The 57,671-nt window shown below is 31.7% G+C and carries 46 protein-coding genes (1 of these 46 running past the window's edge); 17 read left to right on the top strand and 29 right to left on the bottom strand.

The features are described 5' to 3' along the window. On the bottom strand, nt 1–417 hold the 5' portion of the coding sequence (gene rseP / locus Q4Q39_RS11960; protein WP_303282727.1) for an RIP metalloprotease RseP. The gene continues 912 nt to the left of window position 1, outside the view; the window shows 417 of its 1,329 coding nt (coding positions 1–417); its start codon is at nt 415–417; its stop codon lies beyond the left edge, outside the window. A 405-nt stretch (nt 418–822) separates the two neighbouring features. Here rseP and Q4Q39_RS11955 point away from each other — a divergent pair, with 405 nt between their 5' ends. From Q4Q39_RS11955 to Q4Q39_RS11940, 4 genes are all read left to right on the top strand, one after another. Then, complete coding sequence (locus Q4Q39_RS11955) at nt 823–1,497, top strand: SCO family protein (RefSeq protein WP_303282726.1); 675 nt, start codon at nt 823–825, stop codon at nt 1,495–1,497. A 72-nt stretch (nt 1,498–1,569) separates the two neighbouring features. Beyond that, nucleotides 1,570–1,806 (top strand): FeoA family protein, encoded by a 237-nt coding sequence (locus Q4Q39_RS11950; RefSeq protein ID WP_303282725.1) that lies wholly within the window; start codon nt 1,570–1,572, stop codon nt 1,804–1,806. Further along, on the top strand, nt 1,799–3,898 hold the full coding sequence (feoB, locus tag Q4Q39_RS11945) for a ferrous iron transport protein B (RefSeq protein ID WP_303282724.1): 2,100 nt from the start codon (nt 1,799–1,801) through the stop codon (nt 3,896–3,898). The genes Q4Q39_RS11950 and feoB overlap by 8 nt, the downstream gene beginning before the upstream one ends. A gap of 34 nt (nt 3,899–3,932) precedes the next feature. Further along, on the top strand, nt 3,933–4,070 hold the full coding sequence (locus Q4Q39_RS11940; RefSeq protein WP_303282723.1) for a FeoB-associated Cys-rich membrane protein: 138 nt from the start codon (nt 3,933–3,935) through the stop codon (nt 4,068–4,070). 26 nt (nt 4,071–4,096) lie between these two features. Here the strand turns inward: Q4Q39_RS11940 and Q4Q39_RS11935 are convergent, their stop codons facing one another. Continuing rightward, complete coding sequence (locus Q4Q39_RS11935; RefSeq protein ID WP_303282722.1) at nt 4,097–4,753, bottom strand: metal-dependent transcriptional regulator; 657 nt, start codon at nt 4,751–4,753, stop codon at nt 4,097–4,099. A gap of 100 nt (nt 4,754–4,853) precedes the next feature. Here Q4Q39_RS11935 and Q4Q39_RS11930 point away from each other — a divergent pair, with 100 nt between their 5' ends. From Q4Q39_RS11930 to Q4Q39_RS11885, 10 genes are all read left to right on the top strand, one after another. Further along, nucleotides 4,854–7,100 (top strand): TonB-dependent receptor, encoded by a 2,247-nt coding sequence (locus Q4Q39_RS11930; RefSeq protein WP_303282721.1) that lies wholly within the window; start codon nt 4,854–4,856, stop codon nt 7,098–7,100. Between the two features lie 38 nt (nt 7,101–7,138). Further along, nucleotides 7,139–8,044: a metal ABC transporter solute-binding protein, Zn/Mn family gene (locus tag Q4Q39_RS11925; RefSeq protein ID WP_303282720.1), complete on the top strand. Its 906-nt coding sequence runs from the start codon at nt 7,139–7,141 to the stop codon at nt 8,042–8,044. Between the two features lie 153 nt (nt 8,045–8,197). After that, nucleotides 8,198–8,935 carry a metal ABC transporter ATP-binding protein gene (locus Q4Q39_RS11920; RefSeq protein WP_303282719.1) on the top strand — a complete coding sequence of 246 codons (738 nt, stop codon included), beginning with the start codon at nt 8,198–8,200 and terminating at the stop codon, nt 8,933–8,935. A 155-nt stretch (nt 8,936–9,090) separates the two neighbouring features. Next, nucleotides 9,091–10,218, top strand: a complete 1,128-nt coding sequence (locus Q4Q39_RS11915) for a metal ABC transporter permease (RefSeq protein ID WP_303282718.1) — start codon at nt 9,091–9,093, stop codon at nt 10,216–10,218. Further along, on the top strand, nt 10,211–11,371 hold the full coding sequence (locus tag Q4Q39_RS11910; RefSeq protein WP_303282717.1) for a metal ABC transporter permease: 1,161 nt from the start codon (nt 10,211–10,213) through the stop codon (nt 11,369–11,371). The genes Q4Q39_RS11915 and Q4Q39_RS11910 overlap by 8 nt, the downstream gene beginning before the upstream one ends. Nucleotides 11,372–11,563: 192 nt before the next feature. After that, entirely contained in the window at nt 11,564–12,757 is a 1,194-nt protein-coding gene (locus tag Q4Q39_RS11905; protein WP_303282716.1) for a hypothetical protein, read from the top strand. 35 nt (nt 12,758–12,792) lie between these two features. Beyond that, complete coding sequence (locus Q4Q39_RS11900) at nt 12,793–16,080, top strand: hypothetical protein (RefSeq protein ID WP_303282715.1); 3,288 nt, start codon at nt 12,793–12,795, stop codon at nt 16,078–16,080. A 1-nt stretch (nt 16,081) separates the two neighbouring features. Further along, nucleotides 16,082–18,001 carry a DUF3857 domain-containing protein gene (locus Q4Q39_RS11895; protein WP_303282714.1) on the top strand — a complete coding sequence of 640 codons (1,920 nt, stop codon included), beginning with the start codon at nt 16,082–16,084 and terminating at the stop codon, nt 17,999–18,001. A 10-nt stretch (nt 18,002–18,011) separates the two neighbouring features. Next, a complete protein-coding gene (locus tag Q4Q39_RS11890) occupies nt 18,012–19,976 on the top strand; it encodes a DUF3857 domain-containing protein (RefSeq protein WP_303282713.1) in 1,965 nt (654 codons plus the stop codon). A 14-nt stretch (nt 19,977–19,990) separates the two neighbouring features. Further along, nucleotides 19,991–20,350, top strand: coding sequence for a YraN family protein (locus Q4Q39_RS11885; RefSeq protein WP_303282712.1), 360 nt, complete (start codon nt 19,991–19,993; stop codon nt 20,348–20,350). Nucleotides 20,351–20,471: 121 nt separating this feature from the next. Here Q4Q39_RS11885 and Q4Q39_RS11880 read toward each other — a convergent pair whose 3' ends face one another. Beyond that, a complete protein-coding gene (locus Q4Q39_RS11880) occupies nt 20,472–21,800 on the bottom strand; it encodes a TlpA disulfide reductase family protein (RefSeq protein ID WP_303282711.1) in 1,329 nt (442 codons plus the stop codon). Between the two features lie 123 nt (nt 21,801–21,923). Then, nucleotides 21,924–25,292: a transcription-repair coupling factor gene (gene mfd, locus Q4Q39_RS11875; RefSeq protein ID WP_425555590.1), complete on the bottom strand. Its 3,369-nt coding sequence runs from the start codon at nt 25,290–25,292 to the stop codon at nt 21,924–21,926. Nucleotides 25,293–25,611: 319 nt separating this feature from the next. On the opposite strand from mfd, the gene Q4Q39_RS11870 reads away from it, so the two are divergent. Further along, the gene (locus Q4Q39_RS11870; protein WP_303282709.1) at nt 25,612–26,043 is read left to right on the top strand and encodes a tellurite resistance TerB family protein; all 432 of its coding nucleotides are present in this window, start codon (nt 25,612–25,614) and stop codon (nt 26,041–26,043) included. Nucleotides 26,044–26,326: 283 nt separating this feature from the next. On the opposite strand, the gene Q4Q39_RS11865 is transcribed toward Q4Q39_RS11870, so the two are convergent. The 9 genes from Q4Q39_RS11865 to Q4Q39_RS11825 all read right to left on the bottom strand — a co-directional run bounded on the left by Q4Q39_RS11865 (nt 26,327) and on the right by Q4Q39_RS11825 (nt 35,828). Further along, nucleotides 26,327–27,082, bottom strand: a complete 756-nt coding sequence (locus Q4Q39_RS11865; RefSeq protein WP_303282708.1) for a DJ-1/PfpI family protein — start codon at nt 27,080–27,082, stop codon at nt 26,327–26,329. A gap of 121 nt (nt 27,083–27,203) precedes the next feature. Continuing rightward, entirely contained in the window at nt 27,204–27,773 is a 570-nt protein-coding gene (locus tag Q4Q39_RS11860) for a Crp/Fnr family transcriptional regulator (RefSeq protein ID WP_303282707.1), read from the bottom strand. Between the two features lie 120 nt (nt 27,774–27,893). Next, entirely contained in the window at nt 27,894–28,388 is a 495-nt protein-coding gene (locus Q4Q39_RS11855) for a VOC family protein (protein ID WP_303282706.1), read from the bottom strand. Between the two features lie 74 nt (nt 28,389–28,462). Beyond that, nucleotides 28,463–29,278, bottom strand: coding sequence for an AraC family transcriptional regulator (locus Q4Q39_RS11850; RefSeq protein ID WP_303282705.1), 816 nt, complete (start codon nt 29,276–29,278; stop codon nt 28,463–28,465). A 201-nt stretch (nt 29,279–29,479) separates the two neighbouring features. After that, the gene (locus tag Q4Q39_RS11845; protein WP_303282704.1) at nt 29,480–29,875 is read right to left on the bottom strand and encodes a DUF2721 domain-containing protein; all 396 of its coding nucleotides are present in this window, start codon (nt 29,873–29,875) and stop codon (nt 29,480–29,482) included. A gap of 353 nt (nt 29,876–30,228) precedes the next feature. After that, a complete protein-coding gene (locus Q4Q39_RS11840) occupies nt 30,229–30,585 on the bottom strand; it encodes a hypothetical protein (RefSeq protein ID WP_303282703.1) in 357 nt (118 codons plus the stop codon). 355 nt (nt 30,586–30,940) lie between these two features. Further along, nucleotides 30,941–31,789: a DUF1963 domain-containing protein gene (locus Q4Q39_RS11835; protein WP_303282702.1), complete on the bottom strand. Its 849-nt coding sequence runs from the start codon at nt 31,787–31,789 to the stop codon at nt 30,941–30,943. A 197-nt stretch (nt 31,790–31,986) separates the two neighbouring features. After that, nucleotides 31,987–33,903 carry a carboxypeptidase-like regulatory domain-containing protein gene (locus tag Q4Q39_RS11830; RefSeq protein WP_303282701.1) on the bottom strand — a complete coding sequence of 639 codons (1,917 nt, stop codon included), beginning with the start codon at nt 33,901–33,903 and terminating at the stop codon, nt 31,987–31,989. A 197-nt stretch (nt 33,904–34,100) separates the two neighbouring features. Then, nucleotides 34,101–35,828, bottom strand: a complete 1,728-nt coding sequence (locus Q4Q39_RS11825) for a CDC27 family protein (RefSeq protein ID WP_303282700.1) — start codon at nt 35,826–35,828, stop codon at nt 34,101–34,103. 782 nt (nt 35,829–36,610) lie between these two features. On the opposite strand from Q4Q39_RS11825, the gene Q4Q39_RS11820 reads away from it, so the two are divergent. Continuing rightward, nucleotides 36,611–36,781 carry a transposase gene (locus tag Q4Q39_RS11820; protein WP_303282699.1) on the top strand — a complete coding sequence of 57 codons (171 nt, stop codon included), beginning with the start codon at nt 36,611–36,613 and terminating at the stop codon, nt 36,779–36,781. Between the two features lie 204 nt (nt 36,782–36,985). On the opposite strand, the gene dinD is transcribed toward Q4Q39_RS11820, so the two are convergent. The 12 genes from dinD to Q4Q39_RS11760 form a co-directional block, all read right to left on the bottom strand. Next, on the bottom strand, nt 36,986–37,825 hold the full coding sequence (dinD, locus tag Q4Q39_RS11815) for a DNA damage-inducible protein D (RefSeq protein WP_303282698.1): 840 nt from the start codon (nt 37,823–37,825) through the stop codon (nt 36,986–36,988). 274 nt (nt 37,826–38,099) lie between these two features. Beyond that, on the bottom strand, nt 38,100–38,876 hold the full coding sequence (locus Q4Q39_RS11810) for a type 1 glutamine amidotransferase domain-containing protein (RefSeq protein ID WP_303282697.1): 777 nt from the start codon (nt 38,874–38,876) through the stop codon (nt 38,100–38,102). Between the two features lie 369 nt (nt 38,877–39,245). Then, the gene (locus Q4Q39_RS11805; protein WP_303282696.1) at nt 39,246–42,104 is read right to left on the bottom strand and encodes a type I restriction endonuclease subunit R; all 2,859 of its coding nucleotides are present in this window, start codon (nt 42,102–42,104) and stop codon (nt 39,246–39,248) included. Beyond that, a complete protein-coding gene (locus tag Q4Q39_RS11800; protein ID WP_303282695.1) occupies nt 42,104–43,819 on the bottom strand; it encodes an FRG domain-containing protein in 1,716 nt (571 codons plus the stop codon). Before Q4Q39_RS11800 ends, Q4Q39_RS11805 begins: the two co-directional genes overlap by 1 nt. A 1-nt stretch (nt 43,820) precedes the next feature. Beyond that, the gene (locus tag Q4Q39_RS11795) at nt 43,821–45,029 is read right to left on the bottom strand and encodes a restriction endonuclease subunit S (RefSeq protein ID WP_303282694.1); all 1,209 of its coding nucleotides are present in this window, start codon (nt 45,027–45,029) and stop codon (nt 43,821–43,823) included. After that, the gene (locus Q4Q39_RS11790) at nt 45,030–46,598 is read right to left on the bottom strand and encodes a type I restriction-modification system subunit M (protein WP_303282693.1); all 1,569 of its coding nucleotides are present in this window, start codon (nt 46,596–46,598) and stop codon (nt 45,030–45,032) included. It lies immediately after the preceding gene. A gap of 4 nt (nt 46,599–46,602) precedes the next feature. Then, complete coding sequence (locus tag Q4Q39_RS11785) at nt 46,603–47,586, bottom strand: nucleotidyl transferase AbiEii/AbiGii toxin family protein (RefSeq protein WP_303282692.1); 984 nt, start codon at nt 47,584–47,586, stop codon at nt 46,603–46,605. Then, nucleotides 47,583–48,164 (bottom strand): DUF6088 family protein, encoded by a 582-nt coding sequence (locus tag Q4Q39_RS11780; protein WP_303282691.1) that lies wholly within the window; start codon nt 48,162–48,164, stop codon nt 47,583–47,585. Before Q4Q39_RS11780 ends, Q4Q39_RS11785 begins: the two co-directional genes overlap by 4 nt. Nucleotides 48,165–48,444: 280 nt before the next feature. Then, on the bottom strand, nt 48,445–48,960 hold the full coding sequence (locus tag Q4Q39_RS11775) for a hypothetical protein (RefSeq protein ID WP_303282690.1): 516 nt from the start codon (nt 48,958–48,960) through the stop codon (nt 48,445–48,447). A gap of 170 nt (nt 48,961–49,130) precedes the next feature. Continuing rightward, a complete protein-coding gene (locus Q4Q39_RS11770; protein WP_303282689.1) occupies nt 49,131–49,388 on the bottom strand; it encodes a helix-turn-helix domain-containing protein in 258 nt (85 codons plus the stop codon). A 60-nt stretch (nt 49,389–49,448) separates the two neighbouring features. Next, nucleotides 49,449–49,664 carry a helix-turn-helix domain-containing protein gene (locus Q4Q39_RS11765; RefSeq protein WP_303282688.1) on the bottom strand — a complete coding sequence of 72 codons (216 nt, stop codon included), beginning with the start codon at nt 49,662–49,664 and terminating at the stop codon, nt 49,449–49,451. Nucleotides 49,665–49,891: 227 nt separating this feature from the next. After that, on the bottom strand, nt 49,892–50,887 hold the full coding sequence (locus tag Q4Q39_RS11760; RefSeq protein ID WP_303282687.1) for an IS110 family RNA-guided transposase: 996 nt from the start codon (nt 50,885–50,887) through the stop codon (nt 49,892–49,894). Between the two features lie 443 nt (nt 50,888–51,330). On the opposite strand from Q4Q39_RS11760, the gene Q4Q39_RS11755 reads away from it, so the two are divergent. Then, nucleotides 51,331–51,663 carry a hypothetical protein gene (locus Q4Q39_RS11755; RefSeq protein ID WP_303282686.1) on the top strand — a complete coding sequence of 111 codons (333 nt, stop codon included), beginning with the start codon at nt 51,331–51,333 and terminating at the stop codon, nt 51,661–51,663. 341 nt (nt 51,664–52,004) lie between these two features. Here the strand turns inward: Q4Q39_RS11755 and Q4Q39_RS11750 are convergent, their stop codons facing one another. From Q4Q39_RS11750 to Q4Q39_RS11735, 4 genes are all read right to left on the bottom strand, one after another. Then, nucleotides 52,005–53,216 carry a hypothetical protein gene (locus tag Q4Q39_RS11750; protein WP_303282685.1) on the bottom strand — a complete coding sequence of 404 codons (1,212 nt, stop codon included), beginning with the start codon at nt 53,214–53,216 and terminating at the stop codon, nt 52,005–52,007. A gap of 311 nt (nt 53,217–53,527) precedes the next feature. After that, a complete protein-coding gene (locus Q4Q39_RS11745) occupies nt 53,528–54,292 on the bottom strand; it encodes an outer membrane lipoprotein-sorting protein (protein ID WP_303282684.1) in 765 nt (254 codons plus the stop codon). Between the two features lie 24 nt (nt 54,293–54,316). Further along, entirely contained in the window at nt 54,317–56,695 is a 2,379-nt protein-coding gene (locus Q4Q39_RS11740) for an efflux RND transporter permease subunit (RefSeq protein WP_303282683.1), read from the bottom strand. A 158-nt stretch (nt 56,696–56,853) separates the two neighbouring features. After that, nucleotides 56,854–57,450, bottom strand: coding sequence for a TetR/AcrR family transcriptional regulator (locus Q4Q39_RS11735; RefSeq protein ID WP_303282682.1), 597 nt, complete (start codon nt 57,448–57,450; stop codon nt 56,854–56,856). Nucleotides 57,451–57,671 lie beyond the last annotated feature (221 nt).

Below are 57,671 nucleotides of genomic sequence, written 5' to 3'. Positions count from 1 at the left end.
TATATCGTCTGTGTTCTGGTAGTCTTCGCCCCAAACAAACAATATCATCATATAAATAAAGAAGCCTAATAAAAAATTAACAATAACACCACCAAGCATAATAATTAAACGTTGCCATGTTGGTTTAGAACGAAATTCCCATGGCTGTGGTTCTTTAGCCATTTGTTCGGTATCCATGCTCTCGTCTATCATACCTGCTATTTTTACATAACCTCCTAAAGGCAACCAACCTATACCGTAGACTGTATCGCCTATTTTCTTTTTAAATAAAGAAAATTTCACATCAAAAAATAAATAAAACTTTTCTACTCTTGTTTTAAATATTTTTGCAGGGATAAAGTGTCCCAGTTCATGCAAAACAACTAAAATGGACAGGCTTAATAATAATTGAGCCGCTTTCACTAAAAATACAGACATGTATTATGTTTTTTTTATAATCGCACAAAAGTAAGCTTTTAAACCAACTTTAAAAAAACAATTATAATATGTGCTTCTTATTTAACATGAATTTAAGCCTAAACCGACTTGTTTTGTTTATTGTTTATCAAGACTAAGCATACATCTATAAAATTATTTCTTTTTCAAATAAAGAATTTCTTAAAACCAACTATCTTTTAGCTAGAGCGATAGAGCTATTATAAATAATTTCTTTTTGACTTAAAAAGGTCAAAAATCAAAATTCTGTATTTGGATTTCCATCTTCGCGAGAATGACGATTTCAGCTAAAATCCCAGGGCAAAACCTGGAAAATTCTTTTCGGTTAAATTTTTAGTCTCGGATGTTTCATTGTACTTTTGTATACGTTTAATTTTAACAGTTAAAATGTTATCATTTTTTAAAGATTATAAAGGATTTGCAATTGTTTTTTTTATTATTTCAATTGTAATAGTTTCAATCATATATAACACTTTAAATGTCTACCAACCGCTTCCTATTTACCAACCTACCATGGTAAGTACCGAATTAGTAGATAGCACGATTCAATACAAAAAGAAGTATCATAAAATAGCCGATTTTTCACTTGTCAATCAAAACGGTAAAACGATCACACAAAACGATTATAAAGACAAAATATACGTAGCCGATTTCTTTTTCACTACCTGTCAAACTATTTGTCCCATTATGACCGATCATATGGAGCAAATACAAAGAGAAATCATTAATGACAACGATGTTATGTTACTCTCTCACTCTGTAACTCCAGAAATAGATACTGTTGCACAGTTAAAACGCTATGCTAAGAAAAAAGGAGTGAATGATAGTAAATGGAATTTAGTTACTGGCGACAAAAAACAAATATATCAGCTTGCCAGAAAAAGTTATTTAGCGGTTAAAGACAATGGAGATGGTGGCCCCTTTGATATGGTACATACTGAAAACTTCATGCTTGTTGACAAAAAACGTCAAATACGAGGTTTTTATGATGGCACAGACAGTGAAGATATTGATCGCTTACTCGATGATATTGAAATTCTAAAGGAAGAATATCAAAAATAGTTTTTTATAAACCATTTTTTTAGGCTACTTTTTTATACTACTTTTGCTTCTTTAAAATCAATCTAAATAAGCTTGCAAGACACTTTAGCACATCTTAAACGTGGTGAAAAAGGTATTATTACCGATGTTTCATCTATACACATCCCTTTGAAACTGTTAGAAATGGGATGTTTACCAGGCAATCCCGTGCAACTTGTACAACTTGCTCCTTTTCAAGATCCCATGTATTTAAACATTAATGGGACACATCTGGCAATCAGAAAAGAAACTGCTTCTCATATTTTAATTGAAAAGATAGCAAATGAGTAAGCAAATAAACGTCGCCTTAATTGGCAACCCAAACACAGGAAAAACATCCGTTTTTAATGCACTAACAGGATTAAACCAAAAAGTTGGTAATTATCCAGGGATTACGGTTGAAAAAAAAGAAGGCATCTGCAAATTACCTCGAGGCATAAAAGCCCATATCATTGATTTACCTGGCACTTATAGTCTCAACGCTTCTTCTCTTGATGAAAATGTTGTTATAGAACTCCTCTTAAATAAAAATGACAAAGACTTCCCCGATGTAGCAGTTGTTGTAAGTGATGTTGAAAATTTAAAACGAAACCTTTTACTATTTACTCAAATTAAAGATTTAGAAATCCCTACACTTCTTGTTATTAATATGGCAGACAGGATGAGTTACAAGGGTATTTCATTAAATATAGATTATTTAGAAAAACATCTTGAAACCAAAATTGCTTTAATAAGTACAAGAAAAAATGAAGGTATTGAAAATTTAAAAAACCTTATTACCAATTTTAAAGAACTCCCCGTTACACCTTGCATTGATGCTTCTAAAATAGATAAGGATTATTTTGATAATTTACGAAAAGCATTTCCAAATCAGCTTCTATACAAACTTTGGCTAGTTATTACGCAGGATGTTAACTTCGGAAAAACGGATAGAAACGAAATTGAAGCGGTCGCCAATTTTAAGACCAAAAGCAAAGGTGATTTAAAACGTTTACAGCAAAAGGAAACTATTAAACGCTATCAATTTATAAATAATGTTCTTAAAAAAGGACAAACAATTGATATTACACAAGCCAAAGATTTACGAACAAAACTAGATCGTATTTTAACTCATAAAATTTGGGGCTACATCATTTTCTTTATTATTCTACTTGTCATTTTTCAGGCAATTTATGACTGGTCCAGTGTACCAATGGATTTTATTGACAATGTTTTTGCATCATTAAGCGAATGGGTTAAAAATATGCTACCAAATGGGGCTTTCACTAATTTGCTAGCAGAAGGTATCATCCCTGGTCTTGGTGGTATCATTATTTTTATTCCGCAAATTGCTTTTCTATTCTTATTTATCGCAGTACTTGAAGAAAGCGGTTATATGAGCCGTGTTGTCTTTTTAATGGATCGGGTCATGCGACGTTTTGGCTTAAGTGGTAAAAGTGTCGTTCCTTTAATTTCTGGTACTGCCTGTGCTATTCCAGCAATTATGGCCACACGAAATATTGAAAACTGGAAAGAACGCTTAATTACAATTTTGGTAACACCATTCACAACATGCTCCGCAAGGCTTCCTGTTTATTTAATAATTATATCGTTAGTTATTCCTGAAGGGCATATTTTTATTTTAAGTTACCAAGCGTTAACATTGATGCTTTTGTATTTAATTGGCTTTGGTTCTGCGGTCTCTTCAGCATATATTTTAAATAAAATCCTAAAAATAAAAAGCAAAACATTCTTTGTAGTTGAAATGCCCAATTACAAGCTCCCCATGTTTAAAAATGTAGCTTTAACAGTTATTGAAAAAACGAAGTCCTTTGTTTTTGGTGCAGGTAAAATCATTCTTGCCATATCTATTGTTCTTTGGTTTTTGGCATCTTATGGCCCTGGAGAACAATTCAATAATGCGGAAACGATTGTTAAATTAGAATATGCATCTCAAAATATTGATGAAGAAGATTTACAGCAAAAGATAGCTTCACACAAATTAGAATATTCATTTATTGGTCTTACTGGACGTGCTATTGAGCCAGTTATCAGACCTTTAGGTTACGATTGGAAAATTGGTATTGCATTAATAAGTTCTTTTGCTGCACGTGAAGTATTCGTGGGAACATTAGCAACTATTTACAGCGTTGGGAGTGATGAAGAAGAAACTATAAAAAATAGAATGGCCAGCGAAATTAATCCTATTTTAGGTGGACCGCTATTCACATTTGCATCAGGTATTTCGCTGCTCTTATTTTATGCATTTGCCATGCAATGTATGAGCACACTTGCTATTGTAAAAAAAGAAACTAATAGTTGGAAATGGCCCATTTTACAACTAGTAATCATGACCGTTTTTGCTTATATAGTAGCATTAATTGCATTTCAATTTTTAAAATAAGTAAATTTACTAAACCAATTACGACAAAACCTATATGAACACCATTATTCAAAACATATTAGTTTTTACAGCAATGATTTTAGCTGTATCGTTTTTGATTAAGAAATTCTTCTGGAAAAAATCAAAATCGAAAAAGGCTTGTGGTGGAGATGGTGGTTGTGGTTGTCATTAATTTTATGTCGCACCTACATCAAAGATTTAAGAAACCTTTACAAATAAGTTATTGGCAATCATATTAGATATTATTAACTCTTTTGCTTTTATTTTTATAGTAATGGAGTTATCAAAAGCTTCTCGGTGACAAACTTTTAACTCCGTACCTAAGGCAATATCGTTTTTATCTAAATATTTTAAAAAATCTGATGAAGAGTCCTGAACACCTACACAGATACAATCGTTTCCTATTTTCGCTTCAGAAAGTAAAATTTTATCAATCTTTTTAATATGACCCATTTTATCTGGAATAGGATCACCATGTGGATCATGGGTAGGAAACTCCAAAAATGCATCTAGCTGACTAATTAACTTTTTAGACTTTATATGTTCTAATTGTTCTGCCACTTCATGAACTTCGTCCCAGGAAAAATTTAATTTCTCAACCAAAAACACTTCCCAAAGTCTATGTTTTCTAACAATATTAATAGCAATCTCTTTTCCTTTTTCAGTTAAAGTAACCCCTTGGTATTTTTTATAATCAACATACCCCTTTTCAGAAAGCTTCTTAACCATATCGGTCACAGACGATGCTTTTGTTTCCATCTCTTTAGCAATAGCATTTGTACTCACATTATTAATACCATACTTTCCCAAATGATAAATTGCTTTAATATAATTTTCTTCTGTAAGGGTTATCATAACTATTATTTAGACAAAACAAAGATAGAATAATTAATAAGATTAAAATAATTTTTAGACTTATCTAAAAATTATTTTATATTTGCATAAAAATAAATATATGAGATATCTAATAATATTCTTCTTAAGTATATTATCTTTTACAATAAACGCTCAAAATATAACAGGTAAAACAAAATCAGACGGCAGTATTTTACCTTATGTGAATATTTATTTAAAAGGTATAAAAAAAGGAGCAGTATCTAATGATGATGGTTCATTTAAAATAAACAATATAAAACCTGGAACATATACTGTTATAGCTTCATTCACAGGATATCAAACTCAAAAAAAGACAGTTAGTATTTCTTCAAGTGATGTTGTTGTTAATTTTGATTTACCAGAATCAGAATTGCTTGATGAAGTCGTAGTTACTGGAACCTTAAAAGCAGTGTCTCGTCTGGAGAGCCCCGTGCCAGTTGAAGTTTATTCTCCAGCATTTTTAAAAAAGAATCCTACTCCTAATATTTTTGAAGCTTTACAAAATGTAAATGGTGTTCGCCCACAAATCAATTGTAATGTTTGCAATACAGGAGATATTCATATTAACGGTTTGGAAGGACCCTATACCCTAGTACTTATTGATGGTATGCCTATAGTAAGTGGATTATCAACCGTTTATGGTCTGTCAGGAATCCCTAATTCTCTAATAGAACAAATTGAAATTGTAAAAGGTCCAGCGTCTTCTCTTTATGGAAGCGAAGCCGTAGGCGGTTTAATTAACATTATAACAAAACTCCCAGAAAACGCTCCTCGTTTTTTTGCGGATAGTTATGTAACAGGTTGGGGAGAAGTTAACTTAGACTTAGGCTTTAAAACCAAAGTGGGTAATAAAGCTCATTTACTTTTTGGCACTAATTATTTTAATTATAATAATCCAATAGATAACAATGGTGACAATTTCACCGATTTAACCCTTCAGAATAGAATTTCTGTTTTTCAGAAATGGGATTTTAAAAGGAACGAAAACAGACTGTTTTCTTTGGCTGGTCGCTATTTTTATGAAGATAGATGGGGAGGAGAAATGCAATGGAATCCATCTTTTAGAGGTGGTGATGATGTGTATGGTGAAAGTATTTACACCTCCCGTTTTGAACTTTTAGGAAAATATCAATTACCCATAACAGAAAAAGTCTTATTTCAATTCTCTTATACAGATCATGATCAAAATTCAGTATATGGTAATGTACCATACTTAGCACAGCAGCGTATTGGTTTTGGACAATTTACATGGGATAAACCGCTTAAAAATCATGATTTGCTATTTGGTGCAGCAGCCAGATACAATTATTATAATGACAATACACCAGCAACGGTAACAGCTGATGACGTTGTTATTCCATCTCTTTTTGCACAAGATGAAATTAAACTTAACGATAAACACACCCTACTATTAGGTGCTCGCTATGATTATGACAAAAGACATGGTAATATATTTACTCCTAGAATTGCTTATAAATTTAAACCTACAAGTGATGATATCTTTCGGGTAAATGCAGGAACAGGATTTAGGGTAGTTAACATTTTTACTGAAGAGCACGCAGCACTCACAGGTGCTAGAGATGTTATAATTGGTGAAACTTTAAAACCAGAACGTTCATATAATATCAATGTTAACTACTTAAAGAAATTCTACACAAAATCAGGTGCCATAATTGGTTTAGATGCGTCTGCTTGGTATACGCACTTTACTAATTTAATTTTACCGGATTATGATACCAATCCAAATCAAATTATATACGACAATTTAGATGGCAAAGCGATTACTAAAGGAGTAAGTATAAATATAGATGCCATTGTAGCAAGCGGTGTAAAGGTTTTAATAGGAGGTACATTACAAGATGTATCTCAAACTGAAAATGGTGTAAAACAACGTCAAATTTTAACAGAACGCTTCACAGGAACCTGGGCACTTTCATATAAAAATTATAAAACCAATTTAACTCTAGATTATACAGGCAACATTTATGGCCCCATGCGATTGCCCCTGTTAGGTGAGCTGGATCCCAGAAGTGAAAATTCACCAACCTGGAGTATTCAAAATGTCCAGCTTACTTATGATGGTTTATCAAATTTTGAAATCTATGGAGGCGTAAAAAATCTATTAGACTGGACTCCAAATAAAGGCAATCCATTTATTATAGCCAGAGCAGACGACCCATTTGACAAAGATGTTACTTTCGATAATGATGGTAACGCGCTTGTAACAGCAGACAACCCATATGGATTAACATTTGACCCATCGTATGTTTACGCACCAAACCAAGGCATTCGCTTGTTTTTTGGATTACGATATTCTTTTAAATAATTATGAGCTTTTTAGTACATTAACACAAAATTAAAGACATGAAAAAACAACTCTACATAATTGCTATTTGTTTAATCTTTTTCAGTTGTAAAAACGAAAAAAAGACTAATGATAAATTAAATGTAGTAACGACCACTTCTATGATTACTGATTTAGTAACCAATATTGGTGGCGACCTCATCAATATCAAAGGTTTAATGGGTAGTGGTGTTGATCCACATTTATATAAAGCCAGCGAAGGTGACGTCACTAAATTAGCAGATGCAGATATTATTTTTTACAACGGACTACATCTTGAGGGCAAACTTGTTGAAGTTTTCGAAAAAATGAAAAACAAAAAAACCATCGCTATTTCTGATGCCATAGATAAAAACACGCTTATTGGTTCGGAGTATTTTGCATCTAATTACGATCCTCATATTTGGTTTAATATAGATTATTGGAAACAAGCCACTCAATTTATAGTTAAAAAACTTTCAGAAACAATTCCAGAACAAAAAGCAACATTCGAAACTAATGGTGCTAATTATATTAAACAATTAGACATATTAAAAGCCAAATTAACATCGACTGTTGAATCTCTTCCAGAAGAAAAACGTATTTTGGTAACAGCACATGATGCTTTTAATTATTTTGGCAAATCATTCAAATTTGAAGTGGTTGGCTTACAAGGATTATCAACGGCTACCGAAGCTGGTGTACAAGATGTTCAAAAATTATCGGCTTTCATTATAGAAAAAAATGTAAAAGCTATTTTTGTAGAAAGTTCGGTGCCAAAACGTACTATTGAAGCCTTACAAGCTGCCGTAAATTCTAAAGGGCATGATGTAACTATTGGAGGTTCTTTGTACTCTGATGCCCTCGGAAATAAGGGAACAATCGAAGGCACATATATTGGTATGTTTGAATATAATGTGAATACGATCGTAAATGCGCTTAAATAAGTTAACACTATTCAGTTGCAGTTTACAGTGTTTACTCAAACGTAAAAAACGAGTACCTAAAAATAATCTTGAAAAGTATTCCTTCCCTATTTTAGGGAAGGTGAATTCAGCTTAAAAAAAGGTGAATTCGGAAGGGTAAAATGGAAATAAAAAATGAAAAACAACATCGCAATAAAAGTAGACGATTTAACCGTAGCATATAACTACAAACCTGTACTTTGGGATATCGATTTAGAAATACCTGAAGGTGTACTTATGGCTATAGTTGGACCAAATGGTGCAGGAAAATCTACTCTTATAAAATCAATTCTTGGTATTTTAAACCCGATTGCCGGTAGTGTTAGTATCTACGGAAAATCTTATGAAAAACAACGAGCATTGGTTGCTTATGTACCGCAAAAAGGGAGCGTAGACTGGGATTTTCCAACAACTGCTTTAGATGTGGTTATGATGGGGACATATGGTAGCCTGGGCTGGATAAAACGCCCTGGTCAAAAAGAAAAAAAGCTAGCTCTCGAAGCATTGGAAAAAGTGGGTATGTTACCTTTTAAAAACAGGCAAATAAGCCAACTTTCTGGCGGACAACAACAACGCATTTTTCTGGCTAGAGCTTTAGTGCAGGATGCTTCTATCTATTTTATGGATGAACCTTTTCAAGGCGTTGATGCGACTACCGAAATTGCGATCATCAATATTTTAAAAGAATTAAGAAAAGCCAATAAAACAGTTATAGTTGTGCATCATGATTTGCAAACAGTTCCAGAATATTTTGATTGGGTTACTTTTTTAAACGTAAAGAAAATTGCCACGGGCCCTGTTAAAGACATCTTTAATGATGACAATTTAACTAAGACCTACGGTATTAATTATAAAGTGAGTATACAGGAATAAAAAAGTGAACAGTTTGCAGTAGCAGTAAACAGTACTTACTCAACATGAATAAAAATGATAAACATAAAATAAAATGACCTGTCATTCTGAACGAAGTGAAGAATCTCAAATAAGATCCTTTAACTATGTTCAACACGTCTTATAAAAAATTTTAAATGGATATTACCGAATACATAAAGCTTGTCTTCACAGACTATACCTTAAGAACCATTACACTGGGTACTGCTATTCTAGGAGCAGTAACGGGGATGCTAGGAAGTTTTGCTGTATTACGAAAACAAAGTTTATTGGGTGATGCCATATCACATGCAGCACTTCCAGGAATTGCCATTGCTTTTTTAATTACTGGAGCAAAAGACAGTAATATTTTACTATTGGGCGCTTTAGTAAGTGGACTTATCGGTACTTTTTGGATTCGTGGCATTATTAGCAAAACACATTTAAAATCAGATACTGCTTTAGGACTTATTCTGTCTCTCTTTTTTGGTTTCGGGATGCTTCTTTTGACCTTCATTCAAAAACAGCCCAATGCTAATCAAGCTGGATTGGATAAATATTTGTTCGGACAAGCAGCTACTCTAGTAGAAAGTGATGTTTGGCTTATGAGTATTGTAACGGGTGCTTGTCTTTTAGTTTTATTACTTTTTTGGAAAGAATTTAAAATCCTTCTTTTTGATGCTGATTACACAAAAACACTAGGTTTTAACACGAAATTTATAGATATTTTAATTACTACATTTATTGTATTAGCGATTGTGTTAGGTCTACAAACAGTTGGAGTTGTACTTATGAGTGCTATGCTATTAGCACCTGCTGCTGCTGCTCGACAATGGACTAATAGCCTTGGAATTATGGTGTTCCTGGCAGCTACCTTTGGGGCCTTTTCTGGTGTTTTTGGAACAGCAATCAGTGCCAGTCAAAACAATCTATCAACAGGACCAGTAATCGTTATCGTTGCCGGCGTATTCGTTCTAATCTCCTTTATATTTTCACCAAGTCGGGGATTACTTTTTAAACAAATACGATTCATTAAAAACCGTCGTGATTTACAGCTTCATAAAACATTGTCGTTTATGTATCACATTGCTGAAACGCATGAAAACATTTCACACCCCCACGCCATTAAGATTTTGAATAATTTTCAAGGATTTACAAAAGGAACGCTTCAAAAATTAGTTCGAAAAAATTACGTGAAACTTGAAGGCAGTATGTGGAGTTTAACAACAGAAGGTTTTAAAACGGCTTCAAATTTATATAATCAACAAACTGAAAATAATGAGTAGCGCCCAAATAGAAATACAACTTATTGCCAGTTTAGTTGCTATTGCTTGTGCGATACCTGGAACATTTTTAGTGCTTCGAAAAATGGCCATGATCAGTGACGCCATTAGTCATTCTATCTTACCTGGTATTGTTATTGGTTTTTTTATCACTCAAGATTTAAACTCTCCTTTATTAATTCTTTTAGCAGCAATAACAGGAATTATTACGGTTGTTTTAGTTGAGTACATTCAAAAAACAGGCTTGGTAAAAGAAGATACTGCTATTGGATTAGTGTTCCCTATATTGTTCAGTATCGGTGTTATTTTAATTGCTAAAAATGCCAACGATGTTCATTTGGATGTGGATGCGGTTTTATTAGGTGAACTAGCCTTTACACCTTTTGACAGGTTATTAATTGCTGGTGTAGACGTTGGTCCAAAATCGCTATGGGTTATTGGTTGCATTTTATTAATTACCATTGGGTTACTTTTTGCATTCTTTAAAGAACTCAAAATAAGTACTTTTGATGCTGGATTGGCAGCCTCCTTAGGGTTTTCGCCTGCTGTAATTCATTACGGACTTATGACTGTTTCTTCGGTTACGACTGTAGGAGCTTTTGATGCAGTTGGAGCCATCTTAGTAGTCGCTCTAATGATTGCACCTGCTGCTACTGCTTATTTGCTTACCACCAATTTAAAGCGTATGCTTGTTTATGCTATTTGTTTTGGTGTATTTAGTGCTATTTCCGGTTATTGGTTAGCGCATTGGTTGGATGCTTCTATTGCTGGCTCTATTACGACCATGTTAGGAATCCTCTTTTTAATGGTTTATTTATTTGCTCCCAACAAAGGTGTCATTGCGGTTCTTTACAGGGAAAAACAGCAGCGCACAGAAGTTTCTTTACTTACTTTTTTACTGCATTTAAGAAATCATAACGAAGAAGAGGAACGTCATGTTAATCATCTTAATGAGCATATTAATTGGCAAAAAGTGCGGAGTAAAACGGTTTTAGAATTGGCACTTAAAAACAATATGATTGTGATTGATAATCATATTGTATCATTAACGGAAAAAGGAACCGATTTCACTTCTCAAGCTATTGATTATATAATTACCAACGAAGATTCTAAAATTGAACATATGAAAGATGACTTCTTTTTGTTTAGGGGGTAATGTCATCCAGAGCGAAGCGAAGGATCTCTTATGTTTTTATTTCAAAAGAAGATTGAAGTGAAAAATTTCTTGATAATTGTATTTAATAAGATTCTTCAGTCGTTCCTCCTTCTGGATGACAGGATACTTCTTTTTGCTTAGGTAATAGTTTGGTATCTTTATTGTAGCTAAATACCTTGAATATTAGCCATTATGAAAAACATAATCTTCTTTTTTGTTTTACTCTTTTGTTTTCTTTCATGCGATGATAAAGAAAAATATCAAGGAAAATGGTCCAATAGTTATTTAAAACCTAGTTATTATCATAATGAAACCAAAAGTATTGTTATTGAAAACGATTCAATAAAATTCAATTACACTTATTTTGACTTTTGGAATAAATATTCACTAAAAATTGAAAAAGGAAAATTTAAATTCAATAATATAACCATCGAAGCATTAGCCGAAAAAGACACTCTAATTTTAAATGATTCCATATATTTTATAAAAAACTGTTATGACACTTTATATTGGCATAAACCACTCTTAAGAATAAATTTACCCCAAATCCATAATCTAACTACTCCTATCTCAATAAGCGAAGAATACTTAAGGAGCTATATCTATTATGGTAAAAGACTTGACAATAAGGAATTTAGTCTGCAATTAAACGATAGATTAGCAGAAATGGAAGAATTAATTCCTTTTATAGTCCCTAGATGTGGCGGGGTTGGTGGCATGAGGAACAAGCCATTCCCTACAAATGTTTTATTTATTGATAAAATGACACCAATGAAATATGTAGAGGATATTTTCTATAAACTATCCTTAGTCAACCAACTCAAGATAAGTTTCGTGAATAATATTGATTTAAAATTTAGTGACTCCCTTGGTTTTTATTATAACTATCAAAGATTAAATAAAAGAATATCTTCTAATTTTGTTCACAGTATCTATTCCCCTAATTCTTATAAAACTTATCCACCACCTCCACCTTCAAATCATCCACTTTTTAATAATTCGCATTTAGAGTCAAATATCATTTTCTTAAAAAAAGATAAAATCTATCACAACGATAAAATCATCAATCCTTCAGATTTAAAAACGCTTATAAAGCCATGGATTAAAAATAACGATGTGCTATTTAGCCTCTATGACTTAGAATCAACTTACGGTACTTTTTTAAAAATGAATGCTATAATTAATTCAACCTATGAAGAAGTAAGAGAAGAACACTCAAAATTAAAATTTAATAAACCTCTAAAAGATTTAGCTCGAGAAGAAATAAATAAAGTTAAAATGAAAATTCGCATGCATCATATCTGGAGTTATTCCATTCCACATTATAATGCTGTAGTTAAACAAGAAAACTCTTTTTTTGGCTTAAAAGTCAATAAAAAAGAGTAATTTTTTTCCCTCGTTTTATTTATCAAATCATACTAATGAAAAAATCATTAATTTTTGCCCTCTATTTTCTAGTTTCATTTACAATTCTAGCTCAAGAAAAAATTCCTTTTATAGATTACGATGACATTTATAAACAAGTATCCGAAGCTGACGATAATGAAAAAATAATTGAGTTTTTAAATCAAATAAACAAGAATGACTCAACGTATTGTAGTGTCTTAGTTTCAAAATCGTATTACTTACTTAATTCAGAAAAATATGAAAAGGCTATAGCTGTTACCGATGAAGGTATTGGTTTAAACTGCTACGACTCTAACCTATCATTTTACATTAACAAAGGTTTAGCACATGCCTATTTGGATAAATATGAAGAAGCATTAAAGATTTATAATGAAGGATTAAAAACTTTTCCAAAATACTACTTATTGTGGCACAATAAAGCTGCTGCTTTAGAAAAACTAAATAGAATTGAAGAAGCGATTGAAGCTTATCAAAATGCTATATTATTTAAGCCAACATACTCAAAACCTCACCTTCAATTGGGTAATTTATGCTATAAGCAAGCACTTTTTTCTCAAGCCTTAATGTGTTACAATATGTATTTACTTTTAAGTTTTGATAAAGAAGGAGCATTTAACACGCTAAAATCTCTAAACAACTTAGTTGCTGAAAAAAACGAAAATGAAGCAAATCCAGATATACAAATTTCTGAAGACGATAAAGCTTTTGAAGATATCGACTTAATTTTAAGTAATAAAATTGCACTAAATAAAAATTACGAAACTGGAAATAAAATTAACATATCGCTGACAAAACAAAATCATGCCCTGCTATCTCAACTTGAAGATTTTGAGGGTAATAATGGGTTCTGGGATCAAAAATATGTACCATTATTTAAATGGATTCAAGAGAATAACTTATTCGATAATTTCACTTACACACTTTCTTACTCAATTCAAAATGAAAAATACACAAAAATCATTAAGCAAAAAGAAAAAGAAATTGTTTCGTTTATAGAATTATTCTACGATAAATGGCAAGATATTTTAAAAGATAACAAAACTATCTTTGATAATAAAAAACAAGACGTAGTTTACAATTACTATAACGGCTACACTGAAGCTATTGGGGAAATGAAGGATAATATTTCAATAGGTAATTGGCAGTTTTATAATAAAAATGGACAACTAAGTTCTTATGGCGAGTACAACGAAAAAGGAGAAGAAATAGGTAAATGGACATGGCTATATCTAAATGGGAAAATAAAAGAAACTGCAGTCTATGAAAATGGTGTATTGAACGGTGAAAACTTTCAATATCACAAAAATGGCAAACCTTATATAGTAGCTAATTACTCAAAGGGTAAATTAAACGGAGAGTATAAATACTATAATGATAAAGGGGCTCTCATTCAAAAAAAATATTATAAAAATGGAGAACTGGATGGGTTATATAAATCATTCTTCCCTGTTGGAGAGGATTTAATTGAATTCTACATTCCTTATAAAAATGGATTGATTGACAACTTAGCTCTAGAATATCATGCAAATGGTAATATTTATGCAGAAATGTCTTTTACAAATGGCAAAAGAGAAGGTGTTGAAAAAAAATACTTTTTTAATAAAAAAATATCTTCAGAAATCAATTACAAAAATGGAGAGTTTAATGGAAATTATCAAAGCTATTACTCAAATGGAAAAACATACGAAATTGGACAAAGTTTAGATAATTTCTACAATGGACCATGGAAAACCTTCTACAGAGACGGCACATTACAGTCTGATTTCATTTATGATAAGGGGTATATAGATGGTGAATATAAATATTTTGATACTGATGGTAAACTTTACTATGATTATTTATACAGAAAGGGGGAAATTATTGAATTTAGATATTATGATAAGCAAGGAAATATACTAAGTGAGGGCAGAAAAAAAGGAGGTGAATTTCAGTTTACTGGGCATCACCCTAACGGGAATATACTATCAAAAGGGCTTTATGATATAAAAGGAGGGAAAGAAGGACTCTGGGAATTTTTCTCAAAAAATGCCGTATTAACTAGCAAAGGAAACTATTCTGACGGAGAAATAAATGGTGAGTATATCAACTATTATAATAATGGAAAAATAGAATCTAAAAGCAATTATGATAACGGCTCCTTATCTGGGTATTATGTTTATTATTATAAAAATGGGCAACTTAATAGACAAGGTTGGAATAAAGATGGTTTAGCACTCGGGGAATGGCGTTCATATTATGTAGATGGCACATTAAAAATTATTAATTTTTATCATAAAGATAAACTACATGGTACTCAAAAGTTTTATAGTGTTGATGGCAAATTAGAACACACTAGTAAATATGAATTTGGAGAACTTATATCTGAAGTATATTATGATTACACGGGTAATATTTTAGGTAATATCAACTATAAGTCTGAAGAAAATAATTTTACGATAGAATATAAACATAAGAACAAAAAAACGAGTTCGAAAACGGAGTATGTAAATGGTATAAAGCACGGGAAATATATCGGCTATGATTTTTATGGAAATATAGCTTTAGAAGGCAATTACCTTAACGGTTCTCAAGATGGGGAATGGACCTGGTATTATGAAAATGGAAAAATAAAGAGTACAAGAAACTACCAAAATGGGAGTTTAAACGGAGAGGGAGTAGACTATTTTGAAGATGGTAGTGTTCAAGCTACTTTATTTTACAAAAATGACAAAGCCAATGGTTCTTGGATTACTTATCATGAAAATGGTAAAAAATCCCGAATTACAGAATATAATAATGATGTAGTGCATGGGAAAAGAATTTTTTACGATAATTCTGAAAAACTACAACTAATCCGCTTTTACGATTATGGAACACTTATCGGATATAGCTACTTAGACAAAGACTCAAACGAATTACCAATGATTCCCTTAAAAAATGAAACAGGAAAGATTAAAAGCTACTTCGATAATGGTAATGTAGCTAGAGAACTAGAATATAAAAATGGAGATCTGGTTAACATTTATAATGAATACTATTATTCTGGGCAATTAGAAAATACAATGCATTTTGTCGATAATGAATATCATGGTACCGATCTCGAATACTACCCGAATGGAAAACTAAGAATCGAAAGCCAATATCAAATGGGCATTTTACAGGGGTTAACCAAAAAATATTATGAAAACGGAAACATAAAAGAGGAAATAAATTATCGTAATGGTAAAAAAACAGGTGAAGCCAATTACTATAATCAAAATAGTAAATTAACAAAGAAAGTATTTTACTTTAATGGAGATATTTATAAATCAGAAACTTATTAAAATGCGCCTATTCTTACTTATAGTATTCGCTATCGGGTTTACTGCTTTTTCACAAGAATCAAAAGAGTATAATCTTTATAAAAAATTATATCCTAATGCCAAATCTGTAAAGCTAAATCAAAGTAGGTTAGTTACTATAAAACTTGATGCAGGAAAAATTGATATAACTCAAGAGTTTATCGAAGAAGATTTATATTTAGATGAGAGTGCAAACTATAATTCTAAAAAATCCCTGAAATTTTCTTCATTTTTTGAATTAGATAAAGTAGAAGCTTCTTCCTTTATGTTTTCTGATGGGAAATATAAAGAAATTGAAGTTACAGATTTTAAAGAAAAAGATGAAATAGACAACTCATTTTACGACGATACTAAATCATTAAATTTTATTTTTCCAAACTTAAAAAAAGGGTCTAAATCAGTTTTAAAATATTCCGAAAATATTAAAAATCCACGTTTTTTAAGCCCCTTCTATTTTGGGGATTTTTCGCCAATCATAAATAATAAAGTAACGATTGTAGTCGATAAAAACATCGACATGTCTTTTAAAGCATTCAATACGGACACTTTAAATATAGATTTTAAAAAAATTGAAAAAAGAAATATAACTATTTATACATGGGAATTAAAAAACATAGATGAGTACGAATACGAATCCAACACGCCTACGTATAAAAAAATACTCCCTCATATCGTCCCAATTATAACTTCATACAAATCAAATAATATAAACACAGATTTAGCAAAAAGCGTTTCAAATTTATATGCCTGGTACTATTCTTTAGTAAAAGATATTAATAAAGAAGATGTTGACGAAAATCTTGTAAAATTAGTTGAAGAGCTAATTGCTGACAAACCCAACGATCTTGAAAAAGTTAAAGCAATTTATTACTGGACGCAAAAAAACATAAAATACATCGCTTTTGAATATGCTCTTGGAGGTTTTATACCAAGACAAGCTAACGATATCTTTCAAAAAAAATACGGTGACTGTAAAGATAATTCTAGCATTTTATACAAGATGCTGGATATTGCTGGTTTAAAAGGAGATCTTACATGGATTGGTACACGAAGTATTCCGTACAACTATAAAGATGTACCCACCCCAATCGTAGACAACCATATGATTCTATCCTACACTAACAAAGACGACATCACCTATTTTTTAGATGCTACAGGAAGGTATGTATCAATTGATTATCCTACTTCTTTTATTCAAGGTAAAGAAGCTTTGATAGCAAATGGAGCATCTGATTTTATAATTAAAAAAGTTCCCATTGTACCTGCAAAAAACAATGCAGTAATAGATAATTCAATTATTAATATTGTTGGAGAAGATTTAATAGGAAAATCCAAAGTAGAAATATCTGGATATAATAAGATGGATGCTTTTCACTATCTGGAAGATGCCACTACCGAAGAGAAAATAAAAGCATTTTACAATACAGAATTACAAAAAGGAAGCAATAAATTTCTAATAAAATCCTTTACAGAAACTAACAAGTATGATTATGAAAAAAACTTAATCGTAGATTATGATTTCACGATTAACAGTTATGCAAAAAAGTTAGGAGACGAAATTTATGTCAATTTAAATCTAATAAAAGATTTGTCGTCCTATAAAACTAAAAAGGATAGAAAACACGATATTGAATACGATCACACCAATTATTATAGTTACACAACAACCTTAAATATTCCTGAAGGTTATGCAATCGATTATGTTCCGGAAAATGTTAGTTTTTCAAACGACTACCTCTCAAGCACTATAAATTATACTGTTAATAACAACACCATAACATATAATCATACGTATAGTTTAGATTTTATTAGTTTAAATCTGGACCAGCAAAAAGAAGTTAATGCTGTCATAAAAAAAACAGAAAAAGCCTTTAAAGAGGTTATTGTATTAAAAAAATCATAATTCACGACATATGTTAAAAATTAAATTAATTTTCGCTTTTGTACTGGTTACTCAAGGAGTTTTTTCTCAAGAAGAATTATTTTATACAAACTATTCTTGGGATGAAAACCCTGCTTACACTATAGAAGAAGGTAATGACGCTCCTATTGTTGCCTTAAAAGATAAAATACTAACCGAATTTTATTTTCAAGAAAATGGGCTTGTTGAATACTTTCTTGAACATCGTATTTTATGGTTAAATTCAGATGAAAAAATAGAAGCTTATAACAAAGTATACTTACCCTATTCCTCTAACTCAGAATTAAAAGTTAATAAAGCAAGAGTTATAAAAAAAGATGGAGAAATTGTTGAGTTAGATAAATCAAAAATTTTAACTGCTCAAGATGAAGAGACTGGCAAGAACTACAAGTTTTTTGCCTTTGAAGGTATTGAAAAAGGCAGTTTCATTGAATATTATTATGTAGTTCAAAGATATCCCAGATATAAAGGTAACCGACTAACTTTTCAAACAGATTATAAGAAGAAGAATGTTGAATTTGATCTATATGCACCTAAGAATCTGATTTTTGATTTTCAATCATACAATGACTTCCCAGAAATTGAAAGAGACACTCTCTCTAAAAAGAAACTTCACTGGCAAACAAAAATGGACAATATTGAGCCATTAAATGATGAAGAATTATCTGCTTACAATGCTTCAAAAAAATCAATTGTATATAAATTAGATAGAAATACGGCCGACAACTCTAACGATATCTCATCGTATAGTAACGTCGCTCAAAATATATACTCATATTACTACGAAGAACTAAATGGAAAAACCCAAAGTTTATTAAAGAAATTCATTAAAGAGGCCACCAATGGTCACGACTTAGAAGAAGAAGCACTAATTAGAAAACTTGAATTTTTCATTAAAGCTAACGTTTTCATTACTAAAGATGGTAGTAATAATTTTAAAGAACTAGATGAGGTTATTACTAAAAAAATTGCTAATGAAACGGGGGTTTTAAAATTATACACAGCACTCTTTAAAAGTTTAAATATTAAGCATCAAATTGTAATTACAAGTGACAGACAGGAATTAAAGTTTGACAAAAAATTTGAAGCTAATAATTTCTTAACCGATTTTTTAATCTACTTTAACAAAACAAAATCGTATTTATCCCCAACCGACTTAAGTTCCAGGTACGGATTCCCTCCAGCTTACTTAACAGATAATTATGGCTTATTCATTAAAGAAGTAAAAGTAGGTGATTTTGTTTCTGGACTTGGTAAGATAAAATACATACATCCTATTAAAGCTGAAAAAACTGTTGATAAAATGATTGTTGATATTGATTTTGAAAAAGAGAATATATCTAACTGCAATGTAAAATTAGACCGTTCTATGTCGGGTTATTATGCGATGTATTTTCAACCCTACATGCATTTAGCAAAAGAGGAAAAAAGAGACGAATTAATTGAAGGTTTCGCAAAAAGAATAAATGAAGATATTAATATAACCCATAAGGAATTGCGAAACGCCGACCCAGAATTATTTGGTGTAGAACCGATACAGTTTTTAATCGATTTTAATACAGAAGCATTAGTAGAAAAAGCTGGTAAAAAATATTTATTCAAAGTAGGTGAATTAATTGGAGAGCAAATGCAGTTATATCAAGAAAAGGAAAGAATATTACCTCTTGAAAATGAATTTACTAGGAGTTATTATAGAACCATTAATATAAAAATTCCTGAAGGGTATAAAGTTGCCAATTTGGACGATATTAATATAAAAAATTCATTTACTAAAGAGAATAAAGAAATACTCATATTTCATTCCTATTATGAATTAAAAGACAACCTTTTAACTATAACTGCAGATGAACATTATCGAGAAAATATTATTGAAACAGAGCATTATGAAGATTATAGAACCGTAATAAATAGTGCAGCAGATTTTAATAAACTAGTTCTTGTTTTTGAGCCTATTTAATAAATCAAAACATTATGGCAAAACACAACGAATTAGGGAAAAAGGGAGAACAATTAGCAGTCGATTTTTTATTAAAAAACGGTTATAATATTCTTGAACGCAATTATCGTTTTGAAAAGGCTGAGGTTGATATTATTGCACAACAAAAAGATATACTAGCCATTATTGAAGTAAAAACACGCTCGACAACCGATTTTGGAAATCCTCAAGATTTTGTGAAACCAAAACAAATTCAGCGGTTAGTAAAAGCTGTTGATCATTATGTAAACGAAAATAGCTTAGATGTTGAAGTCCGTTTTGATATTATTGCCATTGTGAAAGCGGGTAAAGGTTTTAATATTGAGCATTTAGAAGATGCTTTTTATCATTTTTGAGTTTATTCTTATTCCTTCAAAAACAAAAATCTGCTTTTAAACTCCGAAGATCTAGTGGATTCCTGCCTTCGCAGGAATGACAAACTGGGCATAGTATGCAGGAATGAGAAGTCACTATAATTTATTCTTTTTCAAAAAATGCTTTTAAAGCTTCAATGTTATCTGGTTTTGAAATGATACGCTTGTCTTTATCCAATACAAAATAGCTAGGCGTTGCAGTAACGCCATAATCGTTACCTATCTTATTTTCCCATTTACCAGCTCCGTAAACATGTATAAATTCTGGATAGTTAATTATTAATCTTTTCCAGTTCTGAGTATCTTCTTCTAAAGCGACTGCAACAACTTGTATTTTTCCTTTTTCTTTAGATTGAACATATCTTTGTAATTGAGGAACTTCATCTAAACAATGAGAACAAGCACTACTCCAAAATACGATGATATAACGTTCTGCTGTATTTAGCTCACTTATTTTTTTAGTAATTGTCTTTTTCCCTTTCTGTATTTCTAAAGAAAAATCGGGAGTTATATTTCCTATGGAAAGATTTTTAAACAATATTAACCCATGTAAAAGTTCTTGATCATTTAACTCAACCGCAATATCCATTAAGTAAGTTTCTGCAATATAATTAGAAACACTTTCAAAATTTAAATCGGCCATTTGCTGCCATAAATCGGTCAATAAAATTCTTTTAACTTTTATTGGAGCCTTCTTCATAGCCTCACAGAATACATCAATATTTTTCTTATACGTTGTTATTTCATCTATCGAATTGAACGACATTCCGAACACATAATTGAGCATGCGTTCTTCTAAAAAACCAGAACTTTGAAGTGTTTTATTATTAAAATCTACAAAATCGAAATAATGCTCTCTTAAACTATCAACATACGTTTTAACATCTTTAAATTTTTTAGGAATGTATGGTTTATTTGCCTTAATAAAAGAAAGTGCAATGGTATTCTTTGCGACTTCCTCAAAACTGGACTGTGTTTCTGCTTGAGTTTTAAAAATAGCATTTAAGGCTAATGTATCTTTACTCTGTTGTCTAAAATAATTTCCAATGCTTTGAGTAACCATAGACATACTATCGGTATAGGATGCCAATAATTTATTTTCAATTGAGTTTTGGAAAGTTACACCTGTTTCAGAGTTAAAAGTAAGGTCTATATCTTCTTTTCCGTTATAGATAACATCAAAATTATAATCTTCTTGTGGCACCGCATATACAATCCTGTACATCCCTTTTGTTACAGTAGAATCTAATTTAAATCGAAAACTTCCATCCTCATTTATTGCAGAATTTGTAATATACTCAGACAATGTGGGCGTTACCTTATATAACAATGCTACATTATAATTTTTTGCTGGTGAAAATTTGCCATTAATGGTGTGCTGAGCAATAAGGATACTTGGTAGTAAAACTGTTAAAAATAATAAGCGGTTCAAAATTATACTCTATTTTTAGATTCCCGCTTTTACTGAAGCAAGTTCAGCACAGGCGCGAGAATGACATTTTCAAATGAAACCTTGATTCTTTACATCAAGGAGTTTTTTTTATAAAAACAATAATTAAGCCATAATAGGCTTTAATACTTTTAATGCTTGTTTTACAGATTTTATATCATCAAACGAAAGCATTAAACGCAATCCGTTTCGAGTTTGTTTTTCTTTCATTTTACAAACATTTGAATGCGTTTGAACAAACTGTAAGACTTTTGTAAAGTTACTACTTTGATAGAAACTGCTTTGCTGATCATTAACAAAATAACCAATAAACTTTCCTTGTTTCATTATAACTTTCTCAAAACCTATTTTAGTAGCCAACCACTTAATTTGGACACTATTTAATAAATCGGTCACTTGTTCTGGTAATTCTCCAAAACGATCTAATAATTCTGTTTCAAAAGTACTTAATTCTTCTTCTGTTTTTAAATTATTCAATTGTGTGTACAGACTTAATCGCTCTGCAATATTATTTATGTAATCATCTGGAAAAAGCAATTCAAAATCGGTATCAATAGTGACCTCTTTTACATAAACTTTATCTTCTTCAGCTTCATTATACAAATCTTTAAATTCATTTTCTTTAAGCTCTTCAATGGCTTCATTTAATATTTTTTGATACGTGTCAAAGCCTATTTCATTTATAAAGCCACTCTGTTCTCCTCCTAATAAATCTCCAGCTCCACGAATTTCTAAATCTTTCATTGCGATATTAAAACCACTCCCCAGTTCTGTAAATTGTTCTAAGGCTGTAATACGTTTTCGAGCATCATCAGTCATAGCAGAATATTCTGGTGTAATAAAATAGCAAAATGCTTTTTTATTACTTCTCCCTACTCGACCTCTCATTTGATGCAAATCACTTAATCCAAAATTATTGGCATTATTAATAAAAATAGTGTTTGCATTGGGCACATCAAGTCCACTTTCAACAATAGTTGTGCTTACTAAAACATCGAACGCGCCATCCATAAATGCCAACATGAGTTGTTCTAATTTTTTTCCATCCATTTGCCCGTGACCTATACCAATTTTAGCATCTGGTACTAAGCGTTGAATCATGCCTGCAACTTCTTTAATATTTTCAATGCGATTATGAATGAAAAATATTTGTCCACCTCGTTCAATTTCATAACTAACAGCATCACGAATCGCGTCTTCATTAAAACGAATAACATGGCTTTCTATTGGGTAGCGATTTGGTGGTGGCGTGGTAATAACTGATAAATCCCGTGCAGCCATTAAACTAAACTGAAGAGTTCTAGGTATTGGCGTGGCTGTTAACGTTAAAACATCAACATTATCTTTTAAGGTTTTTAATTTTTCTTTTACTGCTACACCAAATTTTTGTTCTTCATCGACAATCAACAAGCCTAAGTCTTTAAATTTTACATTCTTATTTACAAGTTGATGTGTTCCTATAATAATATCTACATTTCCTTTTTCTAAGCCTTCAAGTGTCTCGCGCTTTTCTTTGGCCGTTCTAAAACGATTTACATAATCTAATGTAACAGGAAAATCTTTTAATCGTTCTTTAAATGTTCTGGAATGTTGATATGCCAAAATAGTGGTAGGGACTAAAACTGCTACTTGTTTACCGTTATCAACGGCTTTAAATGCCGCACGAATAGCAACTTCTGTTTTTCCAAAACCAACATCACCGCAAACGAGTCTATCCATGGGGCGCTCACTCTCCATATCTGCTTTAATATCTGCAGTTGCCGTGCTTTGGTCTGGTGTATCTTCATAAATAAACGAAGCTTCCAATTCATGTTGCATGTAACTATCTGGATTGTATTGATAGCCTTTTTCTGTTTTACGTTTTGCGTAAAGTTTTATTAAGTTAAAAGCCACATGTTTTACACGTGCTTTCGTTTTCTGTTTTAAAGTTTTCCAAGCAGTACTACCTAGTTTATATATTTTAGGTGGTTTTCCGTCTTTACCATTAAATTTAGTGATCTTGTGAAGTGAATGGATACTTAAATACAACACATCGCGCTCTCCATAAACTAGTTTTATGGCTTCTTGCTTTTTGCCTTCTACATCTATTTTTTGCAATCCACCAAAACGACCAATACCATGATCGATGTGTGTTACATAATCACCAATATCTAAATTTGTAAGTTCTTTTAAGGTAATGGCTTGCTTTTTAGCATAACCATTTTTAAGGTGGAACTTATGGTAGCGTTCAAAAATTTGATGGTCTGTATAACATGTTATTTTATTGTCATGATCAATAAAGCCCTGATGTAAAGAAAGTACAATAGTTTCATAGGAAACCTCTTCTTCAACATCATTAAAAATGTCTTTAAAACGTTTTGCTTGCTGCTCACTTACACAAGCAATATAATTAGTAAAGCCCTTGTTGTGATTGGTGTTTAAATCCTCTATTAAAAGATTGAATTGTTTATTAAATGAAGGTTGCGGTGTTGTGTTATGCTGAATAATTTGAGATTCTTCACTATGTTCAGAATCACAAAAGACACGCTGTGTTCCAAACTCAATAATTGAAAAGTCTAATAATTGCTTTTTTAATAAGGTTGAATTACAAAACAGTTTGTTTGGTTCGGCATGTTTAATATCTGTTGAAAGCGTTTTAAAAGCTTCTTCTGCTTTACTGTAAAAGTTATCAATTCTCGAAAAGAATACATCAGCATTCTTTAAACAAACCACTGTTTTTTGAGCTATATATTTCAAGAAGCTTTGTCTTTTCTCTTCTAAAAACTTATTAGCAACATTAGGAATAATATTAATTTTCTTGATCTGTTCTACCGAAAGTTGCGTTTCTACATCAAAAGTTCTTATACTATCTACTTCATCTCCAAAAAACTCAATTCTATAAGGCTCATCATGTGAAAATGAAAATACGTCTACAATACCACCACGCACTGAAAACTCTCCTGGTTCGGTTACAAAATCAACACGTTTGAATTGATATTCGAACAACACTTCATTTACAAAGTCTATAGATAACTTTTCTCCAATCGATACTTTTAAAGTGTTGCGCTCCAGCTCTTTTCTAGTAACTACTTTTTCGAAAAGAGCATCAGGATAAGCAACTATTATAGCTGGTTTTTTTTGCGAATTTATTCGGTTTAAAACCTCTGCTCGTAACAGCACATTAGCATTATCTGTTTCTTCTATTTGGTAAGGTCTACGATAGCTTCCCGGATAAAACAGGACATCTTTATCTCCACAAAGCTGCTCTAAATCATTTAAATAAAATGCCGCTTCTTCTTTGTCATTAAATACAATTAAAAAGGGCTTATTGGCTTGCTTAAAAATACTTGATATTACAAACGAAAAAGAAGAACCCACGAGTCCTTTTAAATGTATTTTAGATTTGTGTGGTGTGGCCTCTGCCTGTTGAGATTGGGCAACAGAAGTTTGCAGATTTTGCATTTGCAAAGTCTGTTCGTAGGTTTGTTCAAGCATGATTTTACTCACCTTATTTATCTTTTAAGACTACAAATATAGGATTTACAGTTTTTTTATAAGTTAAATATAAATGAAATTTAGAAGTATGAAAAAATATAGTCTTTCGATCCTATTTATAGTTCATTACAATCAAAACTTAAGACAAACTAAAAGCATAATTTTTTGTGTATAAAACGGGCTTGCTCCTTTTATATTTTCTCTACATATTTTTATTTGTTAATATTGAGCAGAATAGAACCTACTTTATTCTATTTTCATTTCATTTTATATAAAAAATATGTAGGTTTGCACGACTTTAAAACAAAAAGAATAAGATATGTCGTTTTCAAATTTATTTGATAGTGGATTTAAAAAGCGTAATGAGAACCATTTCGCTGCCATTGTACGTGTTGCCATGGATGATGGTATTATTACAGATGAGGAACAAGCGTTTTTAGATCGTTTAGCTCATAATCTAGATATTAGTGAAGAAGATTATAAAACTATTTTAAAGAATTATAAATCCCACCCTATAAATCCACCTGTATCTTATGATATTCGTTTAGAGCGTTTATACGATTTAGTGCGTATGGTACATGTCGATACGATTAAAGGGAATTCTGAAAACTTACTATTGAAAAAAATTGGTGTCGGTCTGGGTTTTCATGCTGTTAATGTAAAGTACATCATAGACAAGGCTTTAACCTTAGTAAATAACGGTGTAGATTTAGATACCTTTATTCATGAAATAAAACATATGAATGAATAGATACTAATTCTTTCTATCATACTTTATAATAAAAAATGCACTAGTCAAAAACTAGTGCATTTTTTATTTCTCATAATGTTACTCTTAATATTCTTGGTTATCAACAAATAAATATTACAACGAATATATATTTACCTATAGCAAAATCAGGTAAACATTATAATGGGAATTTCATTTCTAAGTTAACTTGTTTTTTTAACTCAATTAATTCTTCTTAATTCACAAAATTTATTTTATTTAATCGATAAAACCATTGTTTCTTATGCATTATTGGTCATAATACCTACTCTTTCCAATTTTGAAGCCGGTCTATATATAAATAGCTTTCAATAAACTTCCTGTGTTCGGTACTAGTCATTTTTTCCACTAAATTGAGTGCAGAAATGTAACTCGTTAAATTTCCGTTAGATGAACTAAATTTTCCGTCCTCAACAAAGGTTACCAAACTGTCATTTTGAACTTTTAAATTTGGGTAATCCTCCTGCAACTGCTTTCCTCCGCCAATATAGGTAACAATCTTATGCCCATTTGCAATTCCTGACTTTCCAATAAGCTGCGCCCCAGCACAATTACTTACTATATAATCAGTTTCTTTATTCTTCTCTTTAATAAAATCTATCATTTGAGCGTTATTGATCTGAGCATACATATCATAGCCACTAGGAACAAATAAAGCTGTTAATCTCGGGCAATTTTCAAAAGTGTAATCAGGAATAAATCGCATACCTTCTTCGGTTGTGATTGGGTTTTCTGTTTGAGCTATGGTTATTACATTAAAAATTTGTTTTCCATCTTTAGTTGGTTTTCCAAATACGTCTGATGTTGCTATAACCTCCCCTTGCAAAACACCATTAAACATGAGAAGACCTATTGTTGGTAACTTAGGTTTAAACGGTTTTAAATGTTTTGTTAGCGTGTCAGATTGTAATTCTACTTGATTAATATTTTCAATTTTGAGGTTGGTTTTTGATTTCTCGGTATGACAGCTAATAAAAATAATTGCAAAAAATATTGTTGTTATAATCTTCAGGTTTTTCATGTTCACTTATTATTTTCTTTTTATTGGTTTAATTATTATTCTAAAATATTGGGAAGCCCTTTATCTGTATGACAAAGGTTGTAAAACGAATTGTAAAAAAAATTAAGCTAGTTTAAGAAAATTATCTTTTTTTAATTTCACTTAAATATTCAGGAGTTAAACCAAGAAAGCTTGCTAAAAAATATTGAGGTACACGTTGTACAAATTCTGGAAAATTATCACGAAACCTAAAAAATATGTCTTCTTTAGAAAAGGAATTTATATATTTTAAACGCATTAATGCAGAGCCATAAGCCGTTTCGTAAATAGTCCTAAAATATTTTTCCATTTTTGGGAATTTATCTAATAACTCTTGATATTTTGAAAACGAGATTGATAAAACCTGTGAGGCTTCAACTGTTTCAATATTGAAATTAGATTGATTTTGGTTTTGAAATGCTAAAAAATCGGTTAGCCACCAATTTTCTACAGCGAATTGTGAGGTTTTTTGGTTCCCTAAACCATCTATAAAGTATAATTGCAAACACCCTTTTATAACAAAAAAGAGCTTGTCACATTTTTTTTCAGCAAAAAGCAATATTTCTTTTTTAGTATAGGAATGGTAATCAAAAAAGAGTACGATCTCAGATAATTCTTCTTCTGAAAGGGTTATATAAGTTTTTATATGGTTTATTAAATTACTTTCAGTCATTTGTTAGTATTATGCCCAACAATTTACAAATGTATTTTATAATAAAAACCTAGCACAAACAGGGCAATCTTACAGCACTTGTTACAAACGAAGGCTACGGGGCGTTCGCTTTTCCTCCGTTTAGTTTGGAGAATTTAAACCAAGCTTATTTCCTTCCGTATCTAAAAACAAAGCAAAAAATCCGCTTTCATCTGCGTGAGCGGTTTTTGGGAGAATGACTTTTCCTCCACTTTTCTCTACTTTATCAAGAATAAATTGAAGGTTATCTCCACCATTAAGATATATGACCACACCATTTGCTGAAGGTTCGTATCCTTCTCCTTTTATTATAACTCCTGTAACCATTTGGCCTTCATAAGGAAATATTCCCATTTCCATTCCTGGCATTTCCATTTTCTCAATGTTAATACCCAAAATTGTTTGATAAAAATTGACTGCTCGCGAAATATCTGTTGCTGGAATTTCAAAAAGGGAAATAAAACTTTTCATATCATTAGTTTTTTGCTCTTGACTAGAATCTACTTTTTGTACTTCTGGATTAGATTTATTTTGATTGTTACAAGCCATAAGGCTAAAAGCAAGTATTATGGTAGCGCTTAATACAATTCTATTCATTTTCTCTGTTTAAATTGATAATACGAAATTAGATTAATCTTAAAGATTGAAATTGTAAAAATGCGACACTCAATCTATTTGTAGAAAAGAGTAGAAAGAGTCATATTTTCATTTCCTAAAAACTCCTTCGGGTTTGTTCCTGTAAACTCCTTAAAGTCTTTAATGAAGTGAGCTTGGTCATAATATTCACTTTCATAAGCAATATTGGTTAAGCTTTCTCCTTCTTTATTAAGTAGCATTTTCAATGCGGTTTGTAGTCGAATTACTTTACCTAATTGTTTTGGACTAATTCCAATTTGTTTTTCAAAATTTCTCTCAAGCTGTCTTCTTTTGGACAAGTCATCTTTAAGAATCGTTTTTATCGGTGCGTTTCCGTTTGTAGATAAAAGGGCGTTAACGGTCGTTTTTACAATATTTTCAACAGTTGATTTGTCGTTTAACCTTTCTAGAAGAAATCCTTCTATAATTTCTATTCGTTGTTTGACATCCTTTGCTCGGATTATTTTTTGTTCTAGTTCCTTAGCAATTTTTTCTTCAAACAATGATGCTAATGGCGTTTCTTTATTAGCCAATTTTTTAATTGGTTCAGTTACGAAATTGGCAAATCCGTATGGGTAAAATCGGATTGCGAATGTATTCACATAACCCGTTGGTTCGATAAAAAATGGTTCAATAGTTTGTCCAAGTATCATTGCTCGAGGTTGTAGGATAAATTCATCTTCCGAAATATATCGCTTTATATCATCACCAAGAATAAAAGCCATCTCAATACAGCCATCAGGAACAATCCGCTGCTTTTGCGAATCATTATCAGCAGGAACTTCTAAAGTCCAATAACAGCTAATTAGGGATTCTAAATCTGGATGAGGCTGAAATGTTTGATAATCCATTAATCGTTTGTTTTCTTGTTAGTGACGCACAATAATCATATAAATGCACTTTACAGTGTTTATTTCTTAATATTTCCAGATAAACGGAATAAAGTCCATTTACTTTTTATACACACAAACCAAATATAAGAAATATCTTCAGGCCTGGATAATTCATTAGCTTAATGACATTGAACGAGGGTTAGCGTAGCAAAAATCAGCTTAACTATTCTCAATATCATTAATATGGTGCTCTAAAGCTTTAACTGAAATTTGAATTTCCCAAATTAAAAAAGCCAAAGAAAAGATTAATAAAATAAGTGCTAAACCAAATACCCAAGCCGCAATAGTATATAGTTGTATGTAAATTAAGAACATAGTAAGCACACAAAATAGCAAACTGGTAATACCAAAAATTTGCATAGAGCGCGTTAAATATAAGCGGTGTCTTATATTTTTAATTTGAGCCATTAAAACAGAATCCTTTTCCTTTTGATACTTATTGTGCAAGTTCCTTATTATAGACGCATAAGCCAAAAACCTATTGGTGTAAGCTAACATAATTAAAGATATTGCAGAAAATAATAGAGCCGGAGTTGTTAAGGTGAGTTCTTCCATGAATAATAGTTTTGTATAAAAAACTAAATTATTAATTCCATTTTATAATCGAATGATTTTTACCTCTAATTACAACCTTTTATAGCACGCGTTGCAACCTTAAATCCTTATGTTTAAAGAATCTGTAATTATTCTTCCTAAGATTTGACTCAAATATTTTGGTAATAATCTTTTGCCAATGGTCAATATCTTTTATTGCCTTTGCCACAGAAGCATCTATGCGGGCCTTTATATAAAAGTTGGCTACTTTTTTTTTGAAAACATAAGTATTGTTATAGTCAAGGGTTAAAACCTTTTTAGCAAGTCCCTAAATATTCATTAATATTTTCATATTTAATGAGTTGGTATCTTGATTAATATTTTTTCTTTTTAAGAACAATAATTTTAATAGATTTTCCATAATTAGATTTAAACCTTTCTACCAATTGAAATTTATACCCTTCCCATATTACAGGAGGAAAACGTTCCGCCTTAGAAAGTCCGTCTTTATATTCAGATTTGCCATTAATTCCACGTACAGAAAGATATATGTCTTTAGATATCGTATTTTTAGAGGCTACTACTGTTGCTGTTGCCTTTGTTGAACCTCCAACACGTGGTCGTTTATGAGTAAAATATGTTAATTCAAGAGATAGAGAATCATCAATGGGGATAACCTCATTGATATTTAATTCAATAATATCACCATATTTATAATTTGTTTTGTTCATTTGTTGTTTATCAGATGTTATTTGGGAATAAATCAGAGAGGTAGAAAAAATAAAAGCATAAGTAAAAACAATTATTTTTTTTACAAAAGATTTTTGAAATTTCATCGTTCTATAATTTATGACTTCACTTTCTTTGTCTAGTCCCAGTATATCACATAGCCAAATCACTGTGCTTTGTATTTATTTTATTCTTATTGTAAATGCCAAGTCCTTGATTTCGTGGGCTTCCCAAACATACAGGTATCTTTCGATTTAGCTTAAACCCATATTACATTATAGGTGTTTTTATGAGGTTTTTTCTGCACCGATCTTAATTTTCCTTGTACAGATTTCCTCTATAAAATTTTAAGTTCTGCTATAAACCTTGTATAATAAATACTGTTTTATCAAACCTTTTTGCTAACAAATCGTCTTTTAAAATTCCAAAATAAATATGACAATCTCCAATGACGTCAAAAATTGGCATTGACAAAAGGTTGACGAAATCCTTAGAAATCTCATTCTCATCAATATCTAACTCTTCTTGTTTTACATAAACTGTTCCCCATTCTTCAAACACACTATGTTGAACAGGAGGAGGTGTTCCTAAAATTTGATATTCTATTGGATTCCAATTATGTTCATCTGTATATTCTTCATATAATTCCTCATCTTTTTCTGTGAGTCCGTCAAAATCTTCAACTAGATATTCTATTTCATTAACTATTGGAATTTCATAATATGTTTCTAAATCTATTTTTGAAGTTTTAAATTCATAAATAGATGGTAATTCTTTTGGAAATTTCACACTTTGAAGTGTAGAGATATCTCCATCATAAAATAATACTTTATATTTAGATTTAGGTCTTTCATAATCAAACTCAACCCCATATTCGTTTTCTGGCTCAGGAAAATAACCGAAAAAATAAAGAATACCTTGGTTAGGTAAAATCTCATTGCTTTGAAAATTAGCTATTTCCGATAAGTTTAATTGTGCAAAGAATATCATTGGTTTCTCTTCAAAAATAGGCCATGTCATTGCAGATGGAAAATCGGGAGTACCTCCAATTTTCGATTCACCTATTTTCGGGTGTTCCTTTTTATTTAACTGAATTTTTATAGATTCGAAAATTAGGGATTTTATAAATTCATGATTTTGCCAATCATATTGATCAATTTTAATCATTAAATTTTGATGTTTTTCAGAAAAATAGTTTGAATTCATTTTTTGTTTTTTTGTTGAAAACAGTTTTTTATCCCTTAATTCGATATTCAATAAAATAGAATTAACAGATATTTCTAAATTCATATTTTATCTAATATTATGCACAAATATAAATGAAGTTAACTTTTTATATAACCCTGTTTCCAGTGAAAAAAATGCTTTGCGATTTCTCATAACGATACGGTATTGTGCCACGTTTAATACCTTACTTCTATGTTAAATCCGACTCCCATACTGCTGTATTTTTTGAATTTTGATTGGCTCGATTTTTTATAAAGAGTTCCGCTATTTAAGATACCAAGTGAGAAAAAAATTGCTTCGCCCTTATTGTTTTCTCCTTTTGTCTCGACCCATTCAAGCGTAACAATAACATCGTTTGTCAAAACAATTCCGTAAGGTTTTAAATTGATGGTTACATTACCTGTTTGTTTCGGTTCAATGGTAACGAGGATATTATCGTTCAACAAATTGACATCAGGTTTTCCTTTATTAATACTATAAAAATTGAGCCTAAAAACCGATTTAGCACTTAATCTGTTGTAAGGAATATTAAAGTTGAAAGCATCTACAATTGTCGGATTTCTTCGGATATTGATTTTAACTCCCATTTCTGCACCTAGTTGGTCATAGTTAAAACCAGTACTAATAAACTTGGATTCTGTTTTATTTCCTAGTACTCTTTTCTTCAGTGTTTTCGCTGTAATGACAACTTCACTCAATTCACTAATATCTTCTTCTAGCTTTAGAAAAACTGGTTCTTTTTCTTCAATGATTTCTTTGACAAGTATTTCAATAGACTTAAAGCCTATTGATGAAATTCTTATGGTGTCATTTTTAAATTCTTCTTTTAGCTCCAGTAAAAATTTGCCATCTGAATTGGAGACAGTACCTATTTCTCGATTTAGAACACCAATATTTACATAAGGTAAGGGCTTGTTTGTCTGCTTATCAAGAATTAAACCTGAAAACTCCTTGATAGTTTCAGATATTTGCTTAATGTCAAAAGATGTAGTTGTGGTGTTATTTAAAGAGGTCATTTTTTTCCAATATGTCTCAAACCCACTTTTCTCTTTCATTGATTTGTTCAAATAAGATAATGTCAAAGACTGAATATTATTGTGGATTTTAACCGCTTTCTCTGACGATTTCACTATTGCGGGAATACAAGTAAAATCAGCGTGCTGGCTATTCTTGAAGCGCAAATAATATTTTGGTTCATCTGATTCTTTATAATAATGAAATTCCTTTACGGCTGTAAATTCACTTAGCTTATCCCCACTTTCCAGATAGAGGTAATTTAATTTTTGCTCAATTGGCAGTAAGAGGTTATTGTCGTGTATTTCTTGAATAAAACGGTCGTCTTGTTCTGCTTCTCCAAAATAATGTGTCTCTGTACCGTCAAGAGACACAAATGCCTTGATTTCAGGGTTTCTTTTAGCAAAAACAGCTGAACTCATACCGCCCCAACTGCATCCAATTAACCCTACGTTATTAAAGTTTGCAGTTATTGTTTTATTTCGCTTTAAGTAGCTTATGGCAAACTCCGCGTCATACACTTGTTCCATCATATCGTCCATATTATTGGTCATATTTCCTGGATAACGTCCAACACTCCAAATTGAAACTACCAAATATCCATTTTGAGCTAACGTCTCAAGAATTTTGTAATTTTCAAATCCCATTCCATTAAAACCAGCCATATAAATAATAACAGGATATTTTGTTTCTGTAGGCCGAAGGTTTGAATAAGTGTCTGTTTTAATGTTAAGTAGTTTTTTTCCATCCGTTCCTACTCCGAGTTCGGACACATAAAATTGAGCCAGTGCTTCGGTCATTCCAGAAAAATCATCATCCTGATAGCTCATGGCTCGCTGCTCGAATAAGCTGAACAGGTCTTTGAAAAGCATCGGCTTTCCATTTTTTTCTTTTGACGTATACCAAATATCTAAATCTACTGGTCTAAAATGTAAACTGTCTGTTGGTTTTGTGTTAGGCTTGTAAGTACGTGTACTGTCTTTTAATTGCAAAGTTTTAAATCCAGCATAAAATTCCTGTCCATAGTTTGCATTGAAGCAAGTTAAACCTATGGTTAGAGCGAGATATATTTTATTCATTCATTTCATTTTCTATTAGAAAAGACGCACATAAGTTTGAAATGGTTGCCTGTAGTTTGTTAAATGTGGCACAATGGTTGGTATATGGTTTGTTGTATTTTAAGCAACTAATTTAGTTAACAAATCACAGATAGAAAATTACAGCAGAAATTTCGCAAGTAAGCTAAAAACCAGCAATAAATTATACGTTGTTACACCTAGTTTTTATTAGACTTTATCACTTCCAATATAATATTAAAAGCCTTGTCATTTCCATTAAAATAATCGGTTGATGATAAACTGACAGGAATATGTGGCGCAATCCATTTGCGGTTATCCTCTGCTTTTGATGTTTGATGAAATTGTGTCGAGATAAGTCCCGTTAATCCCGAATACGGCAACTTAAACCATCCTGCTTCTCCAATATGGTTGGGTTTTGATCCACTAGGTTCGCCTACTATAATCGGATTTGTGTATTTCGTAATATCCGTTAATAAGTTTTGAGCTGCAGAAAAAGTTTCTCGTCCAATTAGCACAAAGATCTTTCCATTTGGATTCATAACTTCAAAATTGATAATGGTTTTTAACATTGGTGTTAAGATAGAACCATTTCCTCCGTGATTATGTCTTAAATCTAAAATTAAATTTTGTGTATTGTTTTTAGATATCTGACTACGTAATTCGATGTTAAAATCTTTTAAAGATTGGGTTTTCTTTTGTGTAACAGCATTAAACTGAACATATATACTATTATTTTCTCGAATCAATTTAGACCAATATGGGTTTTCTGTTTTCGACAAGAATATTGGTTGTTCATTATCTTTTAGTTTTGGCATTTTAGGGAAGTCGGAAAAACTCCAAACAACTGGATTCATTGTAACTTTTTGAGACTTTCCTTTTACATCACTTAAAGTAAGAATTACTTGATTTGAGTTCTTTACAATTTCTAAACCTTTTAATACATCTGGTAATCCCAAATAATAAGGTCCTAACCAAAGTGTTTGCATATCATTATCTCTCGCATTTACAGAGTTTGTTTTTTGAAGTGCTATTTCAATAGGTGTATTTTCAATCAACTCTACTTTATAGCCAATCCATTGTTCAAAGCCTTTCTCAGCATCAACAATAAATAGTCCATCATTAAACTGATAAAACTGAACAGGAAGTTTTTTTAAGGCACCTTTATTTGGAGATGTCGGAATAATTAAATTATGTCCATTGCCTAAACTTCCAATAATTTTCATTAGTTCTACAATAATCTGTTCATCAGATAATGACACTATATTTGTTTTTAATTTTAGAATTTCTTTTGATAATTCTGTTTTAGAAATGCCATGATAAGGACTATAATGTAACTCATTAATTCGTTTTTCTAAATATGAAATATCTTTAGTCCAAGTTTTTTCTCTTGTAATATCTGTTTGATTATTATCCCCAAATAGCTCTAGAAAATCTTCATCTTCATTGAAGTTTTTAAAAGTAGAACTGCTCTTTAAGAAGGGTTTTTCATCATAACGTGAAGCAAAACCTTTTTGTAGCCATAATATCGTATTATTTTTATCGTTGTCTTTAGCATAGGCCTTAGCGATTTTTATCATAATATCATTTGATGGTGCAGAACCTGTTGGAATTCCCCTTAAAATAGTGCCTCCTAAGTCAAGAGTTTTCTTTAGTGCAGTAATTGCGTTTTGATACTGCTCAATTTGATAATAAGAAAGTCCTAATAAATAAAATAAATCAGGATCGTTTTCATAGTCTTTAGTTAGTTTCTCTAAAATAGAGATGGACTCTTGCCATTTTTTATTTTTAACTAAACTTACCGCTTCATTTCTCTGATGAAAATATTCTGTTGTACTTTCGATATCACTATTTTTTGTTTGAGAAAAAGTGTAAGAGATATTAAAAAAAATAAGTAGGGTAAAACTTGTAATGGTTACCTTTTTCATATTTAATTATTTTGTTTATGATTAAGACTACTATAGAAGAGAGTTGTTACATTTAGATTAGTTTTAATTAGGTAAACGGTTACCAAATACGCACTAGCCTTTGATTAAGCCTTAAATTTAGCATTGTTTTTTTACCTTGTTGTGCGTAGTTATTTTTCGTTCTTTTTACTGCCCGCAAAATTAATAACAATTTTAAGGGCTATGAGTCTCTCCCTGACATTACCTTTTCAACATAATTATAATCTCTTTTATTAATTTTTTATTAAAAACAATCAAAAGGTCTTTTGGCGTGGGTCCACTTATTGTTGCATGGTATACCAGTACCTCAATGGCATTAAGTTGAGTTTCACGCCTTTTTGTTTTCACGCATTATAGGCTTTGATGAGATGATATCTCTTTTTAAGGAACTAAACTTAAAATGTTACTAACTAACAACATAACATGTTATGAAAAAAGGAGACTGCCCTATATTGCCCGATAGTTTTATACTACCACATTATGCCATTATAGCCGTGTTAATGGTATTATATAGATAAGTCTGAGCTAAACCATGCTGTTAAAAAACATTGTAAAACGGGCTTAAGGGTTATTGGCATTATTCATGCCGATACGGGCTACGATACTGGTAGTAATTTGTTATTAAACAAAGAATTTGATGCGTTTTTTGCATTATTTCCTAAAGACTTTTTTAATAACAGAGCACTCATTCCTCCCATTATGATTATTGAAAACATAGAAGAGTGTATTAAAAATAATTACTTAGAATGTGTTGATAGTGTTATATGAAAAGGAAACGACAAAGTACGGTAGAACCCGTTTTTGGAACATTAACGCAATTTATGAGACTCAGAAAAATAAACACCTTAGGTATTAAACAAGCTAATAAGGTGATGCACCTCTCTGCCATTGCTTACAATCTAAAGAAATATTTAAAATTCACTCAAAACTGGTGAATAGTAAAGCAAAAGCTATGAAGCATAACCGTTTTGAAAAAACAGCTTTCGTAGAACAATTATTGGTATCGGTAAGACCTTTAATTTTTATCATATATATAAAATAATATGAAAATAGAAAAGCCCTAAAAAGACCTTATAATCGTGTATTTTTTATCAAATTAGGGGCTTGTGCAACGGCTACCATTGTTGTGTGTAGTGTTTTTAATTCAATTTATCAGGATTTTTCCCAAGTCTTTTTGATTCAGAATTCACTCTTCTTTCAAGCTTTTTAAGATCCTCTTCTGGTGGTAATTCCTCTGGCTTTATGCCTCGTTTAAGCAGAATGTTTCGGACACCACGATTATTTGTAATGTGTTCAGCTGAAATTTGTCTTTCTGTTGACAACCCTTTTTCTTTAGTATTGAAAACAGTTATTTCAGCAGCAAAATCTTTAGCTTTAATAGTTATGGTCGGCAAGAAGTCTGCAAGTGCTCTTCCTTTAGGAACTCCTAACTTCTTTTTCATCTGTTGTGTGGTTTTCCCAAATAAAGCTTGGTCACCTTTACTCCTAATTAGTCCAAAATTCCTATCGTTTCCAGTTTGTTCGTAAATAAGTTCAGAAAGTTCCTTTTCAGACAATGTTAATTTTTGTCTTGCTTGAAGTCTTTCCCAATCCTTTATTCTCTTCTCTATTTCTTCAAATTTCCGTGTCTGTATTGCGAAGTAATTTTGAGCAAAAGCAATTTGCTCTTTTCTTGGGTCTCCATTTTGTGCTATTAAGTAACAAGCGTATCTTGTTAACATAATATCCTCAATTTCTCTTTCACTTCCAGAACCGAGTTTAACCATTTTGTTGACGTCAACAAAATGGTCTAAAATTTCATTACCTGTAGCTTCACAAGAAGTTTTGGCTTTAACGATAACCTTTTGAAAATTCCTCCATTCTGAATAACCAAGTAAGTGCTGAATATCTCTTGCAAACCAAAATTCAATTCCATTTTCTGTAGTTTGAGAATGGTCTTCAAAAGTGTTTGAAAGTGATTTTATTAATTCTGATTTCATATAGTAAAAATACAAATTTTTAATGTGATTTTTATCGGTTTCGGGACATTACACACAACGTCAGACTGTCTCAAAACCCAATTTTATAACATATGTATTCGGATACCTGTCTTTGAAAATTTTGAAATACTCAATTCTCAGAGAGCGAATCTGAGTTTTGAGACAGACTGACGGTCTCGGCTATGAGTAGTTGCGTGGTTTAGCACTTAACTTTGCAAGTACACACCAAACTGAAGATCCTCGAGGATCTTCAGAAGTAGGAGAGAACAAGCAATTACTTATAACCATTGTTGGCATTAGTTTTTTCTATTTCATTTATCATTTCTTTTGCAATTATTGCTGAAGATGGTAAGAACATGGTCGATACAATTCTCTTGTCAATTACTACATCGTGTTTATCATTCAAATCTCTTTTAGTTTGAAACATTCCCCCATTTTCCCTCAATTGGTCCTCCAGCATTACAGGTAATAAAGTTCCTTCTTTAGCCCAACTTTTAGTAATCTCAGTCGAATTTGGAAATCCAGTTACTTTTTTATCTTTAACCATATAATCACCATTACTAAGTTTGACATTTGCAAAAGCACCAGGGCCATGTCCGCAACCTCCTACGATTCCTTCATTTTCATAAATTTTCGCTATAATAGATAATAAACTGTTGTTATTGGCAACATCAAACAATGGTCCATATCCACCTCCAATAAAAACAGCTTTATAGTTTTTATAATCTACTAAATCAGGCGTTAATGAATTTTCAACATTACCATTAAAATTTTCATATTTTATAGTATAACTACTTATTCCAATAGGATCCATTGAAAAAGGTACTTTTCCCCCTGTTGGTGAAACGAAATCAACTTTATATCCATGAGAAACAAAAACATGATATGGGGGTGCTACTTCCCAAAGATTGTTTCCAGCAAAGTGTTTTTCTGGGTCACCCATGTGTTCTGTATTTGAAACTATAATCAATATTCTTCCCTTTTCAGTTTTGTCATCGTTACATGAGATAAAAATTAATAATGCGAATAATGCCAAGAGTATTTTTTTCATTTTATTTGATTGAGCTTTATAATAGGACAATAAATAGAAAAAAATGTTACAGTTTTTCAGAATTAATACCAACGTCTCCGTATATGAAACGTAGCGTATAAAAAACACTAAATTTTCAGATTATACACGAGGCGAATTTTTATTTTTTCTATTTATCTTTTAAATTCTAAATATATAAAAATAAAAATTTGGCGGACTTAATAAATAAGCAATAACCTCTCGGAAAGCCTATAATAGCTATGTTTTATATACATTGTTAGCTGCTGGCTTTTTTCGCAAACTTGCTAGCGTTGGCAAAGATATACTCTTTTACAGTTTGGATTTAGCTTGGATGGTGCGACTGTAAATGTGTATGGCTTTCAGCGTTGGCTATTCCGTCATAATTCCGCTAATAAATGTTTCCACAAATTCCAGTATTTTATTCGTAATGCGTTCCGCTTTAGTTTTTCTTTCTTTCAGACTTGGACGAGTATTCATAGTTCCAATAATATCATCACGTAAAGGAATTTTCTCCGTAAACATATAATCGCCAATTACTTTTTCCAGTTTATCAGAGTCTAATCCTTCTTCTTGACTTAAAGATTTTATAGCTTCTAATTTTTCAGTTGTCATAAACTGAACAAATTCATCTGGAATATCTTCAGAGTCTTCAATTACAGGCAAATGCTCATTAATAAATTTTTCAATTAATTCACGCTTACTTCGTAGCTTTGTATCTCCAGCCACAATATCCATAATGTTTTTAAGTTGTTTTTCTTGCTCATCAGCCGAAACAGAATTTTTAAGGTTTGCTAGTAATTTTAAAATGTAGGCAACATTAATTTCGTCTCTATGAATTAGTTCTAATTCAAAATCAATATCGTTTAGAATCGATACTTTTTCCTTTGCATTTTCTCGTTTTACCTTATCTCTTAAATCTAAATATTGTGTTTTATAGTCTTCAAAAGTTTGTTCATTTATACTTAAATCATCAAACGTAAATTCTGTAAAGGTTTTTAATACATTCAATGTTCGCATTAACTCCCTAAATGCTTTAGCAAAAGCCAATTCATCTTCTTCATCTTTCAAATCGTGCACACTATCAACAGTTGGCGCTATTTGCAGTAACTGTATAAATGTATCATTCATCTTTTTTACATAATCTTCATAAGGTTCAATAATTATTTCATCCTTAGATTCTATATTTGAGAACAAAGCGATTGCATTATCTGTATGCTGTTTTAAATTTCTAAAACAAACTACATTTCCTTGAGATTTTAATTCGTTTAAGATTCTATTTGTTCGTGAAAACGCTTGAATTAAACCGTGATATTTTAAGTTTTTATCTACATAAATGGTGTTTAACGTTTTGCTATCAAAACCAGTTAAAAACATATTTACTACCAATAAAATATCGACTTGTTTGTGCTTTACTCTTTTGGCAATATCGTTGTAATAGTTATAATAACTTTGCGTGTCTTTTGTAGAATAATTTGTGCCAAAGGTTTTGTTGTAATCTGCAATAAAACTATCTAAATGTTCTCTTGTATGTTTAGAATTATATGTTGGCTTTGGTTCTGCTATTTCGTTTAAATCTACTTCATCAAAATCAGAAGTTGTGAAACCTAAAGTATCTTTATCTTCTTCGTTAGCTTGATAAGAGAATATAGTCACTACTTTTAAATTGTGGTCTTTTGCTTTAAATAATTGATAATACTTAATTAGTGTTTCAACATTACTTACACACATAATGGCAGTAAACTCCTTGCTATGTGTTTTTCTATTGTGGTTGGCGATTATGTATTCTGTAATGGCATCTAAACGCTCAGGTGCTTCCATTACTTCCTTTTCGTCTATGGCTTCTACATCAATATCTAAAATGTGTTCTTTCTTTTTGAATGTATTTATGTATTCAATAGAAAATTTTAAAACATTTTCATCTCGTATAGCATCTGTGATGATATATTTGTGTAATGCTTTTTCGCCACCAAACAACATTGCAGTTGTCCGTTTTCCAAACTCGTTCGTTCCTGCATTGGGTTCAAAAATTGGTGTTCCTGTAAAACCGAACATTTGGCTTTTTTCAAAGAATTTTTTAATGTCTTCGTGTGTTTTCCCAAACTGACTTCTGTGGCATTCATCAAATATGAAAACAACACGTTTGTCTTTTAAGACTTCCATTTGATTTAAATACTTCGCTTTGCTAATAGCTGTATTCAATTTTTGAATGGTAGTAACAATCAACTTATTATCGCCAGCCAATTGTTTTACCAAAGCCTTAGTATTGTTTGTACCATCAATACTACCTTTACTAAAACTATTAAATTCCTTGGTAGTTTGGTAATCCAAATCTTTTCTATCAACCACAAAAATCACCTTATACACTTTTGGCATATTCGTTAGGATTTGACTGGCTTTAAAACTGGTTAAGGTTTTACCTGAACCTGTGGTGTGCCAAATAAATCCATTTTTGGTAGTATTTTTTACGCGTTCAATAATAGATTCTACCGCAAAATATTGATAGGGACGAAGTACCATTAAAACTTTTGCAGATTCGTTCTGTACAACATATCTCGTAATCATTTTAGAGATATGACAAGGTTCTAAAAATATATCTGCAAATTTTGAGAGCTGCGTTACCAATTTATTTTTGGTATCGCTCCAATAAAAAGTTTGTTTAAAGCTACGCGCTTTTATTGGGCTGTTAGCGTAGTATTTTGTGTTTACACCATTGCTTATCACAAATAATTGCACAAATTGAAACAATCCAGCTCCTGCACCAAAGCTATGCCGCTCATAACGGTTAATTTGATTAAACGCTTCTTTAAGTTCTAATCCTCTACGCTTTAATTCTATTTGCACTAAAGGTAAACCGTTTATTAAAATGGTAACGTCGTAACGGTTTTTGTACATACCTTCCATAGTCACTTGTTGTGTAACTTGAAACTCGTTTTTACACCAATGCAGTTGGTTAATAAGTTCTATGGTTTTGTTTTCTCCTTTGTCGTTGGTAAAAGGAACTCTATCACGCAATATTTTGGCCCTTTGAAATATGGAACCTTTATTTATGTAGTTTAAAATTTGCTTAAAATCGGTATCAGATAGCGTAATTTTATTATGCTTTTCTAATTGCGATTTTAGATTGATTAATAAATCTGCTTCATCTTTAATAACCACTTTTTCATAACCCAATTGAACTAATTGGTTCACCAAATTATTTTCTAGTATTTGTTCTGGTTGTGAGGTCATTAGTTTGATTCGTTATTTAAAGATTTTGCAAACTCGACTATTTTATTTGTAGTTTCTTCTGCAATAGTTCTGCGGTTTTTTAAACTAGGCTTACTTTTTAATGCTGAAATCACACTATCTGGTAAAGGTGGCTTTTCATCATATAAATAGGTGTTGATTACCTTTTTTAGTTCGGTTGTTTTTAGTTTTTCCGCTTTTGCGAAAGCAGAAAGTTGTTTTTTCCTATCGTCTGTCCAAAAAGTAGTTTCATCAAATTTGCTGCTCAGTACTTTAGGCGTACTATCTTTTGGTCTTTCATTAATAGTTTTAGAATCTATGTAAACAGGAATGGGTCGATGCGAAATACTTGCAATGTAACTATCATCTTTATAACGTTCTCTTATATAACTACTCATATGGCTAAGGTCTGGATACACCGAACCACTATGAATATTTAGAGACTCTAATTGTTCTAGTAAGACTTTCTTTGAATTAGCATCGATAATGACAATTTTGGTGGGTAAACTGTCTAAACTTTTTCTTGAAGCTTCGCTACTTACAAAAATAAAATCACCACTTTGATTGTTGATTCTTTGATTTTTCGCAATTCCTTGAACAAACCAATTTTGTTCAAAACATTCCTCTTTTTGCGTTTGGGTTAAGTTGCAAGAGTTATTTTTGTAATCTTCATCTTTACTTACAACATTGTTTGTAATACATTTTAAACGTTCATCATCAAAATTTAAGAAGTTGTCAGAATCTGGCACAAAGGAATATACCAATCCATCTGCATTTGCTCGGTCTAAGTTATTACAAGCAAAGAAAATAGAAACTAATGGGTTGCGAGTAATATCTAATAACCTTGTTGGCATTCCAAAATGCTGCATTGTAATTAAGCGGTCATAAATACTGTAATCATTTGTAAATGCTTCAGGTTTTAGCGAGAGAATATCATAATACATTCTAGCTTCATTTTCTACATACTTCTCTTCCCTTGTAAGGCTAGAGTCTAAGTACCACGTAGCATCTGCTTGACCTCTGTAATAGTTATTTACACTTCCTTTACTTAAAATATCTAATAACTCTCTCAATTCTTCTTTATCCTCTTTACCTACTTTAGAAAACACAAAATGAATCTTTTCGTCATATTCTTTTGATATAAAAAGTTTTTCAACTCTAGATTGTAGTTCTTGATTAGGGTTTTTGTTTTCTTTTACTAAATCTGCCAATTGAATAAACAAATCGCGCCCTTGTTCTGCTTTTGAATAAGCGATAAATTCAGGCCTTTTTCTTGGGGCTTGATTATTTATGAGATATTGTAAATAGGTATATAGAAAATTATTTCTCTGTAGTTTAATTTTTTTATGTGGGTCCTTTTTATTGAGTTGTGTTAGTAGTTGCCATAGGATATATTCTTTAATGTATTCATACCTTTTTGTTTGACCTTCTTCTTTATGGTCTTCAAAAAGCGTGGTAATGTTTTTTATGTTTAAATCGTTTCTGTGAGAATTATTATTAATACTAAAGCTTATTTTAGATTCTGTAAAGTAAACTTCACCTTTTAGATTAATTTCTTTTTTTGCCGCGTCAGAAAGAAAATAATGCTGAAACGATAAGCCGCCTACAGATTCAAAATAGTCCAATGTCCAATAGTAGTATTTTTTATTATCTAAAAAACTTACTAAATAAGATTCAAACTCCTTTTGTATTTCATCGTTTATTGTTGTTAAATCCATATTACACGAACATTTTTTGAAGTAAGCCTTTTTTGAAATCTTCAGTAGTATCTATTTTATTTTTTAGGGTGTCTATTTTGATATCCAAAGCGGTGATGTAACTAGCAATTTTGGCCTGTTCTTCTAGATTTGGATACGGTATAAATAAATTCCCGAAATTCTCGAAAGTTATTTGCTTTCCATCTCTAATCCCAATTGTAGTCTTACTTAGGCGATTAATAAATCGTTCTTTTTTAAAATAAAATTTATAAAATGAATAATCAATAGGTACAATATTCTTTAAAATAGTATAAGCAGGACTACAGATTCCTAATTTGTTCGAAAAGTCAATACCTCCTTGAAACGAACGAAGAGTTATTACAAAATCATTAGGTTCAACTATTTTATATGATTTTACACTTTTTGCAGAAGATTGGATTTTTATGCCACTCTTTTCTCTGTATATCATTCCCTCTTTTTGGGAAGCAGATAGTATGGGTAAATCGCTATTATGATTCTTATTCGTATAACTTCTAAATATTTGATTTGCTTTTTTCTCTTCCCAATCAGGAAAATCATTTCCATAATCATCTTTAAATCGAATTTCTTTATTAAAGATTTTTTGCATTACACCTTTTTTGTAATTTATTAAATAGTCTTTCTTTTTATTCAATAAATTAATTCTTCTGTCAATAGAAGTTAAAAAATCAGCGATTTTTTGTTGCTCAATAAGCTTTGGGAAAATAACATTACCAGATAAGACAGTACTATTGTTGACTTTCATATCATTTTTGGCTCCTATATTCACAAGAGGTTTTAAATATCTATTAATTCTTGGAATATGATAAAAATAATAATCGATAAATTTTGGTGATGAATTATCTTTTGCAGCATATATGGCGTAAAGTGTAGAAACTATACCATCCTCAAAATCATTATATTTCATAACACCATAGGGATATTCTTTAAGCGGTGATTTCGTATAAACTAATTCATTTTTTAATAAAATATTATATGGTTTTACGGAAACACCTGCATATGACCTGCCGTGATATTTCATTTGATTAACAACACCAACTTTCGCAGCAACAGAAAGGACATCTTTTTTGGTGAATTTTAATTCTTTATTTTTTTTATCGCTTCTACGAACAAAATAATCTAATCTTTTCTTTACCCAATCTTCTGTAAACTCTGGAAAACGTAATTTGGGTATGATTTCTTTATTTTCCATTTAGAAAGGTTTAGGGATGTTTAATTCTTCGCAAAACTTAGCAATTGCACTATCTACCATTTTAAATTCTTGGTCAATCATTACTAGTTTTTCACTTACCTCAAGTAAATCAACTTCCTCTTCTTCTTCGAAAGTATCTACATAGCGAGGTATATTTAGATTGTATTCGTTTTCTTTGACTATATCTATTGTAACTACTTTGCTGTATTTCTTTATGGATTCTCTATTTGTATAAGTGTCAATAATAAGTTGTACATCTTCATCCCTTATTAAATTTTGGTTTTTTTGTTTTTTAAAATGTTTTTCATCACTTGCATCAATAAACACAATATTATCGGTTGCTTTTCTGCATTTTTTGAGTACTAAAATGCAAGTTGGGATAGAAGTCCCATAAAATATGTTAGCAGGCAAACCAATTACCGCATCTAATGCATTTTTGTCTTCAATCAAATATTTACGTATTACGCCTTCTGCACCACTTCTAAATAAAACTCCGTGAGGTAAGACAACTGCCATTGTTCCATTATCGGCTAATTGGTGGTACATATGCTGTACAAAAGCATAGTCAGCTTTGGATTTAGGGGCTAACTTACCGTATTGCGCAAAACGCTCATCTGTACTGTTTAATGGATTGTCTTTGCCTTTCCAATGAGCAGAAAATGGTGGATTTGCTACAACAGCTTCAAAACGTTTGTCTAAATGTTGAGGGTTTTCTAAAGTGTCTTCATTTTTAATGTCAAATTTTCGGTAATGAATATCGTGTAATATCATATTCATACGAGCCAAGTTGTAAGTAGTACGGTTTAATTCTTGACCGTAAAACTCACTTACATCTGCTTCTCGTTTTACGCGCAACAAAAGTGAACCAGAACCACAAGTTGGGTCGTAAACAGATTTTATTTTAGTTTTTCCAAGTGTTACAATTTTTGCCAATATTTTTGACACTTGTTGCGGTGTATAAAATTCCCCTTTAGATTTTCCAGAGAGTGCAGCAAAATTTCCGATTAAATATTCGTAAGCATCACCTAAAACATCTGATTCTAAATCTTCTAGTTTAAAATCAATTTTATGCAATTCTTTAATGATATCTACAATTACTTCATTTCTTGCGCTTACAGTTCTCCCGAGTTTAGTTGAAGTTAAATCTAAATCTTCAAACAGAGCAGCAAAGTCTTCTTCTGAGTCTTCGCCCATTGTACTTTGTTCAATGTGATTTAAGACTGCTTGTAAATCGTCTAGAATAAATTCACTTTTACCTTCAACTTTGCGACTTCCTTTTTCGGCGATGGTTTCAAAAAGCTCTTTTGGCTCTAAAAAATAGCCTAATTTTATAATACACTCTTCACGTAAAGCTTCTAAAGTTTCAGTATCGGTTACTTTTTTAAAGTCGGTTTCATCTTCACCTTGTAATAATTCTGTTACGTATATGTTTTGCTTTTCAGAAAGGTATTTAAAGAAAATAAATCCTAAAATATAATCCCTATAATCATCAGGATTCATTTTGCCTCTAAGCAAATTTGCAATTGCCCAAAGACTGTTCTGTAATATTTGTTTTTGTTCGTCTGACATTTAATTATTTCAATTCGTTTGTTATATTTTTAAGTAGTGTATCAAAATCAAGTGATTCACCGTGTATCATACTATCCTGCATTTCTTTATAATCTCCTTTGTAATTTTCAAGTAAATCCTCTGGTGGAATGATGCTAAGGTTTTTTAGTGTTAAGCTCCTATAGTCAGTTGTTTTCATAGGCGTTAATACACTTCTATGTGCAATAATACTCTCAAATAAAGTGGTGTTTTTTAAAGCCTTTGCACCGTAATCTGAATTTAGTATTTGCCCTATATCGTAAAAATGTCTAGACATTCGTAGATGTCGCATTTTTTCTTGTGGCTTCTGAAATTCTTCGTGTAGTAGAATTAATTTCTCTAAAAATGTTTTTTGAGGATTGGTTGCGTTTACTGTAAATTTTTCTTCTGAAAAATCTGTTTTAGGATAGTGCTCATCAATCATTGACTGTATGGCAATTTCTTCATTTGGTTCTATTAAAGACCTTGCACTAACTTCTATTAGCACTCTTTTTGGAAGATAGGACACATCTTCAAATAGCGATTGGTAGATAACTTTAATTGTTTCTGGGTCTTGGTCAGAAACTTGTGTGTTTTCAACGACCATTTCATATAAACTAGCGTCAACACCGTATGCTGTTAGCTGTTTTTGAAGTAATTGACATAACTCATTAGAAACAAAGGTGTGGCAAGCTCTTCTTAATTTACGAATTTGCCCTTTTGATAGATTACCGTCAAAACCTAAGTATTTGCGGTCAATACCTAAATCAATATCTTCTGAAAACCGTTGTATTAGATGAAAAGCTTTACTTAATGAAGTTCCACCTTTGAATATTAAATGATTTGCTACCTCAGAAGTGAAAATCATTCGTAGTATTAGTGTTACCCAAGCATCTTTTTCAACCGCTTGTGGTGGTAGATTGGTTTTTACACCTATTTGGGTGAACAACTCTATCTGCTCTTCTTTTGATAATGTTAGCCAGTTATTCATTTATTGATTATTTTTTTTTGAATCCAAACAGGTGCATTTTTTAAGTTTTGATAGATGATTTCTATTTCTTCACTTTCTTCAATGATGTGCTGTATTTTATCTAACTGTTTTTCTGTAACATTTTTTTCTCCAATTTCCTTTAGAGCTTGAATGATAAGGTTTGATAGTCGGTGTTCAATACTCAGATTTTTTGGGTTCGTTTTTTTAAATTGAATGGTTTGATTTCCCGCCTTTATTTTTCTTGCAGAACCATCTGTTAAGAACACTACTTTTAGTGGGATTTGTGTAGATAGTCCCAATAAGTTTAGAGCTGTTGAACCAGTAGCTATGATTCTAGCTTTGTCACGCTTAGCGATGGCTTTTGCAATTTGTTCTGCGTGAGGATATATGATACCCAGAGTTTTATGTTTTTTTGGTAAAAAGTATATGCCTTTTGCAATACGTTTTATACAATCATCTTTAGTCAGGCGCTGCAAAGATTTACGTACAGCCTCATAGTTACCTAATTCGGTAAAATCCGAGATAAAGAAAATTTCGCCACGCTTAATTTTCTTTTTTATGACTTTTAAATCTAACATTGTCCCAAAAATAGTAAAAAAATGGGACTATGCAATGTTATTTTGTCCCGAATAACATCTTTTTTTGGGACAATTCAGATTAATACTGTTTTGAGAATCGGGATAGATTTGAGTGAGCGTTGGAAAAAGGCAAGCTCTTTTTATTTTTTGAGGCACGAAAAAAATGAAATGTGCTTGACTGCGCGTTGGCTTTTCAGCTTGCAGCTAACGGTTAGTGTATGAGCAGTAGCGGGCTTTAAGCGTTGGCTTTGTGCGAGCTATTGCTTATACACCATGTTAGCTACAGTTTTTTTAATTCTTTCCAAATGCTTTCAGTCCTCATCCTCTCGAAATCGTCTTTTAGGCTTTTCCAATCTTGGTAGTCCTTGGTGACTTCCTCATAGCTCTTTCCCGTTACTTCATCCCTGTTGGTTCCAGTTCGAAGTACTTCAAGATTAGATAACCGTTTTGTCAGATTCCGATTTAGCTTGTCTTTTCCTTTGAAGAGCTCTTTAAGCTTAGTCTTAAGTTCAAAAGGGTATAATCTGTCGAGGAATTCCGCAGCACCTCGTTTGTTTTCATCAATATTCGATTCTAAAAGCAAGAGCCAAAGCTCATCTGGACTTAGCAGTGGAAGCCGGACAAAGCCATATTCGTCACCCCAGCCTTCATCCCACATTTGCTCCGCTTTCCACCTAACTCCATCCTTATCCTTGAAGCAGTCATTTTCACTGTCAGGTTTTAGTCCAAAGTCCTCGGGTTTGTTTTTATTATACCTGAATGAGGTAAGAAAGTATTTCTCCTTAGGATTTATCAATTCTTAGATTTTTAATTGTAGCTAACAAAATTGTATAAACGCACTTTATGGCATTTATTTCTTGATATTTCCGGATAAACGCCATAAAGTGTGTTTATTTTTTATATACACAAACCAAATATAAGAAATATCCTTCGCAGAAAAATGATAGTCTATTTAAAATCATCATTCTACAATTCAAAATCTAATAATTCCTTTGGATGTACCTCCAATACCATAGCAAGAGCTAGCAAGGTTTCGAAAGATGGATTGGTGTCACCTCTTTCAATTTCTCCCACTGTTTTTTTGGATAAATATTCACTTCGATCACTTAATTCTTGTTGTGAGATATATCTGTTAGCATACTCAGAACTCTTAGTTCCCTTTCTCAGTTTAAGTATATGCTTACCAAGTTCTTTTTTCTTCTTAATAAAATCTATTTTATTCATGACAATAAAATTCTTAGTTAAAATATAGAAGTAATAGGCAAGAATTTTTTGCTTTTGGTATTAAAAATCAAAAAAATCAGTTAAGGTTATTTTGAAATAATTACAGATTTTAACTAAAGTAAAATAGCTAACATCCCTTTTACCTTGTTCTATTCTTGCAAAGTGTATTCCGGTATCATTATAAGCATTTTGTTGACTTACGCCTTTTTTATGACGTAATTCTTTTACTCTTTTTGCAAGTAGAGATAAAGCTAATTCTTTAGAAGTATTTTCCATGACACCAAGGTCATAACATATTTTTTCAACAACAATGACGTTTTGGTCATTTTTTTGTATATTAGCTTTTTAATAATTTTGCGATTCTTCGTATAGAAAATATTTGAAGCTGTCGCTTTGAGTCTCTGAACTGAAAACTGGTAATTTTTGCAACGAGATGATAAGTAGATTGGCTCACGTATTCTATGGTTAAAACAAGTTTTTACCGATAAATTTATTGATTTCTTTCAAGCAGCATATTTTTTAATATCTATATAAGGAGTTCCTCTTTGTACTACTGCAAAAACCCTAGCCAATAATTTGTTTCTTATGACATTTATTGTACTCCTTCTATTTTTCCCTTCTTCTACTTTCTGCTCATAATATAATTTCATTTCAATATTATATTGGATGGCTGTTTTAGCACACATATCTAGTAAACTCTTTATCTTTTTATTGGCATAGTGACTTACCCTAGTTCTCCTTCGAATACTAGTTCCTGAAGAATATGGAAATGGAGCTATTCCGCAATAAGAAGCAAATTTCCGAGCGTTTTTAAACTTTGTAAAGCCATTGGTATAAACGATTAAAAATAAAGCTGTTTGTGGCCCTATACCCCTAATACTAGTTATGAGACTGTAATGCGCTTTCAATTTAGAGCTACTATCAATGATTTCCTTCATTTGATCTTCTATTGATTTAATCTCAATTGACAAATATCGGATCAACTTCTTATGGGATTGAAAGAAGCTTCTGTTTTCAACTCTGCAAAATAGTCTCTGATATTCTCCCAAAGAATTTTTATAACCTGCACGGTGTTTTACCATTCGCTCACGAAGTGAAAGTAGTCGTTTCAATTTATTAATTGCATTAGTGGGCATTTGGAACAGAGTAATTTCATCTCTTAGCCTATAAGCATATAAGGCTATTTTAGTAGCATCTATTTTATCGTTCTTTCCCCGAACTATTCCCAAAGACTTTTTTATTTCCAGTCCAGAAACCACTGCAAAGGGGATATTATGTTTAGACAAAAACACAGACAGTCCATATGAATACAGGCCTGTATGTTCGAAAACAAATATCGTTTCCGAGTTCAAATAACGAGTGTTCTTTCTCACCCATTTCAACATTTTTCCATAACCTTTCAATGTGTTTTCAAAAACGTCGAACACCTGGCTGCTATGAATTCTTACATCTAAAGTCAATTTACTGATGTCGATTCCTACGGTCTCTTTAATTTTCATAGTTTTATGTTTTAAGTTAATGGTTACCTTGACTAAAACCTTTAATAGGTAAACTCTAAAATTCTATTTGGTCCTTTGTAACCGATTGAAAAGAACGGAGACTAATACGTGAGATAGTTCTTGTTTACTAACAGGCGTGCAAGTTCACTCCGTTCTTTTTTATTCCCTCAAACTTAATAACAATTTTATGAGTTATTAGTCTCCCCCGAACCCCCTCTTTTCAACATAATCATAATCATTCTTATGTGTGTTTTTATTTAAAACAAATCTAAAGGTACCCGGGCGTGGGCTCTCTTATCGGTGCTAGGTATACCAGTACCTCAGTTTAGATAAGTTGAGTTCCACGTCTTTTTTGTTTCCACACATTTAAGGCTTTGATGAGATGATATCTCCTTTTTAAGGAACTAAACTTAAAATGTTATTAACTAACAACATAACATGTTATGAAAAAAGGAGACCGCTATGCATTACCCGATAGTTTTATACTACCACATTATGCTATTATAGCCGTATTAATGGTATTACTGGATAAGTCTGAGCTAAACCATGCTGTTAAAAAACATTGTAAAACGGGGTTAAGGGTTATTGGCATTATTCATGCCGACGAGGGCTACGATACTGGTACAAATTTGTTATTAAATAAAGAATTTGATGCGTTTTTTGCATTATTCCCTAAAGATTTTTTTAATAACAGATCACTTATTCCAGCTATTATGATTATTGAAAACATAGAACAGTGTATTAAAAATAATTACTTAGAATGTGTTGATAGTTAGAGCAAAAAAACATCTCGGTTTGAGATGTTTTTGGCTCTTTTTTTATGAAAGAAGGGAAGCAATGTCATTCAGATTACAGCGAACCTGCCTGCCGCAGGCAGGGAGTCTCTCACCTAATTATTGTTATGCCTAATTGGGCAAAGTAATTTTAGACGCTTTGGTTGTTTATTATTCTGGATGACATATTGTTATTTGGAGATTCTCTGCCTACGGCAGGTTCGCTATAGCCTGTACTGAGTACTGAGTACAGTTGAAGTGTGAGAATCTTTTAAATTAAACAGATTGCCACAGTCGTACCTCCTTCGCAATGACATCCAAATTATACTTTTTAGTCTCTTCTATCAAAAAAACTTAGATAAACTAAATCTTAAAAAGCTGTCTTCTTGAAAATTAGATAGTATAAATTCATTGGTATCTATAGAACTAAACATTCTGGCTTCTATTTCTGCTGTCCAACTGCTTCCAAAACGTCTGGAGGCTTCTATACTAAAGATCTTGCTGCTCGATTCTAAATCTGAAATCCCTCCGATTAAAATTGAGGTATCTTGGGTATCGTTAAAAGCGATTCGGCTTCCAAAAAACACATCATTCTGCAAGGCGTTTAAGGCTAATTCATCGCGTTCATCATAAAGATATTCACCTAGTAAACCAATGTCTAATCCGTTACCATCAATATTGCTAAAGGTAAACTCCAAACCTGCTACCATCGCAAAGAAATCTTGTGCTTTAGCACTTCTGTAAATGGATTCCAGTTTCCATAAAAAGGCATTGTGTGTAATCTGTAAATCTAATCCTGTTTGATTAATTACGGGGTAAAATGCGTTGATGTTCCCTTGTTGATCGAATGAAAATAGGGGTTCTCTTCCGTTTCCATAAAAATGCGTCAGTCCCACATCGAAAGCTCCAAAATAATGCTTCCACCTAAAGGCCAAATCTTGGCGCCATGCTTCGGCACTGCTTTCATATTGAAGATCATCTTTATCTATAACTACTGGAAACCTTAAGCGTCCTTTGGCTCCCGAGAATGTTCGTTTTCTGTGATAGGGCAAATAAAAGAAATCGAAACTCCCCAGTTTATTGGTTGTATAGGTAAATTGTACCATGGGTTGTCCTAATTTATCTTCACCATCAAAAGACTCCACGGCATCTGTTTGGTTTATAATGTCTACCAAATGATTACTCTCGGCGACACCCCAATATATTTTTTTAAGTCCTATGCTTAGTTCCCAGCTTTTTTTTGCTTTTTGATAATACAGTTCTCTTATATCCCAATGGGTCCGTTCATCGTCCACATCCAATCTAAAAAAACCTGTAAAATTAAACTGCTCGTAGCCTTTATTCCAATCTAATGAATATTCTGGGGTAAAGGCTATGGAAGGAAAGTGTCCCTTTTGCTCGTTAAATGCGGCATCGTCATAAAAATATCTGTATTCGGCTTCAACTTCCAGCTCGAAATCCTGATTTATTTTCTTGTCTTCATTTTGAGCAGGCACTACTTGTATACTCAAAAAAAGAATGAAACTAATGCTATTAAATATTATTTTTTGGTTCATTGTGTTTTATTAAAAAACTTAGGTTTGGTGTAATTTTTTCAAAAAAATAAGTCTATAATTATTAGTTATTTGTCATTTCGACAAAGCGAAGTATGAGCGACGAGAAATCCCAGAAGGATGAGATTCCTCCTCATTCTTCGTTCGGAATGACACCACTCTCCTTTTTTGAGATAATTACATTGAACTCACATTAAAAAAGCAACACCAAAAGGCTATCATTAATCCGGGCTATCAATCAAATCAATCAAAAAACTTAGGACAATTAAGATAATTCCAGCCTATGGCATTGCTTCACTCGAGTTAGTCTAACGTTAAGATCTTTTTAATGCGACTTGCGTAAAATCTTCTTCAGATAAACTGACGTCAAAATTATAGTCGCTAAATTTTAATATGGTTTCTTTATTACTTTGGTGGTTTTTCATAATAAAGGTACCTGCTCTCCAAAATTTGTTCTTATAAATTTTGTAATCGCTATATACTAATGTTTTTAGTAAGGCATTTTTTCTGTCGTAGAACTCCACTTTTTCAAAACGATAGCCTTTGTCTTTGTTATATGTTACTAAACGCCTTGTATATCCAGATTTAGGATCTACAGGATCTTGCTCAACTACGATAAGGCTTCCCTTTTCTTCAATAAACTTGTATGTATATTTTTCAACTTCTTGAGATGATAAATCTTCGTATGCAAATTCACTACCTACAAAGGGCCCAGATTTATTATTGGATGAAATTCTTTTTACACGCTTAATGGATGGCAAAAATAACCATTGGTCATCTGCTCCAACTTTATGAGTAAATGTTAATGTGGAAGTGCCCTTAACATCTTTTGGGCTATTAAAAACGATAAGGGATTTATCACCATCTTCGGTAAGCTCCAATGTTTTTGTTGTAAGCGATCGTTCACTGGTTTGACCGTTTTTATTTTTAAGGGTCATTTTTAAATTCACTGTAGAGCTATTAAACCCTAAATCTGCTTGTTCTGCTGCTTTAGCAATTTGTAATCCGCGCTCCTCTGGTGTTTGTGCTTGTATTCCTAAAGTGATTAATACGGTTAGTATAAAAACTATTCTTTTCATTTTTTTCTATTTGATATTATTAATTTATTTATCGAATGCTATTTGTGATTCTCTTATATTTTGTGCTGAGACTGCTTCTTTTTTACTTGTAAGTATGAGTAATGATGGCAGTAAGATGAAATCTATTATGAGTGCTGCCAAAATGATGATGACTGTTATTCTAGCCATATAACTGTTTAAGGCGAATGACGATGTAGAGAGTACGGCAAAACCAGCCAATAACACAATGGTTGTAGTTACAAGTGCTTTACCAACTGTTTCAAAAGCATACACTACAGCTTGTTTGGCATCGTAACCTAACTCGCGTCTGGCTCTTAAAAACTTACTCATAAAGTGTACAGTGTCGTCTACTATAATTCCTAATGTCATCCCAAAAACAATCACCATTCCTGTATTTATTTGTGCTTTATAAAGTGCCCAAATACCAAAACCAACTAACACTGGAGTGACGTTCGGGATGATACTTAGTAAGCCTAATTTGAAATTTTTTAATGCTAGCATCAACACTATAGAAATTAATATGAGTGCAATAATGTTTCCTTTAAACATACTGTCTGCTTGCCTGAATCCTAATTTAGAAAACATTAATGTTGGACTTACGCCTATGGCATGCATCGGTTTTGGTGTATTGTTTCTTAACCAAGCTTCCCCTTTTTTTGAAAAAGCAATCATATCGGCACTGGTAATGTTATCCACTGTTACAGTGACTCTTGTTTCAGATTTATCGACATTAATTTGATTGTTTAAGTCTAATCCAAAAGGCAAAGAGAGTTCATACAACAATAAATATTGGGCTGCTTCATCTCTATTATCGGGAATGCGATAAAAACTTTCGTCGTCCCCGTGCATGGATCTGTTTACGCGTCGGGCCACTTCACTAAAGGCATTAACATGTATAACTTCAGGTTGTTCGTTAAGCCAATCTTCAAACGCATTTAAATTTTTAAGGTATTCTGGATTGTTGATACCGCTACTTTCGCCACTTCCTATGGAGTATTCTATATTATAAATACCTGTTAGGTTGTCTCTTATATAATCGGTATCTGTTCTAAATGCAACAGTTTCATCAAAATAATTTATAAACTCGTCGTTAAATGTATTTTTGGTAGCTAGATATGTGAGCCCTCCAATAACTAAAAAGGATATGATTGTTAACCTTACGGGTTGTTTTACTACATAATTTCCTAAGCTGGTGTACCAATTATTATGTGCTTTAATTTCTTCTTTTCTCACTTTAGACTTCACTGGTAAAATGGCCATTAATGCTGGTAATGTTGTGGTAGAGTAGAGGAAAGCCATTCCCATACCAAAGGCTGTGATATTACCTAAATCCCAAAATGGTGGAACATCTCCAAAATTCATGGTTAAAAACCCTATGACTGTTGTTAAGCTTGTAATAAATACGGGCATGAAGTTTAATCGTATGGCTTCTTTTAGGGCATCTACTTTGTTAAGCCCGTCTTTACGCATTTTTTGGAGCATGGTAACGAGTATGTGAATACTATCTGCTACGGCCAACGTAAGAATCATGGTTGGAAATACAGATGAGGGTGGTGTTAGTTTAATACCCATTAATCCAACAAATCCGATAGCACTCATTATAGAAAATATAACTATAATTAAAGTTGCCAAAGTACTCCATATATTTCTGGTTAGTATAAATGTTGTTATTATAACGATGATTAACATAATCATCGTTAAACCCATATCATTCATTGAAGATTCAAAGAAAGCGGTATTCATTGGTATTAAACCAGAAGTATGTACTTCGAAATTTGGGTGCTTTTCTTTAAAATCAGAAATCATATTTCTAACAAAGGGGGTTACTTCTCCAGGAATTTCATTTAAATCTACTCCCGGAAGCCTAACGGTTATATTTATAGCAGTAACGCTACCTGCTTCGTTAAGAATTCTGTTAACCAGCAAAGGTTCTTTTAAAGCTTTTTCTTTGATTTTCAGAATCTCTGCTTCTGTTTTTAAAGCCGTTTCATAAGACAGATCATCTACATACAAATCGTCTCCTACTGCACTTGTATGTTGGAAATTAGTTACTGCGTCTACTCTGGATGAATATGGTGTATTCCAGGATTCTGCGGTTAATTCCTCTATAGCAGTCAGGTTTTCTTTAGTGAATATGTTACCGTTGGATGGAGACAGTACAATAATGACGTTATCGTCTTTGGTATACTTATCTTGTAAAGCATCAAAGGCTTCTAGTTCTGGGTTCGATTTGCTGAAGAAAACATGGTAATCGCCATCAAATTCCATATTTCCTTGAGACCCTAATCCTATGGCTAGTATTAACGTAGCCAATAGTACTGGCCATTTAAATTTTATTACGAAGTTGGCCCAATTCCTCGTAAAAGCATTGGTGGCATCTTTTGCCTTTTTGATTGTATTCATATAGTGATTTTAAAAGTTGACCAGTCAATTATAAATTGAACAGATCGGTGGTTAATAATTAATTCTTTTATATTAAAGACGATTTATATATCTATAAGAGGGACAAATAGTTAATATTTTTAATAGTTGACCAGTCGACTATTAATGTTTTTTAAAAATTATTTTAAGAGTACCTCTTTAACCATAGTTATAAAATTGTCAATAGGTACAGCGCTTTTCATTTCTTTCATACTAATCATAGATCCTTTTCCAGCATCCTCAATAAAAGCAGCAATGACCTCAGCTGTCATAGTGTTTTTAATTTTCCCTAAATCTTGAGCTTCTTGAATGACACTAGTAATTAATGATAATACCGTTTGCTCCTTTACAAGAATAGCGGTTCTTATCTTTTCATTATGCTCTGCCATTTCACTAGCAAGGTTACATGCCATACACCCCATTTTACATTCCATTTCACCTTTTAAAAGACTCGCTCTAAATTCATAAAAATCCAAAAGGCGTTTCATTGGATCTATAGATCTGTCTTCTAAAATTACTTTTGAAGAAGCAAAATGTCCATTAAAATACTTTTCTATAGCTTTTACTGCGAAATCTTCTTTAGATTCGAAATAAAAATAAAAAGACCCTTTTGGAACATCGGCAGCCTTTACTATATCATTCACACTTGTACCATTATACCCTTTACTCCACAGGATCTCTATTCCCTTTTCTAAAAGGAAATCTGCTTTGGCATCATGTTTAATGGTTTTCGGCATATAAATAAAGTTGGATACAAAAATATGACCACTCGTCTAGTAAATCCAAATTTTAAATGTTAAAATTTTTATAAACGCAAAAAGGCTGCCTAAATAGGTAGTAGTGGTCGGAAGAAATTCTGACCACTTTTTTTATGTTTCTTTTTTAAAAATCATATTGGGATCACCTCCAGTATGAGTTATAATTATTGCAATTGCAAGGTTCCTAATTTCCATTTTCA

Source organism: Flavivirga amylovorans (assembly GCF_030540875.1).
GTDB classification, from domain to species: domain Bacteria; phylum Bacteroidota; class Bacteroidia; order Flavobacteriales; family Flavobacteriaceae; genus Flavivirga; species Flavivirga amylovorans.
This window is presented reverse-complemented; position numbering and strand designations above follow the sequence as displayed.

Bases quoted from the DNA above. Each gene is read 5' to 3' on its own strand.
- Q4Q39_RS11955 (WP_303282726.1), top strand. From the start codon at position 823: ATGTTATCATTTTTTAAAGATTATAAAGGATTTGCAATTGTTTTTTTT.
- feoB (WP_303282724.1), top strand. From the start codon at position 1,799: ATGAGTAAGCAAATAAACGTCGCCTTAATTGGCAACCCAAACACAGGA.
- Q4Q39_RS11940 (WP_303282723.1), top strand. From the start codon at position 3,933: ATGAACACCATTATTCAAAACATATTAGTTTTTACAGCAATGATTTTA.
- Q4Q39_RS11935 (WP_303282722.1), bottom strand. From the start codon at position 4,753: ATGATAACCCTTACAGAAGAAAATTATATTAAAGCAATTTATCATTTG.
- Q4Q39_RS11930 (WP_303282721.1), top strand. From the start codon at position 4,854: ATGAGATATCTAATAATATTCTTCTTAAGTATATTATCTTTTACAATA.
- Q4Q39_RS11925 (WP_303282720.1), top strand. From the start codon at position 7,139: ATGAAAAAACAACTCTACATAATTGCTATTTGTTTAATCTTTTTCAGT.
- Q4Q39_RS11920 (WP_303282719.1), top strand. From the start codon at position 8,198: ATGAAAAACAACATCGCAATAAAAGTAGACGATTTAACCGTAGCATAT.
- Q4Q39_RS11915 (WP_303282718.1), top strand. From the start codon at position 9,091: ATGGATATTACCGAATACATAAAGCTTGTCTTCACAGACTATACCTTA.
- Q4Q39_RS11910 (WP_303282717.1), top strand. From the start codon at position 10,211: ATGAGTAGCGCCCAAATAGAAATACAACTTATTGCCAGTTTAGTTGCT.
- Q4Q39_RS11905 (WP_303282716.1), top strand. From the start codon at position 11,564: ATGAAAAACATAATCTTCTTTTTTGTTTTACTCTTTTGTTTTCTTTCA.
- Q4Q39_RS11900 (WP_303282715.1), top strand. From the start codon at position 12,793: ATGAAAAAATCATTAATTTTTGCCCTCTATTTTCTAGTTTCATTTACA.
- Q4Q39_RS11895 (WP_303282714.1), top strand. From the start codon at position 16,082: ATGCGCCTATTCTTACTTATAGTATTCGCTATCGGGTTTACTGCTTTT.
- Q4Q39_RS11890 (WP_303282713.1), top strand. From the start codon at position 18,012: ATGTTAAAAATTAAATTAATTTTCGCTTTTGTACTGGTTACTCAAGGA.
- Q4Q39_RS11885 (WP_303282712.1), top strand. From the start codon at position 19,991: ATGGCAAAACACAACGAATTAGGGAAAAAGGGAGAACAATTAGCAGTC.
- mfd (WP_425555590.1), bottom strand. From the start codon at position 25,292: ATGCTTGAACAAACCTACGAACAGACTTTGCAAATGCAAAATCTGCAA.
- Q4Q39_RS11870 (WP_303282709.1), top strand. From the start codon at position 25,612: ATGTCGTTTTCAAATTTATTTGATAGTGGATTTAAAAAGCGTAATGAG.
- Q4Q39_RS11865 (WP_303282708.1), bottom strand. From the start codon at position 27,082: ATGAAAAACCTGAAGATTATAACAACAATATTTTTTGCAATTATTTTT.
- Q4Q39_RS11860 (WP_303282707.1), bottom strand. From the start codon at position 27,773: ATGACTGAAAGTAATTTAATAAACCATATAAAAACTTATATAACCCTT.
- Q4Q39_RS11855 (WP_303282706.1), bottom strand. From the start codon at position 28,388: ATGAATAGAATTGTATTAAGCGCTACCATAATACTTGCTTTTAGCCTT.
- Q4Q39_RS11850 (WP_303282705.1), bottom strand. From the start codon at position 29,278: ATGGATTATCAAACATTTCAGCCTCATCCAGATTTAGAATCCCTAATT.
- Q4Q39_RS11845 (WP_303282704.1), bottom strand. From the start codon at position 29,875: ATGGAAGAACTCACCTTAACAACTCCGGCTCTATTATTTTCTGCAATA.
- Q4Q39_RS11840 (WP_303282703.1), bottom strand. From the start codon at position 30,585: ATGAACAAAACAAATTATAAATATGGTGATATTATTGAATTAAATATC.
- Q4Q39_RS11835 (WP_303282702.1), bottom strand. From the start codon at position 31,789: ATGAATTCAAACTATTTTTCTGAAAAACATCAAAATTTAATGATTAAA.
- Q4Q39_RS11830 (WP_303282701.1), bottom strand. From the start codon at position 33,903: ATGAATAAAATATATCTCGCTCTAACCATAGGTTTAACTTGCTTCAAT.
- Q4Q39_RS11825 (WP_303282700.1), bottom strand. From the start codon at position 35,828: ATGAAAAAGGTAACCATTACAAGTTTTACCCTACTTATTTTTTTTAAT.
- Q4Q39_RS11820 (WP_303282699.1), top strand. From the start codon at position 36,611: ATGAAAAGGAAACGACAAAGTACGGTAGAACCCGTTTTTGGAACATTA.
- dinD (WP_303282698.1), bottom strand. From the start codon at position 37,825: ATGAAATCAGAATTAATAAAATCACTTTCAAACACTTTTGAAGACCAT.
- Q4Q39_RS11810 (WP_303282697.1), bottom strand. From the start codon at position 38,876: ATGAAAAAAATACTCTTGGCATTATTCGCATTATTAATTTTTATCTCA.
- Q4Q39_RS11805 (WP_303282696.1), bottom strand. From the start codon at position 42,104: ATGACCTCACAACCAGAACAAATACTAGAAAATAATTTGGTGAACCAA.
- Q4Q39_RS11800 (WP_303282695.1), bottom strand. From the start codon at position 43,819: ATGGATTTAACAACAATAAACGATGAAATACAAAAGGAGTTTGAATCT.
- Q4Q39_RS11795 (WP_303282694.1), bottom strand. From the start codon at position 45,029: ATGGAAAATAAAGAAATCATACCCAAATTACGTTTTCCAGAGTTTACA.
- Q4Q39_RS11790 (WP_303282693.1), bottom strand. From the start codon at position 46,598: ATGTCAGACGAACAAAAACAAATATTACAGAACAGTCTTTGGGCAATT.
- Q4Q39_RS11785 (WP_303282692.1), bottom strand. From the start codon at position 47,586: ATGAATAACTGGCTAACATTATCAAAAGAAGAGCAGATAGAGTTGTTC.
- Q4Q39_RS11780 (WP_303282691.1), bottom strand. From the start codon at position 48,164: ATGTTAGATTTAAAAGTCATAAAAAAGAAAATTAAGCGTGGCGAAATT.
- Q4Q39_RS11770 (WP_303282689.1), bottom strand. From the start codon at position 49,388: ATGAATAAAATAGATTTTATTAAGAAGAAAAAAGAACTTGGTAAGCAT.
- Q4Q39_RS11765 (WP_303282688.1), bottom strand. From the start codon at position 49,664: ATGGAAAATACTTCTAAAGAATTAGCTTTATCTCTACTTGCAAAAAGA.
- Q4Q39_RS11760 (WP_303282687.1), bottom strand. From the start codon at position 50,887: ATGAAAATTAAAGAGACCGTAGGAATCGACATCAGTAAATTGACTTTA.
- Q4Q39_RS11755 (WP_303282686.1), top strand. From the start codon at position 51,331: ATGAAAAAAGGAGACCGCTATGCATTACCCGATAGTTTTATACTACCA.
- Q4Q39_RS11750 (WP_303282685.1), bottom strand. From the start codon at position 53,216: ATGAACCAAAAAATAATATTTAATAGCATTAGTTTCATTCTTTTTTTG.
- Q4Q39_RS11745 (WP_303282684.1), bottom strand. From the start codon at position 54,292: ATGAAAAGAATAGTTTTTATACTAACCGTATTAATCACTTTAGGAATA.
- Q4Q39_RS11740 (WP_303282683.1), bottom strand. From the start codon at position 56,695: ATGAATACAATCAAAAAGGCAAAAGATGCCACCAATGCTTTTACGAGG.
- Q4Q39_RS11735 (WP_303282682.1), bottom strand. From the start codon at position 57,450: ATGCCGAAAACCATTAAACATGATGCCAAAGCAGATTTCCTTTTAGAA.